The organism is Lutaonella thermophila (assembly GCF_055387725.1).
Map to the genome: position 1 here is coordinate 1,963,529 of NZ_AP043783.1, position 57,671 is coordinate 2,021,199.

A 57,671-nucleotide genomic window follows, 5' to 3' on the forward strand; every position below is an offset into this window, starting at 1 on the left:
AATAGCTGCCCCTTTAACTCCAAATGCAGGTATCGGGCCTAAACCAAAAATAAAAATAGGGTCTAAAACTATATTTAGCCCATTTGACAGTACTAATGCCCACATGGCAACCGATGCGTCTCCGGCTCCTCTAAAAATGGCATTAATTAAAAAAAGGAGCATAATTGTTGCGTTACCTCCTAAGAGAACTTGGGTATACCCATAGCCTTCGGCTATTAAGTCTGCTTCGGCGCCCATTAACCCCAAAATTTCTTTTGGGTATAGTACTCCTATTACGCTAATTACTGTTGCAGTTAAAATTCCTAAGAAAATTGCTTGTACAGCTGCTTGTCTGGCACCAAGCAAATCTTCTTCTCCTACTCTTCTTGCAACTACAGCAGTTGCAGCCATACTTAGCCCAATAGCTATAGCATAAACTAATGTTATTACAGATTCTGTAAGCCCAATAGTTGCAACAGCATTCGTGCTTACTTGCGAAACAAATGCTATATCTACAAGAGCAAATACAGACTCCATGAGCATTTCTAGAATCATTGGAACAGACAGCATAAAAATTGCTTTTCTGATACTTCCTTCTGTAAAAGTTTGCTCTTTGCCTGAGACAGCTTGTTTAAAGTATTGTAAATATTTTTTTAGTGATGGTAAATTGTTTGTCATTTTATGAGAATAAAAGAAGTTAAAAGTAAATATTACTATACACAATGAGATTAAATAATAATAACTATTTAAGCATTGATTGCGGCCAGATTAAAAGTAGCCAGAATGTGAAGAGGGGTTCTCATAAAATCATAATACCGCAAATATGCGGTATTATAATATGCAAACAAAATATTTTATGTAAAACTATGCAGCTTTTTTAATTTTTTCTAATTCAGATTTTAATTTTTTGTTCTCTTCTATTAGGTTGTGATACTCTATATTTTTAAGCATATCTAAATCATCAGAACGTTTTCTAACAGCATAGATAGTTACCATAATTAAAGAAACAGAGCTAACTAAATAAACCCAATTAAGGCTATCTTCTACAACCAGGTCCGGATTAAACACATAGGCAAGCTGCAAAGCATATGCAAAGCCCGGAACTATAAAAGAAAACAAATACGGCCTAAAATAGGCCGCAATTAATAAAATTAACGGAGACAAGGATTGACAAACAACCCAAACAAAGGTCTCTGTATTATTCCATCCGTAAAGGTTATCAAGCTGTATATCTAAGTAAACAAAAATTTTGTCCATATACAGCACAATACCCGATAAAATAATCAGAAACGTGCCTATAATAGGCTTTGTTTTATGTTTTATTCTTTCCTTGAGTTCCAGGTCTGTAAACGTCGCTTTTTCTGACAGCGAAATGTTTTGTTTTTTCATTCTTAATAGTGGTTTGGTCCACTGTTTTTACTTGGTCTGTCTCTGGCGTTAAAGCCATTAAAACGGCCACAGCTGCCACAGTGGCAACGCCGTAAAGTACGTTTTTAATTTTCATAATAGTGTTCTTTTAAGGTTTGTTCTCGATTACGAATCTAAAAAAATTTTCTTACATAACAATATGAAAATCAATATTTTTTGTACTACTACAGCTAATTTTATAAAGCAATATTACGCCGAAACCCATTAAATAGCTACTTTTTGTTGTGTATGAAGCTAATTATGTTGTATGTATTATCTTTTTTGATATTAAGCCTGAAAATTGAAGTGTAAATCGCTGTAAATCAATAATTTTTAATACGATAATTATTGAAACTTAATGCCCCCATAAATATTTCCGTCAAAAGAAGCTATAAGATGAAACTTGCCAAGGTTAATGGTTGTATAAGCCATCCATTTATCTCGCTCAGAGTAACCTACTCCGGCTGTGTGTGAGTTCAATGTAAATTCTAAAGCTGCTCTGTAATTAAAAGATTCTACATCTTGATATGATATGTTTGCAATAGCAAAAACCTCTAAATCAGACCCCAAAACTTTTTGTTTAGCAAAAACTTGAGGCGTCATTGCTTCAAAATTATAAAAAACAGAGTCATCACCATCTTTAATAGCTACATCAAATACGTCTGCTACTGTTATACCTATTACACCATTTTGATGATGGTAGCTAAATGATGTTCCACCATAAGTTGCTGTACGGTTTAAAGTTTCGTAATAACCTGCTATGAGGCTTATTCTAAATTTTCCGGTGGTGCAACCAACCATAAAGTTTACGCCATCAAAATCAGGTGTGTGAAGATACCCAGCTCCTAACGTAAAATCTTTGTAAGAAGTGCCTATTGGAATGTTAGCCTGAAACACATACGTATCTAAATCTGATACAGCATGAACAGTAAAAGTGTCTAAATCAAAATTAGGTGATATATAAAAAGGAACCGTTTGTTCTACACTTTGGCTAACCAATTGTTGCGAACAAACACGTTGCATGCTTAAAAATACAACCACAGTAAAGAGGCTGTAATAACAATACTTTTTTGCCCAAATTTTCATTTTCGCATTTAAAATACTCTAAACAAGCATTTAAGCGAAATCTATCGTATAAAGCAAACGTATTTATCGGTAAAAAGTAGGAAAAACTACTTTTACCTGTGTTTTAGTTACTTTTTTATTTGGTAAACACGTTTAAATTTAATGTAGCTAACTAGTCCTAAAAGCAATACAAAAGCTACAGAATACCATACAAATGAAGGAGTTATTACTTTATCTCCGCTGGCATAACTGTGCAATCCAACCAAATAGAAATTAACCCCAAAATAAGTCATCATAATGCTTGCAAATGATACCACACTGGCAAAATTATAAGCCCATTTACCTCGAAGCCCCGGAACCAATCGCATGTGTAGTACAAAAGCATAAACCATTATACTTATAAGCGCCCAGGTTTCTTTAGGGTCCCAGCCCCAATAGCGACCCCAGCTTTCATTTGCCCACATACCACCTAAAAAGTTACCAATAGTAAGCATTACTAACCCAACGGTTAGTGCAAGTTCGTTAATAATGGTAAGCTCTTGAATATGGAGATCCATCTTGTTTTTATTCTTTTTATTAGAAAATATAATGAGCAACAATGCCACTATACCCAAAATAAACCCAAGCGTAAACGGACCGTAACTACCAACTATTATAGCAACGTGAATCATTAACCAGTAGCTGTTTAATACAGGTTGTAAATTGGCAATAGAGGGGTCTAACCAGTTCATGTGTGCACCCCATAAAATAATGGCTGTTACAAAGGCGGTAGAGGCCACGGTTAAATCGCTTTTCTTAGCAAAAAGGAGTCCGATTCCCATAGTTGCCCAAGCCACATAAATTACACTCTCGTAAGCATCACTCCATGGTGCATGACCACTAATGTACCACCTAAATGCTAATCCGGCTGTTTGTGCAATAAACAGAATAAACAGTGCTATTTTACACAAGTTAATTCCGTATGTTGTAAACTTAGCGTTGTTAAAAATTTGAATGATAATAAACACAAACATAGCAACCCCCACCAGCATGTAGTACACTAAAAGTTTTTCGAAAATATTTATTTCATTGTATAAAATTTCTGCTTTGATTTTTGTTTCTGATGGAAGAATCTCTGCTCCGTAATTTTTTTGATTTTGTTTAAAAGCTTCTAACAATCTATTGGCTTCTGTATAATTTCCGGTTGTTTTTGCCTGACGCAATGTCATTAAATAAAACGGAATAGAGTTTCTGATAAAGTTTGCATAAAGTGAATCGGAAACTTGAAATTGCCCTGTGTTAAACTCTGTTCTGGAAATCCATTTATTGTTTTCATGATTAGGTAGCGGGTATATTTTAAGAATTTCACCGCTTAATGCCCTGTTAAGCAACCCTAATTTTAAATCAAACTCTTTAAAAGCTTTTTGAAATTGATTAGGCGTATTTGTTGCGTATGCTTCTTGTAAATAAGGCGCCAATTTATAGTTTCCAGTTTCAGTAAAGAAATCGGTAGCTTTTACATATTTTTTATCTGTAGGAACGCCTATTACTTTCCGAATACTATCGTTCTTTTTTGTGATGTAAATAAAATCTATGTTGTACCAAAGCGCCGGGCTTTGCATCATAGAAAGCAATACTTGGTTAGCATCTAATTCTTTAAATTCATTGCCCTTGTATAGTTTTCTTAATAATTCTGATGAAAATGTATGAACGGGTTTCATTCTTCCGCCATCATCTTGTATAACCAACTCTCCAAAGGCTGCAGCATGTTCTTTACTTACTGTTGTAACTTTTAGCAGCGAATCTACTTGTTGGGCTGTTGGCAATAGGTTATGACTATGAGAATCTGAACTTTGCCCATATCCTATTACAGTAAACAAAAAGGCTATAATGGTTAAAGTTGCCTTTTTTTGTCTAACCTTTTCTAACATCTTGCTTAAATCTTTAAAACGGGTATCGCCTACAAACATAATTGCCATTAATCCGCCAAACAATAAGAAATAACCAATATAGCTAATCCATGTTCCCCAGAAATCATGATTTACAGAGAGTATAGTTCCTTTTTCATCAGGATCAAATTGAGCCTGAAAAAAACGATAACCTTTATGATCTAAAACGTGATTCATGTAAATATCGTAATCAAAAGAACCGTCTGGGTCTTGTACCGTTACTTTACTCATAAATGAAGAGTATCCCTTTTCTGTTCCGGGATATTTTTCGGCTATAAAATCGTTTAAGTGTAAACTAAAAGGTAGTTCGTGCCTGATAGAGCCATAGTTAATTTTAAACTCTAAGTTACCAATGGTTACCTCTGTTGGTTCATTAATAGTACCCTTACCTCCTAAAACTTTAACCTGCTTGGTCTGATTGTTTGTAGTTATATTTAATACCAAAGCATCTTGTATGGCTTCTTCTTTGTTGGCTACCGGAACAACTTCGTATTTACCAACTACAATGCTATCTGGTATTACAAATTGCATTCCGGCTAAATTGTAAAGAGAACGTAAATGCAAAGGCTGTACAGAATCTTTAACAACATTTCCTTGTTGTTGTGTTGCCATTTTTAAATAAGTCCCCTCAAAAGGAGAGCTAATTGTATATAAACTGTCTTTAGTGTTTATGTTAATTGCTCCGTTTGTGGGTTTATTTAAGGCAAATAATACATTATGAATACTAGCTATTTCGCCATCTTTTAGATAATGATCATGACGAGAACCTCCGCTAGACTCTACTATTTTTAAATATGGTTCACCATTACTATCAGGAACCAACCCTTTTTCTGCTCCATCAATAAAACCCGCATAACTAATGGTAAATGGCTGTCCTTTAAAGTCAGACTTCCAAGGGAGGCTGCTTTTAATAGCTTCCGGAGTAACTAAGATTTTATCTTGTAATGATTTTCGTTGTAATTGCCCATCTACCTCACCATCTACAAAAACTGTTAAATACGTATTATCTGATAGAAAAAAGTTAGATGAATTCCCTTCACGAATAGGCATCATCCCCTCATAACTAATGTAGCGAGTAACAAAGGCACCAAGAATAATAAGTATCCAAGAAAGGTGTAATACTAAAATAGGCCACTTCTCTTTTTTAAGTAATTGATAACGCTTAATGTTTCCAATAAAATTTATTACAAAAAAGCCCATTATGGCTTCAAACCACCACGCATTGTAAATCCATATTCTGGCTGTCTCTGTGCTATACCAGCTTTCTATAAAAGTTCCGAAAGCGAGAGCAGTAGCAAAAATTACAAATAAGATGGCCATTAAACGTGTAGAAAACAAAATATTTTTAAGTGTTTGCATAAGTATGTGCCTTTGTAGCTGTTTTTCAGGGTGCAAATATACAGTATTTTACTTAGAAAGCCCTACCCATGTACTTGCTTAGAATAGTTAAAAAAATGTTATTAGTTACACTGTAAGGATTTTTTTGTTTAACAGACTATATATGAGACTATTACAAACAAGCATTAACCACCAAAACCAATTGCAATGAACCGAAAAAGTTTTTTAAAGAAAATTGGAGGATTACTTTTATTGAGTATTCCTGCTTATTCTTTACTTAGCTGTTCTAGCTCATCAGACGATGATGAAAACAACACGCCTCCTCCACCCAATTCTCAAGGAGATTGCTTAGCTAACGGAGCAACGGCAAGCTCAATTAGTGGTAATCATGGGCATACGTTAACTATCTCTAAAGATGATGTTGATGCCGGTGTAGAGAAAACATATTCTATTAAGGGAACATCTGGGCATGACCATTCTGTTACGCTCACTGCTTCTCATTTTACAAGTTTAAAAAGCAATCAATCAATAACCGTAAGTTCAACTGCCGGTGGTGGGCACACCCACTCGGTAACAGTATCCTGTGCATAAATCTCATTATTAAGTTTTTGTTTAGGTTATTGATTTTTTGACGAAAGGCAACTTTTTAAGTTGCCTTTCTGATTTAGGGGTATGTTCTATTTTACCGGTCTGTTTTTAAAAATATCTATATGTATAAAGCTTGCCATTTTTCGCGCTCTGGTTTTTAAAATAAAAACTTCTTCGCCTTCAAAAAGTTCATCTAACGTTGCTACCCAATAGTTTAACCAAACACCAAAATGATTTTGGTTTATTTGGTATTCTGCAAATGCATCAACTTTTCTATGAACTTCTATTGGGTTACCATCGTAAGAATTAGAAATAAACAATTGCTTACACCAAAAGTCTGTTAACTTGTTTAAATGCGCATCCCAATCAGTTATCATACCATTAAATATGGGGCCTAACTCAGAATCTTTTCTAATTTTATTATAAAATGTATGCACTAATAAAGCTACTGCTTCTTTATTTTTTAACTGCTTTTTCATAGCGGTAAAAGTACACAATACTTAGTTTTTGAGCCTTTTTGTTGAAAAAAAATACTGTATTTTAGCCCCTATGTTAAAGGTTGTAATTTTAGGATCAGGAAATATAGCTAACCATTTATTGCCGGCAATTCACCAAAGTGGTGTAGCTACTGTTATTCAACAATACAGCCGATCGTTAAAAAAACACCCTATAAATAAACTGGGAATTCCGGTAACTAACGATTTAAATGCATTAAAACCTGCTGATTTGTATGTGGTTTGTGTATCTGATGATGCTATACAAGAAGTTACAGAGCAAATTACTCCTAATACCGGTTTAGTAGTGCACACTTCGGGTAGTGCTCCTTTATCGGCCATTGCTTCAAAACATAAAAAAGGGGTGTTCTACCCGCTTCAAACATTTTCTAAGTCTTTCCCGGTTAATATTAAATCGGTCCCTATTTGTCTTGAAGCAGAAACAGAAGATGAGCTAAATAAGTTAGACACCCTTGCCAAAGCAATCTCTGAACACGTACACTATATTAATTCTGAACAAAGACAAGCATTACATTTAGCAGCTGTTTTTGTAAATAACTTTGTGAATCATTTATATCATATTGCTTTTGAAATTTGTGTAGATAACAAAGTGCCGTTTACCATTTTAGAACCACTAATTGAAGAGACTGCTAAAAAGGCGCTACAATTAGGTCCGTATCAAGCACAAACTGGACCCGCAAAACGATTTGACAATAAAACAATACAAAAACACGTAGAGGCATTAAAATTTATTTCGCAAAAAGAAATATACAATTTACTTACCCACTCTATTCAAGAAACCTATGGAAGAAAAAAGCTATAAAGAGTATTTAGAACATATTACCACGTTTGTGTTTGATGTAGATGGTGTATTAACCGACGGCACCATAATTATTACTACTGATGGGCAACAGCTTAGAAACATGAATTTAAAAGATGGGTATGCCCTTAAAACTGCTATACAAAAAGGATATAATGTTTGTATAATCTCCGGAGGGAGTAATGAAGGTGTTAGAGCACGCTTAAAAGGTTTGGGAGTAACTGATATTTACCTTGGTGTACACCATAAAACCGAAAAATTAGATGAGTATTTTGATATTTACAACATAAAACCCGAAAACGTATTGTATATGGGTGATGATATTCCTGATTTACCTGCAATGCAAATGGTTGGTTTACCGTGTTGCCCTAACGATGCTGCTCCGGAAATTAAAGATATAAGCAAATATGTATCACACAAAAAAGGAGGTAAAGGCTGTGTTAGAGATGTTATAGAGCAAGTACTAAAAGTACAAGGTAAATGGAATACTAATTTTGATGCTAAATACGATTAATTGTAGTTTTTATGCTTAAAGAAAAACTTAAAAACTATCAAATAATACTGGCCTCCGGCTCGCCCAGAAGACAACAACTATTTAAAGATTTAGGGGTAGATTTTAAAGTTATAGTTAAACCGGTTGACGAAGTTTATCCGGAGCGTTTAAAAAAAAGTGAAATATCAGACTATTTAGCACAGCTAAAATCGCTCCCCTTTAAAGATTCTTTAAAAGACAACGAACTAGTTGTTACATCTGATACTATTGTTTGGCATAACAATCAAGCCCTCGGGAAACCAACATCAAGAGAGCATGCCATACAAATGTTACAATCACTATCTAACACCACACACCAAGTAATTACATCGGTTTGTTTTACTACCAAAAAGCTGCAAAAAACTGTAAATGCTACAACAAATGTTACTTTTAAAGAATTAACTACAGATGAAATAACTTTTTATGTAGATACTTACAAACCTTTTGATAAAGCTGGAGCATACGGCATTCAAGAATGGATTGGTTTTGTGGGCGTTAGTAAAATAGAAGGCTCTTATTTTAATGTAATGGGGCTTCCGTTACATCTTGTTTACAAAACGTTAATGAGTATGGTTACGCCCTAAGTAATTTGTATTTTTAAACAAACTACTAAAACATGAGGGTAAAACACTACACAAAACACTTTTGCATTTACATTTTTGCATTTATACTATTCTTTGTTTCATGCCAAAAAAACGATGCAGTTAAAACTGAAGCTGTAAAGCACGAAAATAAATCCGGTGTAAAAGCTACATCTTTAACTAATGATTTTAAGGCTTACTGGTATGATGGTAATGCAGAGCTTACATCGTACAAAATTCAGCAAGCCAGATATGGAGAGCTTAGAGCAGGTAACGCCGTTTTAATTTACGTTACAGAACCCTTTTTAAAAACCAAACAAGTTAAGGCCAACAAGGTAAGTAAAGAGAGTACATCGGTTTTAAAACTTAATAAAACAACCAATTTTTTAACAGGTATTTATCCGTACAGCATACTATCTAGCACTTTTTATCCGGTATCTAATAACAGTCATGCTTTAAAAGTATCGGCTTCTATTCAAGAATGGTGCGGACACGTTTATACGCAACTTAATAATAGAGATGATTTTGAAGTAGAACTTCACTCGTATTTTGAATCGGAAGCAGATACTTTATTTAAAGTTGAAAAACATGTTCTTGAAAATGAAATCTGGACTAAACTAAGAGTTGATCCCGAAAGTTTACCAACCGGAGAAATTAAAATTATCCCTTCTTTAGCGTTTAGCAGGCTAAAACATGTTGCTATTAAACCCTACAATGCTACCGCTTCTTTAGAAGTTACAGATACCATAGCCACCTACGCTATTGTGTACAAAGACCTGGTGCGATCTTTAAAAATATTTTTTGAACCTAATTTTCCATATACCATTACCGGCTGGGAAGAAACTTATAAAAGCGGGTTTGCATCGAATGCAAAACTTCTTACATCAACCGCTACAAAAATTAAAACAATTAAACTTCCGTATTGGCAAAAAAATGCTACTTCTCATGTATCTTTGCGAGACACCTTAGGTTTATAAACATATGGATGCTTTTTTAGTTACTTACAGAGACGAGCTGTTACAGACTATATTACTCTTAATAGTTTTACTTATTACCCATTATTTAGTAGTACAAACTATTAGACGAGTAGGTAAAATAAGCGATCTTAACAAAGTAAGAACACGGCTTATTATTAAATATGTTAATATTACATTTATAGTAATTAGCCTTGCCGTTTTAAGTATTATTTGGAGTGTAGATTATAAAGATATTGGTTTACTCTTATCGTCTATTTTTGCCGTAATTGGAGTGGCATTATTTGCACAGTGGTCTATTTTAAGCAATGTAACATCGGGAGTAATTTTATTTTTCTCTTTCCCTTACAAGATTGGTGATAGAATTAGAATTCAAGACAAAGATTTTCCTAATGAAACAATCATAGAAGATATAAAAGCTTTTCATATAAATCTACGTACAGACGATGGTGAGCTTATTACCTATCCTAATAACCTATTATTACAAAAAGGTGTTGTTTTGCTCGAAAAATACGGTCAAACAGACGATGGTTCAGATTCAGTTTAATTACTCTGAGTAACTTACATTGTATTGTTAAAGATTATTTAAAAAAACAACCAAGGCTTTTATTCTTTATATATTTGAAATAAACCAAAAACCACCGCCATGCAAAAAGTTATCGTATTCTTTTTTGGAATACTGTTTTGTTTTGCGCAAACCTTTGCTCAAGCTCCCAAAAAATTAACTCCTTCAGAGATACATCATGCCATACAAAAACTAAACTTTTTAGGCACTGCGCTTTATGTGGCAGCACATCCGGATGATGAAAACACAAGACTTATATCGTATTTATCCAACAATGTTAAAGCCAGAACCGCTTATTTATCTATCACCCGAGGAGATGGTGGTCAAAATTTAATTGGCCCAGAGCTAAGAGAGCTTTTAGGTGTTTTACGTACACAAGAACTTTTGGCCGCAAGACGTGTTGATGGTGGTGAACAATTATTTACAAGAGCAAACGATTTTGGATACTCTAAACACCCGGACGAAACGTTAAGCATTTGGGACAAAGACAAGGTGCTTGCAGATGTGGTTTGGGCAATTAGAACTTTTAAACCCGATATTATTATTAACCGTTTTAACCACAGAACTCCCGGCTCTACACACGGTCATCATACCTCTTCGGCAATGTTAAGTTTAGAAGCTTTTGATTTGGCAGGAGATAAAAATGTTTACCCCGAGCAACTAAAGCACACAAAACCATGGCAACCAAAGCGTTTGTTTTTTAATACCTCTTGGTGGTTTTACGGAAGCCCTGAAAATTTTGAAAAAGCAGATAAATCTAACATGCTAAAAATGGATGTTGGAGTTTATTATCCGTTTAAAGGATTGTCTAATAATGAAATTGCAGCTATAGCTAGCAGCCAGCATCTATGCCAAGGGTTTGGGAGGCTAAGTGTTAGAGGTACGCAAGATGAATATGTTGAACTTTTAAAAGGTGATTTGCCTCAAGACAAAAACAATATTTTTGATGGTATTAATACTACTTGGACAAGAGTTAAGGGCGGTAAAGCAATAGCAGCTATTTTGCATAAAGTAGAGAAAGAATTTAATTTTATTAATCCTTCAGAACATTTATCGGATTTAGTAAAAGCTTATAGTTTAATTAAACAATTAGAAGATCCTTATTGGAGAGCATTAAAAACTAAAGAGATAACCACTATTATAGAAGCTGTTACAGGATTATATTTAGAAGCAACCAGTACAGAATCTAATACTATTCCCGGAGCTACATTTACAGTTAATTTAGAAGCTGTTAATCGTAGCCCTGCATCTATTTTTTTAAATAGTGTAACTGTATTACCTACAAATAAGCAAGAAAACATAAATACCCAATTACAAAATAACGAGCGCAATACTTTTAAACTAACCGTTTCACTCCCTGAAAATCATCCTTATTCTGCTCCGTATTGGCTAACAGAAGCCGGAAGCTTGGGAATGTATAAAGTGTCTGACATGACCCTTATTGGAAAATCGGAATCTCCAAGACCTGTGTCGGTTATTTTTAATTTAAAAATTGACGATGAACTAATACCGATTAAAAAAGACGTAGTTTACAGGTTCTCTAAACCGGATAAAGGAGAGTTGTATGAACCTTTTCAAGTTTTACCTCCTGTTAGTGTATCTGTAGCCAATAAAGTACTTGTGTTTTCTAATGGCTCAAAACAAGTGCCTGTTACCGTTAAAGCGCTAGCTGGTAACGCAAATGGCACGGTAAGTATTAATGTACCGGAAGGATGGCAAGTAAGTCCAAATAAAATCTCGTATACTATTAAAGACAAAGGCAATCAAACTACTGCTCTATTTACATTAACCCCACCTGAAAATGAGAGTGAAGGATATATATATCCGCAAGTAACGTTTAACAATCAAAACTATAGTAAAGAGCTTATAGAGATTGATTACGATCACATACCAAAACAGTCTGTTTTATTGCCGGCTAAGGCTAAAGTGGTTAGATTAAATATTAATAAAGCAGGAGAAAATATCGGCTATATTATGGGTGCCGGCGATCAGGTTCCTGAGAGTCTACGTCAAATTGGTTACAACGTAGTTATATTAGATCCTAAAACAATTACTCCCGAATATTTAGCTCGATTTGATGCTATTGTGGTGGGAATTAGAGCATACAATGTTGTAGAAGAGCTTCCTTTTAAACAACCTATGTTGTTAGAATATGTAAAAAATGGCGGTAACTTAATTGTACAATATAATACTTCAGGAAGACGCGGTGTAGATGTAATGCCTCCGTATCCGCTTACAATATCCAGAGACCGTGTTACACAAGAAAATTCGCCGGTTACTATTTTAAACAAACAACATTCTTTAGTTAACTTTCCAAATAAAATTACCGAGAAAGATTTTGATGGATGGACTCAAGAACGTGGACTTTATTTTCCGAATAAATGGGACTCAAACTACACCCCTATTTTAGAAATGTACGATAAAGGAGAATCACCAAAGCAAGGAAGCTTGTTAGTAGCTCCTTACGGAAAAGGTTATTATATTTATACCGGATTGAGCTTTTTTAGAGAGCTTCCAGCAGGTGTTCCGGGTGCTTTTAAACTCTTTGCAAACATGCTCTCTATAGGGAACAACCAAGTAAAAAAAGAAAACATAAAAGGATAGCTTATGACCGATAAGTTAAAATGGAATAAATGGTACACTATTGTTTTAATACTGAACACTCTCTACATTATTGTTTTTTATTTAATAATGACAGGTAACAGATAATGGAACTATTAGATTGGTTTATTTTAACCGGAACACTCCTATTTATTGTAGGCTACGGAGCTTATAAAACACGAGAAAATAAAAACGTAAAAGATTATGTTCTTGGCGGGAATACTGCCAAATGGTGGACCGTTGGTTTATCTGTTATGGCAACGCAAGCAAGCGCAATTACGTTTTTATCTACTCCCGGGCAAGCATTTCACGATGGTATGGGCTTTGTGCAGTTTTATTTTGGGTTGCCACTTGCCATGATTGTTATTTGTGTAGTGTTTATTCCTATTTACCACAAATTAAAAGTTTATACCGCCTACGAGTTTTTAGAACAACGGTTTGATTTAAAAACCAGAACCTTAACAGCACTCCTGTTCTTAGTTCAGCGAGGTCTTGCTGCCGGTATAACCATATTTGCACCATCTATAATTTTATCGGCTGTTTTAGGATGGGATTTAAAAACGTTAAACCTAATTATCGGTACGCTCGTTATTATTTATACCGTTACCGGAGGTACTCGTGCAGTAAGCGTAACCCAAAAGCAACAAATGTTTGTGATTATGACAGGGATGTTTATTGCTTTTTACCTTATTTTAAGTTATTTACCTAATGATATTACGTTTAACAAAGCCTTAAAAATTGCTGGTGCAAACGAAAAGCTTAACATCCTAGATTTTTCGTTTGATACTAAAAGTCGCTATACATTTTGGAGTGGTATTACCGGTGGTTTTTTTCTTGCACTCTCTTACTTTGGTACAGACCAAAGCCAAGTTCAACGTTATCTATCAGGAAAATCGGTAAGAGAAAGTCAGTTAGGATTAATTTTTAACGGGATTTTAAAAGTCCCCATGCAGTTTTTTATTCTGCTTGTAGGCGTTATGGTATTTGTATTTTACCAATACAACAGCTCTCCTTTAAATTTTAATCCTGCAGCAACAGAAGCTGTTTTAAATTCTGAATATGCTCAAGATTATAAAAAACTTCAAGAAGAACATAAAAAGCTCGAGATAGAGAAAAAAATTGCTCAACAACAGTTTTCTACAGCATTAGATGTAAAAGAATATTCGGCAACTGTTACGGCCAAACAACATATAATGACTATTAACAAAAAAGAACGTGAAAATCGTGAAGCAGCAAAAGCTTTGATTGAAAAAGCTAATGCAGCTGTAGAAACTAACGATAAAGATTATGTGTTTATTCACTTTATTTTACACAATCTACCTAAAGGTTTAATAGGTTTGTTATTAGCCGTTATACTATCTGCAGCAATGTCTTCTACAGCTTCAGAACTTAATGCACTTGGCTCCATAACAGCAATAGATTTATACAAACGAAATAAAAAACAACCTAAAGACGAAAAGCATTTTGTAAAAGCCTCTAAGTGGTTTACTTTTTTCTGGGGAATTATTGCCATACTGTTTGCAAATTTTGGGTCGTTAATAGACAATTTAATTCAATTGGTAAATATTATTGGTTCTGTATTTTATGGTAATGTTTTAGGTATATTCTTGTTGGCTTTCTTTTTTAAACAAATTAAAGGTAGTGCGGTATTCTGGGCAGCTGTAATAACACAACTGGTAATTTTCTTTATATACTACCAATTTATATATGTTGATGAAAAAATTGGGTATTTATGGCTTAACTTTATAGGATGCACTATGGTGATTATTTTAGCCTTCTTATTACAATTATTTAGTGGTAAAAAAGCACAAACAGCATAAAAAAAGCTCGGTTAAAAACCGAGCTTTTATTTTTAATTTTAATGCTTATGTTATTACATAGCGCCCCACTCTTTAAGTGAGTCTTTATTCATTTTTACATAATCTGCATTGCCTGCTGCTTCTGCTGCTGCCAATGATTTTTTGGCTGCTTCTATAGCTCCTTTTTTATCACCTGCCTTGGCATAAATAAGTGATTGCTGACGTAAATACCAAAAACGAGGCTGATCTTTAGTTAGCTCTACAGCTTTATCAATCCACATTTTAGCTTTATTAATATCTTTTCCTTCTTGTAAATAATAAACAGCTGCAGCATAATAATCGTTGGCAGATGGCCCATTCATAACGGTCTCTATACTTTTAGATACTTTAGCATCTGTAGGAACGCTAAACGGGATTGCCACATAGGTTTTTTCCCAAATCATATCAATTGTAGCAGTACTATTGGTAATGTTATTTATATCAATAGTAAACGTCTCAACAGAAAAAGGAATATCGTGCACCTCTACAGTAGCTTTTGCAGCTACCTTAGCATCATCCCATTCTCTTGGTAATCCCCAATTATTTGCATCAGAGTAAAAAATAACATCCCAAGATGTTTCATTAGGGATTGTATAAATTGCATAGCTCCCTGCTTTTAATTTAGTGCCGGCAACTGTTACATCATCACTAAAAGTAATTTTAGTATTGGCATTAGCTCCGGTTCTCCAAAGCTTTCCGTAAGGCACTAAATCGCCAAAAATTGTTCGTCCTTTAACAGATGGCCTAGAATACTCTATGGTTACATCGGTTAGTCCCACTTTCTGTTCTATTTTAGAAAACGGGCTGGGTTGTGGTGTTTGTATTTGGGCACTCATGGTAGCTGATGCCATTACAAAACTTAAAAAAATAAGCACTCTTTTCATTGTAGTTGATTTTTTGTTAGTGTTTCTTTGTAGTTAATAATTCAGGCAATAAAGTTGCCCTTTTATAAATGTTAAAATTACGCATTTAGCCACACTATACTTGTTAATAAATCCTTAAATTAAAAAAGGTATCTTTGCCCAAATTTTTAACCTCTTTTAAGTGTGAAAAAGTATTATGCTGAGTGCCTTGGCACATTCTCTATGGTTTTTTGCGGATGTGGTGCAATGACCATTAATGAAGTTTATAATGGGGCTATTGGTCATGTTGGTATAGCTATTACATGGGGACTTATTGTAATGGCAATGATTTACGCTTACGGAGAAATTTCGGGAGCCCACTTTAACCCGGCAGTAACGATTGCATTTGCATATGCCAAAAAATTTGATTGGAAAAATGTTCCGCAATACATTACTGCACAAGTAATTGGTGCATTTATAGCAATAGCAATACTCTGGTTTTTATTTCCTGAAAGCACTTCGTTTGGTGCAACCTATCCGGCAGAAAATTTTTCTTGGTACAAACTCTTTATTGTAGAGCTTTTACTAACCTTCATGCTAATGGTTGTTATTATAAACGTTTCTACCGGAAGTAAAGAAATTGGTACTATGGCAGCAATTGCAGTTGGAGGCGTAATTTTATTAGAAGCCATGTTTGCCGGCCCGGTAACAAAAGCTTCTATGAATCCGGCTCGTTCTTTGGCACCGGCACTATTTTCCGGACACATATCTTATTTATGGGTTTATTTAACAGCCCCAATAGTTGGAGCAATCTTAGCCGTTTCTTCATGTAAATTAGTTAAAGACAAGCAATGTTGTTAAACTAACGGCCTTATTAATATTTTTTGTTTAACTTTATGTAATTTTAATTAAACATAAAGTGAACATTTTAGTTACCGGAGCAACGGGTTATATTGGTAAACGTCTTATTCCTTTATTGGCACACAAGGGGCATCATGTGTATGCTGTTGTTAGAGATTTAGCACGTGCAGATAGAGATTTTGTAGAAGATAAAAATATTACGGTAGTTGAAGCAGATTTTTTAAAACCACACACACTGCATACTATCCCAAAAAATATTGATGTTGCCTACTATCTTATACACTCCATGTCTAATTCCAGTAATAATTTTGAGGCGTTAGAAGAAAAATGCGCTCATAACTTTAAAAATTGTATTGAGCAAACCCAAACGCAACAAGTTATTTACTTAAGCGGAATTACAAACGACACAAAGTTGTCTAAACATTTAGCTTCACGAAAAAATGTTGAAAGTACGCTTAAGGCAACCAACTATGCATTAACAACTTTTAGAGCAGGTATCATTGTAGGATCCGGCAGTTCTTCTTTTGAAATTATAAGAGACCTTGTAGAAAAGCTTCCAATAATGATTGCGCCTAAATGGTTAAATACTAAAACGCAACCCATTGCTATTAGAGATGTACTACAGTATTTAACCGGAGCAGCCGGAAATGAAAAATTGTACAATAAGTCGTTTGATATTTTCGGCCCGGAAATATTAACTTACAAACAAATGCTACTGGAGTTTGCTAAAATTAGAAAGCTCAAAAGAATTATAATTACAGTGCCGGTAATGACTCCTAAACTATCATCGTATTGGTTATATTTTGTTACTTCTACTTCGTTTAAACTGGCTGGTACGCTTGTAAATAGTATGGGTGTACAGATAATAGGAAAACCAAGCAACATCAACAAAATACTATCTGTTAAACCCATAACTTATGTAGAAGCTGTAAAATTAGCTTTCAAAAAAATAGAGCAAAACAGTATTATCTCAAGCTGGAAAGATTCCTTTATTAGTGGAGAAATACAAGACAAAGCACACCAATTTATAAATGTACCAACATATGGCTGCTTTAAAGATACTAAAAAGAAACCAATACAAAATAAAGAAGCTGTTATTAAAAAAATATGGTCTATTGGCGGAGATAATGGCTGGTATTACGGTACTTTTTTATGGAAGGCAAGAGGTATTATAGATAAGCTTTTTGGAGGTATAGGTTTAAGAAGAGGAAGAACAAATCCTATCGAACTAAATGTTGGTGACGCTTTAGACTTTTGGCGTGTGATTTTTGCCGATAAGAAAAATGGAAAACTACTCTTATATGCCGAAATGAAACTTCCCGGAGAAGCATGGCTGGAATTTAAAATAGAGCAAAACACGCTAATTCAAACAGCAACTTTTAGACCTCTTGGTTTGGCAGGAAGACTGTATTGGTATCTGGTTAGTCCGTTTCACTGGTTTGTTTTTAACGGAATGATTAATCAGCTAACCAAATAAGCTTTTTTTTTCTACACTTCTTTTTTCTAACAACCTCATTTTTAATTTTTAAATGTTAATTTTTTGTTTAAGCTTTAGTTTATTTTGTTAAACATTTTGTACATTTGATTAAACAAAACAACTAAATGGTATTTAACACCACATATACCGACAAAGAAACAGAACAGCTAATTAATGATTTAGTAGGGAAACCCTATACCCTGCTAAAACGATTTAGAATGAGAGGTATAGGTTCTAAACGTTTAATAATTTCTAATGTAAGTCCTAATCTAAATTACTTACTCAACAAAGTATCAGATATTAATTACGCAAATTTTGAGCTCAGACCCGGAGGGCTTTTAGTACATATAAATAAAGGCTTAAAAACATACACCTGGGCAATTCCGTACAGACAGTTAGTTATTTATAAAAATAATGGCTTAAGTATTCACGCCCAAGGTAAATTTATTCAATTTAAAAGTGCAAAAGCGTTAGGAGATAACAAGGCTTTTATTAAAAAGATTTTACATCAAAGAATGCTTTTTTTTAGTAAGCAAGCAGCTATTTAAAAACCTTTACAACTGTAAATTATGTTATTAAACTATACAACAATTCAATCAGAAAAAAACAATCAAGAAAATAGGCAATCTGTTGCTGATATTGGCGATAATCATATTGCAACGTCTGTAAATACTCCTTTAAAGAAAGATGCTTTTATAAAAACAGATGAGCAAAAAAAGAAAGAAATAGCTTATTTATTTGCAGAAATAATGGATGTGTTAGGCCTAGATCTTACCGACGATTCACTACGTGGCACTCCAGAAAGAGTAGCAAAAATGTATGTAGATGAGATATTTTCTGGGTTAAATCCAAAAAACAAGCCTAAAGTTACGCTGTTTGAAAACAAGTACCAATACCATAAAATGTTGGTAGAAAAAAACATCACTTTTTACTCAAACTGTGAGCACCACTTTGTGCCTATAATTGGTAAAGCGCATGTAGCTTACATTGCCAATAATAAAGTAATTGGCCTATCTAAACTTAACAGAGTTGTACAATATTATGCTAAAAGACCACAAGTACAAGAACGTTTAACCAACCAAATTGCAGAAGAGCTCAAAAACACTTTAAAAACACCTCATGTAGCTGTAATTATAGATGCAAAGCATTTATGTGTGGCATCTAGAGGTGTTAAAGACGATACCTCATCTACCGTTACTGCTTACTATGGTGGAGATTTTAATAAACCTGATAAAATAACTGAATTACAAAACTTTATAAATAGTTAGGTTATGGAAATAGTAGAAAAAGCATTGCTTTTTGAAAAGCGCAAAAAATCGTTAAAAACAACTAGCGACAGAATTAAAGCAGCCAGAGAAGCTAGGGATTTAATTTTAGGTGTAAACGAAATCTACAAAAAAACTAAAGACGCTAATTTAATGGAGCTCATGAAACGGTTAACGGTTATTAAACGTAAAATAGAAAAGCGCCTTAAAGGTGCTCCGTTAACTGTTTAACTATGAAAACCATTATAATTGTTGGAGGTAGCAAAGGAATTGGTTTAGCGCTTACAACGTTACTTTCAAGCACGCACAAAGTTGTAGTTATTAGCCGAACAAAACCCGAAATCCAGTCCAATAACATAACATATTATTCCTGCAATATACTCACCGATTCTTTGCCTGAGATACCAATTGCAGACGGTTTAGTTTACTGCCCGGGTAGTATTAATTTAAAACCCATAATCAGATTATCGCTTGATGAGTTTAGAGAAGATTTAGAGATTAATGTAATTGGTGCTGTAAAAACAATACAACATTATTTACCGGTTTTACAAAAAGGCAACAACCCGGCTATACTTTTGTTTAGTACTGTAGCCACTGCATTAGGGATGCCTTTTCATGCTAGTGTAGCTACAGCTAAAAGTGCAGTAGAAGGACTAACAAAATCATTAGCTGCAGAATTTTCTCCAACAATAAGGGTAAATGCAATTGCTCCTACCATTACCAATACTACTTTGGCTTCTAAAATTCTTAGAAACGAGAAAGCCATTGAAAACATAAAGAACAGACATCCGCTAAAAAACATATTACAACCACAAGAAGTAGCTGTTATGGCTAATTATTTATTGTCTGATGATGCGAAAGCTATATCCGGACAGATTTTTAAAATAGATAATGGCATGGTACACATTAAACCTTAACCCTTTTGTTTACATGAAACTTTATTCGTTACACAAAAAGCAAAAACTACCTATATCATTGCCGGAAGCTTGGCAATTTTTTTCAGATCCTAAAAACTTAAAAGTTATTACCCCAGATTATATGGGGTTTAATATTATATCCGGAGCAGATAGAGCAATGTACCCGGGACAAATAATAGAGTACATTGTTACACCTGTTTTAGGCATAAAAACTAAATGGGTTACAGAAATAACACATGTTATACCCAACACTTATTTTGTTGATGAGCAACGTTTTGGACCCTACAGCATGTGGCATCATAAACACTTTTTTAAGGCTATAGATGGCGGGGTTTTAATAGAAGATCTTGTGCATTATAAAATTCCGTTAGGTATATTGGGTAAAATGGTGCATCCTATAATTGTAAAACCAAAACTGGAAGAAATTTTTGAATATAGAGCCAATAAACTCAAATTGCTTTTTGGAACTTTGTAAGTATGAAAAACACTCCTATTACACTTTTTTGGTTTAGAAGAGATTTACGACTAACCGATAACGTTGGTTTGCATTATGCGCTCAAAGAAAACAAAAATATGTTACCTATTTTTATTTTCGATACAGAAATTCTTGATTCGCTACCTAAAGATGATGCTCGTGTAACTTTTATTTACAACACATTACATCAACTAAAGCAAACCTTAGAGAAAAAATATAATAGCACTATACACTTATATAATGGAACTCCATACAATGTTTTTAAAAAAATAATAGCAACTTACTCCGTTAAAGCTGTTTATACTAACACAGACTACGAGCCTTATGCCATACAACGAGACAACAGAATAGAGAAATTATTACAATCTCATGGTATAGCCTTTAAAAGCTATAAAGACCAAGTTATTTTTCATAAAAATCAAATAGTTAAGCAAGACGGCTCACCTTACATAGTGTACACTCCGTACATGAAAGCTTGGAAACAGGCTTTTACAGACAGTTGTGTTTATAATCATGATATAAATTCTTTAAGCAATAATTTTTATAAAAACGCCCCACAGCAAAATGTTACATTAAAAGAGCTTGGTTTTAAGCAATCTAAACAAGAGGTACAACCTTATACAATACATGATGATTTAATAGAAAATTATGCCGAGACACGTGATTTTCCTGCATTAAACGGCACCTCAAAATTAAGTCCGCATTTACGTTTTGGTACTGTTAGTATTCGTCAAGTAGTAAAAAAAGCGTATTCATTTAAAAAACAAACCTTTTTAAACGAGCTTATTTGGCGAGAATTTTTTATGCAAATTTTATGGCATTTTCCCGATACGGTTCATAAAAGCTTTAAACCACAATACGATGCTATACAATGGCGTAACAACGAAAAAGAGTTTGAACTTTGGTGTAAAGGCAAAACCGGATATCCTTTGGTTGATGCCGGAATGCGAGAATTAAACCAAACCGGTTATATGCATAATAGAGTTAGAATGGTGGTAGGCAGTTTTTTATGCAAACACTTATTAATAGATTGGCGTTGGGGCGAAGCCTATTTTGCCCAAAAGCTACTTGATTACGAAATGGCCAGTAATGTAGGTAATTGGCAATGGGTGGCCGGATGTGGTGTAGATGCTGCACCGTATTTTAGAATATTTAACCCAACAACCCAGCTACAAAAATTTGATAAAAATCTTAACTACATTAAAAAATGGGTCCCGGAGTTTCAGGAGCTTACCTACCCTACTCCTATTGTAGATCATAAAAAAGCCCGAGAACGTTGTTTAAAAGTGTACAAAGAAGCCCTACAGCAATAAAGGTTTTGGTGTTTTACAAAATATAGTATCTTTAAAGAAACCAAAACCATCGTTATGAAAATGTTTCAATATAGCATGCTTGTACTTTGCATGCTCACTACTGCATTAGTATTTCCTCAAAAAAAATTATCAAAAAACAAACAAGCAATAATTGCTTCTGTAGAAAAACACAAGGCTAATTTAATAGCAATAAGTGATTCTATTTGGGCTTTGGCAGAAGAGGCCTTTAGAGAGCACAACTCTTCAGAACTTCTTGCATCGTATGCCGAAAAAAATGGATTTATAGTTGAGCGTGGCGTTGCCGGTATGCCTACTGCTTTTGTAGCTACATATGGCTCGGGAAAACCTGTTATAAGTGTTTTGGGTGAGTTTGATGCACTCCCCGGAATTTCGCAAAAAGCAAAACCCACTAAAGACCCATTAAAAGAAGGAGCTGCCGGACACGGTTGCGGTCATAATTTATTTGGTGCCGGAAGTCTGGGAGCTGCAATTGCCGTTAAAGAACTTATAGAAGCCGGCAAACTAACCGGTACAGTTAAGTTTTTTGGTACGCCGGCAGAAGAAAAGTTCTTTGGTAAAATTTGGATGGTTAGAGAGGGGCTTTGGGATGATGTAGATGTTAACTTAAGCTGGCACCCCGGAGCTAATACAGAAGCCGATGTGCAAAGCTCTTTAGCTTTAGTAGATTTTAAAGTAGAATTTTTTGGTCAGGCGGCTCATGCATCAGCAGACCCATGGAATGGGCGCAGTGCATCAGACGCTTTAGAACTGTATACAACCGGTATAAACTACTACAGAGAGCACGTAAAACCTACTGTTAGAATTCATTACCATATTCAAGATGGTGGACAAGTAGTGAACGTAGTTCCGGATTATTCAAGAATTTGGGTTCGTGTTAGAGACACCAAACGCTCCGGAATGATGCCTGTTTACCAGCGCGTTAAAGAAATGGCCAAAGGAGCCGCTATCATGGCAAATGTAGATTACAAAATATCGTTAATTTCGGGTATTTACGAGGTACTCCCAAACAGAACCGGTGGCGAAGTAATGCAAAAAAATCTTGAGCTACTTGGGCCAATAACGTATACTCCCGAAGAAATAGCCTTTGGCAAAAAAATACAAGAGGTAACCGGAAAACCACAAGTAGGAATGGACTCAGAGATTCTCCCACTAAAACCAACAAAAGAACATCCCGGAGGAGGCTCTACAGATGTTGGCGATGTTAGCTGGAATGTACCAAATATTAATTTAAGCGTAACTACTGCGCCTAAAGACACTCCCTGGCATTCTTGGGCTGTAGTAGCCTGTGGCGGTATGAGTATAGGCCACAAAGGAATGCTTTATGCTGCTAAAGCAATGGGCTTAACCATGGTAGATTTATTTACAAACCCAAAACTTGTGCAAGCCATTAAAGCAGAATATAAAGAGCGTAAAGGAGACGAAATTTACGAAGCTATTGTGCCAGAGGGTCCTCCTCCAATAGATTATAAGTAACAGTTAACAATCCTCTTAGTTAACAAGAGGATTTTTTTGTTTTTGAGCGAGTCGCATTTGTAAACAAACGCGTCGGGCTTTCGCTACTCGCTTTTGCAAGCAAGGAGCTCAAACATGCGCTCTATCCCTCTCGCAAAACAATTCAACTAAAAAACAAAACTGTAAGAATATTATGCTTATATTAGAACAATTTTCAAGCAAAATAAATTGAAAACCATTTACTTATCTCGTATTATTCACCATAAAGAGCCAAAACTATCTATTTATTTTGGGTATGATGATGTTATAAAAAATCATCTAAAAAAACTTGATTACATTCGTTGGAGTACCTCAAAAAAAGTCTTTTATGCTCCTTATACTTCGGCTTGTAAGCGCGAAGTTTATCTTCATTTGCTTCAATTAAATACACCTATAGATTACAGTGCATTGCTTGTACATAAAACCAATAAACTAAAACTTCCACCGTTAAGTAATCTAGATCAAAAATCTATAACCAAATTTAAAAATTGGTTAGATCAACACCGGTATAGTGCAAATACCGTTAACACCTATGTAGAAGTAACTTCGTTTTTTTTACGGTATTGCAAACAGAAAAACATTAAGCAATTAACCCCTAAAGCCATACAATGGTTTAATTACGATTTTATTGTGGTTAAAAACAAATCGGTTTCCTATCAAAACCAATGTATTAATGGTATCAAAAAATATTTTGAATATATGGGGCATTTGTTAGAACCCATGCAACTTCAACGTCCAAAAAAAGAAAAAAAATTACCGGTAGTGCTAAGCACAACAGAAGTAAAGAAACTATTACATGTAACCAAAAATATAAAGCATAAAACATTATTAAGCTTGCTATATTCTTCTGGCTTACGTATAGGTGAAGCCCTATTATTACAGATACACGATATAGATGTAGAGCGTAATTTAATTCATATAAAAGCGGCAAAGGGTAAAAAAGATCGCTATACCCTTCTGTCTAAAAACTTTACGCAATTATTAAAAAGCTACTTAAACATTTATAATCCAGAAAAATATCTTTTTGAAGGAGTTAAAGGAGGTCCATATACTGCTGTAAGTGCTAGACAGGTGCTTAAACGTAGTTTGCATAAAGCAGGTATAACTAAAAAAAGAGTTACCCTGCATACCTTACGACATAGTTTTGCTACCCATTTACTTGAAAACGGCACCGATATTAGATACATTCAAGAGTTATTAGGCCATAACAGTCCTAAAACAACTATGATTTATACACACGTTTCTACCTCGAGCTTACAAAATATAACCAATCCGTTTGATAAATTGTAAGAAAATGATTTAATTTGTTTATAAGCTATTTTAGGGTGTAAATAACGATGTATTATTTCTGTAAATATATACGCATAGCCCTCCAAATAGTTATAAAACAGAATAATTTTATACGCATATAAACAAGTTGTACGTAATTTATGCCCACTTTTTCTCAATAGCATTAACTTTTAAGGTTTTAAATTATTAATAATGAGAGAGATAACTTTAAATAAAAAGCAATTTTCTGTTTTTAATGATTACGATCAATTTCAGATTTTTGATGATGTTTTTTCAGATTTAGAAACAGTAGCTTCTGAGACGGATAAATTATTTGAACAATTTGATTGTGTTGTAGTTAACGAAAAAGATGATATATTTGGGGTAAAGAATGGAAAACGTGAGCTATTGATTCCTGGTGCTACCGAAGCCTTTTCTATTGCTCTAGAAGTTTTCGAAGACATTAGTTAATGTGTGTTACTGAAAGAAATATATCTACACAAAATAGTCAACTTGAGAAAAAATATACACTGGCTAGTTTCTTTCGTGACCACTGGGATGATTACCTTTCCAATCCTAAATATCCTGTAAAGGACCATCAGCGCTATGCGGTTCAGGCGATAATGAAATGCCGAACATCAGAATTGGGCAAGGATGTTTATAAATGCAAGGATTGTGGAGATAAAGTCGATGTATTTTTCAGTTGTAAAAATAGGTTTTGTCCAACTTGTAGTTGGAGAGATACTTTAAATTGGGCAGAAACATTACATGGTCAATTATTAAATGTTCCACATCGCCATGTAGTGATGACCCTTCCCCATCAATTAAACAGCTTAATCAGGAGAAATCCTAAAATCTTTTATCAAATATTGATGAATGAGTCTGCTACATTATTGAAAGACTATATACGTAAAGTCTATAATGTTGAAATAGGTGTTGTGAGTGTTTTACACACCTATGGAGAGCGCAAAAATTTACATGTTCATGTGCATATGATTGTGAGTTGGGGCGGTATTGATATGAAAAACAATAAATTAAAAAGCATACCCATAAGTGATAAGATAGACTATTTAAAACTTAAAGAAAGCTTTAGAAGTCGGATCATAAAACGTATAGATTTGGCTTATTATAAGGATGATTTACAACACAACTTTACAGATGAGCAATCATACGCTGATTTTAAGGACAAATTATTAGAAAAGAAATGGATTATTCATTTAGAGCCACCGATGAATATGCCTGAGCAAATCATCAGATACATCGGCCGTTATTCAAAGCGTGCTTGTTTAAGTGAATACAAAATCACAGACATATCAGGTGAATACATTAGTTTTAGGTATAAAGATTACAAAGAAAAAACAGCAGAAGGTAAACCCAAAGAAAAAATTCTACGTTTACATTATCGTGATTTTTTTCCACTGTTGCTTCAGCATGTTCCCTTGCCAAATTTTAGAGTAGTTCGTTACTATGGTATTTATAATGCAAGGACAAAAATACCAAAATCGTATACAGAAAAACCGGCATACAGAGAAAGAGAAGAATTAACTCCATTTATAGATAATAGAAAAGAGTGTAGAATATGTTCAGGAAGTATGGAGCATGTCAAAACAATTATTAAACCAGGCAGTGTTTTGTGGTTTATTAATCAAAGAAAATATAGGCGGAAAATAAAAGAAAAATTGGCGGCTTAATTAACACATGGGATAGGTATGCCTTGTTGTGAATAAAATCGAAAAAAAGTGGTTCTGAAAGCCTACAAACAATAAAATAAGGCAAATATTAGCGATGAAAATGATGAAAATTTACACGGATAAAATTTTAAGAGCTGGCAATATATCAAAGCTTGGAAAATTGTATAAAAAGTCATTTTTTGAAATTCTAATAAATAAGTACACTCTAGAAAAAAACTACGTACAACACAGGCTATACACAATAGCTCGGGTTTAGGTGTGAAAAGCGAAAGTCCAAAATTATTTACTAAATTTGTAATAGAAACCCATAATGAAAGGCTTTTTTGCGCGCTACTGTGCATAGCCACAAGACGTTGTACGTAATTTATGCCCACTTTTTCTCAATAGCATTAACTTTTAAGGTTTTAAATTATTAATAATGAGAGAGATAACTTTAAATAAAAAGCAATTTTCTGTTTTTAATGATTACGATCAATTTCAGATTTTTGATGATGTTTTTTCAGATTTAGAAACAGTAGCTTCTGAGACGGATAAATTATTTGAACAATTTGATTGTGTTGTAGTTAACGAAAAAGATGATATATTTGGGGTAAAGAATGGAAAACGTGAGCTATTGATTCCTGGTGCTACCGAAGCCTTTTCTATTGCTCTAGAAGTTTTCGAAGACATTAGTTAATGTGTGTTACTGAAAGAAATATATCTACACAAAATAGTCAACTTGAGAAAAAATATACACTGGCTAGTTTCTTTCGTGACCACTGGGATGATTACCTTTCCAATCCTAAATATCCTGTAAAGGACCATCAGCGCTATGCGGTTCAGGCGATAATGAAATGCCGAACATCAGAATTGGGCAAGGATGTTTATAAATGCAAGGATTGTGGAGATAAAGTCGATGTATTTTTCAGTTGTAAAAATAGGTTTTGTCCAACTTGTAGTTGGAGAGATACTTTAAATTGGGCAGAAACATTACATGGTCAATTATTAAATGTTCCACATCGCCATGTAGTGATGACCCTTCCCCATCAATTAAACAGCTTAATCAGGAGAAATCCTAAAATCTTTTATCAAATATTGATGAATGAGTCTGCTACATTATTGAAAGACTATATACGTAAAGTCTATAATGTTGAAATAGGTGTTGTGAGTGTTTTACACACCTATGGAGAGCGCAAAAATTTACATGTTCATGTGCATATGATTGTGAGTTGGGGCGGTATTGATATGAAAAACAATAAATTAAAAAGCATACCCATAAGTGATAAGATAGACTATTTAAAACTTAAAGAAAGCTTTAGAAGTCGGATCATAAAACGTATAGATTTGGCTTATTATAAGGATGATTTACAACACAACTTTACAGATGAGCAATCATACGCTGATTTTAAGGACAAATTATTAGAAAAGAAATGGATTATTCATTTAGAGCCACCGATGAATATGCCTGAGCAAATCATCAGATACATCGGCCGTTATTCAAAGCGTGCTTGTTTAAGTGAATACAAAATCACAGACATATCAGGTGAATACATTAGTTTTAGGTATAAAGATTACAAAGAAAAAACAGCAGAAGGTAAACCCAAAGAAAAAATTCTACGTTTACATTATCGTGATTTTTTTCCACTGTTGCTTCAGCATGTTCCCTTGCCAAATTTTAGAGTAGTTCGTTACTATGGTATTTATAATGCAAGGACAAAAATACCAAAATCGTATACAGAAAAACCGGCATACAGAGAAAGAGAAGAATTAACTCCATTTATAGATAATAGAAAAGAGTGTAGAATATGTTCAGGAAGTATGGAGCATGTCAAAACAATTATTAAACCAGGCAGTGTTTTGTGGTTTATTAATCAAAGAAAATATAGGCGGAAAATAAAAGAAAAATTGGCGGCTTAATTAACACATGGGATAGGTATGCCTTGTTGTGAATAAAATCGAAAAAAAGTGGTTCTGAAAGCCTACAAACAATAAAATAAGGCAAATATTAGCGATGAAAATGATGAAAATTTACACGGATAAAATTTTAAGAGCTGGCAATATATCAAAGCTTGGAAAATTGTATAAAAAGTCATTTTTTGAAATTCTAATAAATAAGTACACTCTAGAAAAAAACTACGTACAACACAGGCTATACACAATAGCTCGGGTTTAGGTGTGAAAAGCGAAAGTCCAAAATTATTTACTAAATTTGTAATAGAAACCCATAATGAAAGGCTTTTTTGCGCGCTACTGTGCATAGCCACAAGACGTTGTACGTAATTTATGCCCACTTTTTCTCAATAGCATTAACTTTTAAGGTTTTAAATTATTAATAATGAGAGAGATAACTTTAAATAAAAAGCAATTTTCTGTTTTTAATGATTACGATCAATTTCAGATTTTTGATGATGTTTTTTCAGATTTAGAAACAGTAGCTTCTGAGACGGATAAATTATTTGAACAATTTGATTGTGTTGTAGTTAACGAAAAAGATGATATATTTGGGGTAAAGAATGGAAAACGTGAGCTATTGATTCCTGGTGCTACCGAAGCCTTTTCTATTGCTCTAGAAGTTTTCGAAGACATTAGTTAATGTGTGTTACTGAAAGAAATATATCTACACAAAATAGTCAACTTGAGAAAAAATATACACTGGCTAGTTTCTTTCGTGACCACTGGGATGATTACCTTTCCAATCCTAAATATCCTGTAAAGGACCATCAGCGCTATGCGGTTCAGGCGATAATGAAATGCCGAACATCAGAATTGGGCAAGGATGTTTATAAATGCAAGGATTGTGGAGATAAAGTCGATGTATTTTTCAGTTGTAAAAATAGGTTTTGTCCAACTTGTAGTTGGAGAGATACTTTAAATTGGGCAGAAACATTACATGGTCAATTATTAAATGTTCCACATCGCCATGTAGTGATGACCCTTCCCCATCAATTAAACAGCTTAATCAGGAGAAATCCTAAAATCTTTTATCAAATATTGATGAATGAGTCTGCTACATTATTGAAAGACTATATACGTAAAGTCTATAATGTTGAAATAGGTGTTGTGAGTGTTTTACACACCTATGGAGAGCGCAAAAATTTACATGTTCATGTGCATATGATTGTGAGTTGGGGCGGTATTGATATGAAAAACAATAAATTAAAAAGCATACCCATAAGTGATAAGATAGACTATTTAAAACTTAAAGAAAGCTTTAGAAGTCGGATCATAAAACGTATAGATTTGGCTTATTATAAGGATGATTTACAACACAACTTTACAGATGAGCAATCATACGCTGATTTTAAGGACAAATTATTAGAAAAGAAATGGATTATTCATTTAGAGCCACCGATGAATATGCCTGAGCAAATCATCAGATACATCGGCCGTTATTCAAAGCGTGCTTGTTTAAGTGAATACAAAATCACAGACATATCAGGTGAATACATTAGTTTTAGGTATAAAGATTACAAAGAAAAAACAGCAGAAGGTAAACCCAAAGAAAAAATTCTACGTTTACATTATCGTGATTTTTTTCCACTGTTGCTTCAGCATGTTCCCTTGCCAAATTTTAGAGTAGTTCGTTACTATGGTATTTATAATGCAAGGACAAAAATACCAAAATCGTATACAGAAAAACCGGCATACAGAGAAAGAGAAGAATTAACTCCATTTATAGATAATAGAAAAGAGTGTAGAATATGTTCAGGAAGTATGGAGCATGTCAAAACAATTATTAAACCAGGCAGTGTTTTGTGGTTTATTAATCAAAGAAAATATAGGCGGAAAATAAAAGAAAAATTGGCGGCTTAATTAACACATGGGATAGGTATGCCTTGTTGTGAATAAAATCGAAAAAAAGTGGTTCTGAAAGCCTACAAACAATAAAATAAGGCAAATATTAGCGATGAAAATGATGAAAATTTACACGGATAAAATTTTAAGAGCTGGCAATATATCAAAGCTTGGAAAATTGTATAAAAAGTCATTTTTTGAAATTCTAATAAATAAGTACACTCTAGAAAAAAACTACGTACAACACAGGCTATACACAATAGCTCGGGTTTAGGTGTGAAAAGCGAAAGTCCAAAATTATTTACTAAATTTGTAATAGAAACCCATAATGAAAGGCTTTTTTGCGCGCTACTGTGCATAGCCACAAGACGTTGTACGTAATTTATGCCCACTTTTTCTCAATAGCATTAACTTTTAAGGTTTTAAATTATTAATAATGAGAGAGATAACTTTAAATAAAAAGCAATTTTCTGTTTTTAATGATTACGATCAATTTCAGATTTTTGATGATGTTTTTTCAGATTTAGAAACAGTAGCTTCTGAGACGGATAAATTATTTGAACAATTTGATTGTGTTGTAGTTAACGAAAAAGATGATATATTTGGGGTAAAGAATGGAAAACGTGAGCTATTGATTCCTGGTGCTACCGAAGCCTTTTCTATTGCTCTAGAAGTTTTCGAAGACATTAGTTAATGTGTGTTACTGAAAGAAATATATCTACACAAAATAGTCAACTTGAGAAAAAATATACACTGGCTAGTTTCTTTCGTGACCACTGGGATGATTACCTTTCCAATCCTAAATATCCTGTAAAGGACCATCAGCGCTATGCGGTTCAGGCGATAATGAAATGCCGAACATCAGAATTGGGCAAGGATGTTTATAAATGCAAGGATTGTGGAGATAAAGTCGATGTATTTTTCAGTTGTAAAAATAGGTTTTGTCCAACTTGTAGTTGGAGAGATACTTTAAATTGGGCAGAAACATTACATGGTCAATTATTAAATGTTCCACATCGCCATGTAGTGATGACCCTTCCCCATCAATTAAACAGCTTAATCAGGAGAAATCCTAAAATCTTTTATCAAATATTGATGAATGAGTCTGCTACATTATTGAAAGACTATATACGTAAAGTCTATAATGTTGAAATAGGTGTTGTGAGTGTTTTACACACCTATGGAGAGCGCAAAAATTTACATGTTCATGTGCATATGATTGTGAGTTGGGGCGGTATTGATATGAAAAACAATAAATTAAAAAGCATACCCATAAGTGATAAGATAGACTATTTAAAACTTAAAGAAAGCTTTAGAAGTCGGATCATAAAACGTATAGATTTGGCTTATTATAAGGATGATTTACAACACAACTTTACAGATGAGCAATCATACGCTGATTTTAAGGACAAATTATTAGAAAAGAAATGGATTATTCATTTAGAGCCACCGATGAATATGCCTGAGCAAATCATCAGATACATCGGCCGTTATTCAAAGCGTGCTTGTTTAAGTGAATACAAAATCACAGACATATCAGGTGAATACATTAGTTTTAGGTATAAAGATTACAAAGAAAAAACAGCAGAAGGTAAACCCAAAGAAAAAATTCTACGTTTACATTATCGTGATTTTTTTCCACTGTTGCTTCAGCATGTTCCCTTGCCAAATTTTAGAGTAGTTCGTTACTATGGTATTTATAATGCAAGGACAAAAATACCAAAATCGTATACAGAAAAACCGGCATACAGAGAAAGAGAAGAATTAACTCCATTTATAGATAATAGAAAAGAGTGTAGAATATGTTCAGGAAGTATGGAGCATGTCAAAACAATTATTAAACCAGGCAGTGTTTTGTGGTTTATTAATCAAAGAAAATATAGGCGGAAAATAAAAGAAAAATTGGCGGCTTAATTAACACATGGGATAGGTATGCCTTGTTGTGAATAAAATCGAAAAAAAGTGGTTCTGAAAGCCTACAAACAATAAAATAAGGCAAATATTAGCGATGAAAATGATGAAAATTTACACGGATAAAATTTTAAGAGCTGGCAATATATCAAAGCTTGGAAAATTGTATAAAAAGTCATTTTTTGAAATTCTAATAAATAAGTACACTCTAGAAAAAAACTACGTACAACACAGGCTATACACAATAGCTCGGGTTTAGGTGTGAAAAGCGAAAGTCCAAAATTATTTACTAAATTTGTAATAGAAACCCATAATGAAAGGCTTTTTTGCGCGCTACTGTGCATAGCCACAAGACGTTGTACGTAATTTATGCCCACTTTTTCTCAATAGCATTAACTTTTAAGGTTTTAAATTATTAATAATGAGAGAGATAACTTTAAATAAAAAGCAATTTTCTGTTTTTAATGATTACGATCAATTTCAGATTTTTGATGATGTTTTTTCAGATTTAGAAACAGTAGCTTCTGAGACGGATAAATTATTTGAACAATTTGATTGTGTTGTAGTTAACGAAAAAGATGATATATTTGGGGTAAAGAATGGAAAACGTGAGCTATTGATTCCTGGTGCTACCGAAGCCTTTTCTATTGCTCTAGAAGTTTTCGAAGACATTAGTTAATGTGTGTTACTGAAAGAAATATATCTACACAAAATAGTCAACTTGAGAAAAAATATACACTGGCTAGTTTCTTTCGTGACCACTGGGATGATTACCTTTCCAATCCTAAATATCCTGTAAAGGACCATCAGCGCTATGCGGTTCAGGCGATAATGAAATGCCGAACATCAGAATTGGGCAAGGATGTTTATAAATGCAAGGATTGTGGAGATAAAGTCGATGTATTTTTCAGTTGTAAAAATAGGTTTTGTCCAACTTGTAGTTGGAGAGATACTTTAAATTGGGCAGAAACATTACATGGTCAATTATTAAATGTTCCACATCGCCATGTAGTGATGACCCTTCCCCATCAATTAAACAGCTTAATCAGGAGAAATCCTAAAATCTTTTATCAAATATTGATGAATGAGTCTGCTACATTATTGAAAGACTATATACGTAAAGTCTATAATGTTGAAATAGGTGTTGTGAGTGTTTTACACACCTATGGAGAGCGCAAAAATTTACATGTTCATGTGCATATGATTGTGAGTTGGGGCGGTATTGATATGAAAAACAATAAATTAAAAAGCATACCCATAAGTGATAAGATAGACTATTTAAAACTTAAAGAAAGCTTTAGAAGTCGGATCATAAAACGTATAGATTTGGCTTATTATAAGGATGATTTACAACACAACTTTACAGATGAGCAATCATACGCTGATTTTAAGGACAAATTATTAGAAAAGAAATGGATTATTCATTTAGAGCCACCGATGAATATGCCTGAGCAAATCATCAGATACATCGGCCGTTATTCAAAGCGTGCTTGTTTAAGTGAATACAAAATCACAGACATATCAGGTGAATACATTAGTTTTAGGTATAAAGATTACAAAGAAAAAACAGCAGAAGGTAAACCCAAAGAAAAAATTCTACGTTTACATTATCGTGATTTTTTTCCACTGTTGCTTCAGCATGTTCCCTTGCCAAATTTTAGAGTAGTTCGTTACTATGGTATTTATAATGCAAGGACAAAAATACCAAAATCGTATACAGAAAAACCGGCATACAGAGAAAGAGAAGAATTAACTCCATTTATAGATAATAGAAAAGAGTGTAGAATATGTTCAGGAAGTATGGAGCATGTCAAAACAATTATTAAACCAGGCAGTGTTTTGTGGTTTATTAATCAAAGAAAATATAGGCGGAAAATAAAAGAAAAATTGGCGGCTTAATTAACACATGGGATAGGTATGCCTTGTTGTGAATAAAATCGAAAAAAAGTGGTTCTGAAAGCCTACAAACAATAAAATAAGGCAAATATTAGCGATGAAAATGATGAAAATTTACACGGATAAAATTTTAAGAGCTGGCAATATATCAAAGCTTGGAAAATTGTATAAAAAGTCATTTTTTGAAATTCTAATAAATAAGTACACTCTAGAAAAAAACTACGTACAACACAGGCTATACACAATAGCTCGGGTTTAGGTGTGAAAAGCGAAAGTCCAAAATTATTTACTAAATTTGTAATAGAAACCCATAATGAAAGGCTTTTTTGCGCGCTACTGTGCATAGCCACAAGACGTTGTACGTAATTTATGCCCACTTTTTCTCAATAGCATTAACTTTTAAGGTTTTAAATTATTAATAATGAGAGAGATAACTTTAAATAAAAAGCAATTTTCTGTTTTTAATGATTACGATCAATTTCAGATTTTTGATGATGTTTTTTCAGATTTAGAAACAGTAGCTTCTGAGACGGATAAATTATTTGAACAATTTGATTGTGTTGTAGTTAACGAAAAAGATGATATATTTGGGGTAAAGAATGGAAAACGTGAGCTATTGATTCCTGGTGCTACCGAAGCCTTTTCTATTGCTCTAGAAGTTTTCGAAGACATTAGTTAATGTGTGTTACTGAAAGAAATATATCTACACAAAATAGTCAACTTGAGAAAAAATATACACTGGCTAGTTTCTTTCGTGACCACTGGGATGATTACCTTTCCAATCCTAAATATCCTGTAAAGGACCATCAGCGCTATGCGGTTCAGGCGATAATGAAATGCCGAACATCAGAATTGGGCAAGGATGTTTATAAATGCAAGGATTGTGGAGATAAAGTCGATGTATTTTTCAGTTGTAAAAATAGGTTTTGTCCAACTTGTAGTTGGAGAGATACTTTAAATTGGGCAGAAACATTACATGGTCAATTATTAAATGTTCCACATCGCCATGTAGTGATGACCCTTCCCCATCAATTAAACAGCTTAATCAGGAGAAATCCTAAAATCTTTTATCAAATATTGATGAATGAGTCTGCTACATTATTGAAAGACTATATACGTAAAGTCTATAATGTTGAAATAGGTGTTGTGAGTGTTTTACACACCTATGGAGAGCGCAAAAATTTACATGTTCATGTGCATATGATTGTGAGTTGGGGCGGTATTGATATGAAAAACAATAAATTAAAAAGCATACCCATAAGTGATAAGATAGACTATTTAAAACTTAAAGAAAGCTTTAGAAGTCGGATCATAAAACGTATAGATTTGGCTTATTATAAGGATGATTTACAACACAACTTTACAGATGAGCAATCATACGCTGATTTTAAGGACAAATTATTAGAAAAGAAATGGATTATTCATTTAGAGCCACCGATGAATATGCCTGAGCAAATCATCAGATACATCGGCCGTTATTCAAAGCGTGCTTGTTTAAGTGAATACAAAATCACAGACATATCAGGTGAATACATTAGTTTTAGGTATAAAGATTACAAAGAAAAAACAGCAGAAGGTAAACCCAAAGAAAAAATTCTACGTTTACATTATCGTGATTTTTTTCCACTGTTGCTTCAGCATGTTCCCTTGCCAAATTTTAGAGTAGTTCGTTACTATGGTATTTATAATGCAAGGACAAAAATACCAAAATCGTATACAGAAAAACCGGCATACAGAGAAAGAGAAGAATTAACTCCATTTATAGATAATAGAAAAGAGTGTAGAATATGTTCAGGAAGTATGGAGCATGTCAAAACAATTATTAAACCAGGCAGTGTTTTGTGGTTTATTAATCAAAGAAAATATAGGCGGAAAATAAAAGAAAAATTGGCGGCTTAATTAACACATGGGATAGGTATGCCTTGTTGTGAATAAAATCGAAAAAAAGTGGTTCTGAAAGCCTACAAACAATAAAATAAGGCAAATATTAGCGATGAAAATGATGAAAATTTACACGGATAAAATTTTAAGAGCTGGCAATATATCAAAGCTTGGAAAATTGTATAAAAAGTCATTTTTTGAAATTCTAATAAATAAGTACACTCTAGAAAAAAACTACGTACAACACAGGCTATACACAATAGCTCGGGTTTAGGTGTGAAAAGCGAAAGTCCAAAATTATTTACTAAATTTGTAATAGAAACCCATAATGAAAGGCTTTTTTGCGCGCTACTGTGCATAGCCACAAGACGTTGTACGCAAGCTGAAAAAAGCCGACCCACGTTCAAGCACATTTGGTTTTTGCCAACGCTCAAAGCCAAAGCAAAAAAACCAAAAGAGCTTTCACTTCCCCACCACCACTCGAAAATATTTTGACTTTTTACACAATTTTTTGAGATATAAATGTAAATTAGTGGACTGAAAACAACGTCAGAAATGAACCGAATTAAGGAAGTGTTGGAAGAGAAAGGAATCAAGCAAACTTGGTTAGCTGAAAAACTAGGGAAAAGTTACAATATGGTAAATGCTTATGCTCAAAACCGACAACAACCAAGGTTGGAAACTTTGATGGAAATTGCCAATATATTAGACATAGACGTTAAAGAACTAATAATATCAAATAAAGATTTAAATAATGATAGAAAATACTGAACCAAAAGATGGATATATAATTGACTATGTTTCAGGTCAAGAAATAAAAGGTACACCAGAAGAAATTGAAGCGGTTCAGCCTTTTACTATTCAATTAGTAGAGGATTACAAATATCCAAAGTCAGTATTACAGACTAGACCTCAATTTAGAGTAAAAGCAAGTCCATCTGATACTACAAAAAAATATCCTGTTGATATTGCAGTATTTAAAGACAAAAAGAAAAAAGATGATGATGTTTACATTATTGTAGAATGTAAAAAGAAAACAAGAAAAGACGGTAAAACACAACTTGAAGACTATATGCGTCTTTCTAAAGCTGAATTGGGAGTTTGGTTTAACGGAGAGGAAAGACTGTTTATAAAAAAAGTTGAAGCAAAAGGAAAAGTACTTTTTGAGGAGATTCCGAATATCCCAAATTATGGTCAAAGACTTGAAGATATTGGAAAATTCAAAAGAGAAGACCTAAATGTTCCAAGTAATCTAAAACTGATTTTCAAAGCAATTAGAAATCATTTAGCAGGTAATTTCACAGGTGCGACAAGAGATGAAGAATTAGCTAGAGAATTAATAAATCTTATTTTTTGTAAAATCTATGATGAAAAATTTACTAGACAACAAGATGTTGTTTCTTTCAGAGTTGGAATAGATGAAGACAAAAAAGTTGTCAAAAAAAGAATACTTGAAATCTTTGAAAAAGTAAAAACCAAATACAAGGAAGTAATTGATATTAGCGACAATATCAATCTTGATGAAAACGCCATTGCATATGTAGTTGGAGAGTTACAAAATTACACCTTGATTGAATCAGAAAGAGATGTAATAGCAGAAGCATTTGAAACTTTTATTGGGTATGCTCTAAAGGGAGCACAAGGTCAATTTTTTACGCCTAGAAATTCTGTAAAACTTCTAGTTGAAATTGTAAATCCACAACCAGATGAACTGGTAATTGACCCAGCTTGTGGTTCAGGTGGTTTTCTTGTTGAAAGTTTAAGACATATGTGGAAAAATCTTGACCAACAAGCCAAAGATTTTGGTTGGTCAGATTTAGCTCTAAATGAAGAAAAAACTGCAACTGCAATTCATAAAATAAGAGGAATTGAAAAAGATAATTTTTTATCCAAAGTTGCAAAAGCATATATGGCGATTATTGGAGATGGTAAAGGAGGAATTTTTTGTGAGAATAGTTTAGATAAGCCTTCTAATTGGAAACCTAAAACAAGACAAAATGTAAATTTAGGTCAATACGATGTTCTACTAGCAAATCCACCTTTTGGGAAAGATATAAAAGTAGAAGGTTCAGAAATATTAAATCAATACGATTTAGGATATAAATGGAAATCAGCAGGTAAAACATTTGAAAAAACTAACAAATTAAAGACAGTTGAGACACCACAAATAATATTTATTGAAAGGTGTTTACAACTTTTAAAAGATGGTGGTAGAATGGGTATTGTTCTTCCAGAAACATTTTTTCACGCACCAAGGTCAAGATATGTTCTACATAAAATGCTTGAAAACAATAACCTGACTTGGGTTATTGATTTACCTCATAATACGTTTAGACCTCATAATAATGCTAAATGTTTAGCAATTGTTGTCGAAAAGAATAAGCCACAACAAGAATTAATAAATATGGCTGTCCTTGAAGAAATTGGACACGACCACCAAGGCAAGGATATTTTCAGATGGGATATTGAAACTAAAAAAATTGACCGTACTAAAATTTGGGATGATACACCATTGGTAATTAATGAAATTAAAAATGGATTTTCAAAATATTGCTTTCAAACAAAATCAGAAATAGCTGAAACTAAAAATATTTATGTTCCTCGTTACTATTGGGAAAATAAGATTGAGGAAATTAAAGAAATCGCAGAAAAACAAAATTTACAACTTGTACCGATTAAAAGTTTAATACAGAAAAACATTTTAAAATGTTTTGATGGTCACGGTTCGCCACCAGCTGAGTATAAAGGTCGTGGAGAAGTTACATATGTTCGAGTTAAAGATATTGTTAATTGGGAAGTATATAAAGACCCAACTTCAAGAATACCCGAAGAAATTTATTTGCAAAAAAAAGGAAAAAACAAAAATTTAGAAGTTAATGACGTAGTTTATGTTAGACGTGGGAGTTATAGAATTGGTAGTGTTGCAATGGTTTCACCATTTGACATAAAATCCCTTTTAACAAGAGAAATTTTGGTTTTGAGAGTATTAGATGAAAAAAATGAATATGGACTAAACTCTTACTACTTACTTTATTTACTTTCTCATTTTTTGACACAGCAACAATCTTTCAATAAAATAATGATTGAAACTACTTTGCCGAATATTGGAGATAGATGGAAAGAGTTAATGTTACCTATTTCTAAAGACCCAAAAGTAAGAGAAGAAATTTCTAGAAAAATAAAGAAAGTAATTGATGATAAATGGAGTGCAGTTGAAAGGCTTGAAAAATTAAAAAATGAATTGGGAGATTTGACAACATAGCCAACGCTAAAAGCTATACACATTTGCAATTCGCTCAAGCCAACACACAAGCCCAAAATTGCAAAAGAGTATGTCTTTGCCAACGCTGAATGACAATCTGAACGGAATAAAGCCAGCGTACAACAACGTATATAAAAAATAGCGGTTTAATCGCTTAATCGAAACAAAATGAATAAATTAGAGGTCTGTAATAATCTGAAAAGTTAGTGCTTAAAAATCCGCTACTTTTCATATACAAGACCGTTGTACGTAATTTATGCCCACTTTTTCTCAATAGCATTAACTTTTAAGGTTTTAAATTATTAATAATGAGAGAGATAACTTTAAATAAAAAGCAATTTTCTGTTTTTAATGATTACGATCAATTTCAGATTTTTGATGATGTTTTTTCAGATTTAGAAACAGTAGCTTCTGAGACGGATAAATTATTTGAACAATTTGATTGTGTTGTAGTTAACGAAAAAGATGATATATTTGGGGTAAAGAATGGAAAACGTGAGCTATTGATTCCTGGTGCTACCGAAGCCTTTTCTATTGCTCTAGAAGTTTTCGAAGACATTAGTTAATGTGTGTTACTGAAAGAAATATATCTACACAAAATAGTCAACTTGAGAAAAAATATACACTGGCTAGTTTCTTTCGTGACCACTGGGATGATTACCTTTCCAATCCTAAATATCCTGTAAAGGACCATCAGCGCTATGCGGTTCAGGCGATAATGAAATGCCGAACATCAGAATTGGGCAAGGATGTTTATAAATGCAAGGATTGTGGAGATAAAGTCGATGTATTTTTCAGTTGTAAAAATAGGTTTTGTCCAACTTGTAGTTGGAGAGATACTTTAAATTGGGCAGAAACATTACATGGTCAATTATTAAATGTTCCACATCGCCATGTAGTGATGACCCTTCCCCATCAATTAAACAGCTTAATCAGGAGAAATCCTAAAATCTTTTATCAAATATTGATGAATGAGTCTGCTACATTATTGAAAGACTATATACGTAAAGTCTATAATGTTGAAATAGGTGTTGTGAGTGTTTTACACACCTATGGAGAGCGCAAAAATTTACATGTTCATGTGCATATGATTGTGAGTTGGGGCGGTATTGATATGAAAAACAATAAATTAAAAAGCATACCCATAAGTGATAAGATAGACTATTTAAAACTTAAAGAAAGCTTTAGAAGTCGGATCATAAAACGTATAGATTTGGCTTATTATAAGGATGATTTACAACACAACTTTACAGATGAGCAATCATACGCTGATTTTAAGGACAAATTATTAGAAAAGAAATGGATTATTCATTTAGAGCCACCGATGAATATGCCTGAGCAAATCATCAGATACATCGGCCGTTATTCAAAGCGTGCTTGTTTAAGTGAATACAAAATCACAGACATATCAGGTGAATACATTAGTTTTAGGTATAAAGATTACAAAGAAAAAACAGCAGAAGGTAAACCCAAAGAAAAAATTCTACGTTTACATTATCGTGATTTTTTTCCACTGTTGCTTCAGCATGTTCCCTTGCCAAATTTTAGAGTAGTTCGTTACTATGGTATTTATAATGCAAGGACAAAAATACCAAAATCGTATACAGAAAAACCGGCATACAGAGAAAGAGAAGAATTAACTCCATTTATAGATAATAGAAAAGAGTGTAGAATATGTTCAGGAAGTATGGAGCATGTCAAAACAATTATTAAACCAGGCAGTGTTTTGTGGTTTATTAATCAAAGAAAATATAGGCGGAAAATAAAAGAAAAATTGGCGGCTTAATTAACACATGGGATAGGTATGCCTTGTTGTGAATAAAATCGAAAAAAAGTGGTTCTGAAAGCCTACAAACAATAAAATAAGGCAAATATTAGCGATGAAAATGATGAAAATTTACACGGATAAAATTTTAAGAGCTGGCAATATATCAAAGCTTGGAAAATTGTATAAAAAGTCATTTTTTGAAATTCTAATAAATAAGTACACTCTAGAAAAAAACTACGTACAACACAGGCTATACACAATAGCTCGGGTTTAGGTGTGAAAAGCGAAAGTCCAAAATTATTTACTAAATTTGTAATAGAAACCCATAATGAAAGGCTTTTTTGCGCGCTACTGTGCATAGCCACAAGACGTTAGGCACAAGCTAAAACAACACGACAAATGAGAAAAATTGAATGATAAAATATGTAAGTATAGAAAACGGACAATTCAAAATGGGGACAGGAAAGAATTTCCTGCATACCGACATTATTTGGATTGACCTGTTAAATCCTACCGAAGAAGAAATAGTACAGGTAGAAAAATCTTTTGGCGTAGAACTATTCACAGCGCAGGAGCGTGAAGAAATTGAATCGAGTTCCAAATTTTCAGAAACTGAAACCGAAATAGGCATAAACCTAAATTTTCTACGAGCAGAAAATGGAAACTACATCAACGAGCCCGTTTCGTTCATACTGAAGGACAAATTTCTAATTACACAGCGCCAACAGGAGTATAAAACGTTTACGGATACCTACTTGAAAATGCGTTCTGTAAAACCCAAAAATGGTTTTGACATCTTTTTAGAAATACTTGAAATTCGCATTGACTTTGATGCCGACCTGATTGAGAACATCACGGAGCAAATAACCAAAATCAGTAGAGATTTGGTTAAGGACAATGACCCAGAACGTGAACTACTTTTGCAAATCACGGCTTTTCAGGAATCCACTATTTCTATTCGTGAGAATATTATAGAAAAGCAACGGATTCTTTCATCCATTTTAAAGAGTAAGTTTTTCCCGAAAGACAATTATGAAATGTTTCGTGTAATGATTAAAGACATTGGCTCTTTGCTCGACCACACCAGTTTCAACTTTGAACGATTGGAATTTTTACAAAACACATTTCTGGGTTTGGTGGATATGGAGCAAAACCGAATTATCAAGATTTTTACGGTAGTCACCGTTGTGTTTATGCCTCCCACACTTATTGCCAGTATGTACGGAATGAACTTCCAGTTTATGCCCGAATTGGACGAGATTTGGGGTTATCCTTTTGCAATCATACTTATGGTGATGTCCTCTGTACTCACATTACTTTTCTTCAAACGTAAAAAATGGTTATAAAATGAAAAATAAATTATTCCTATTACTTATTATTTCAGCCATTATTTTTAGTTGTGACCAAAAAGAAAAATTTGAAATTTATCAAGGTAAAGTATTTGGTACCTATTACAAATTTCAAATTCAGTCGGAAACAGATTTTAAACTAGCCATTGATTCAATTTTCATAGCAATAAATACTGCTGCCAACTCTTACAATGAAACATCTGAAATTTCCCGTTTTAATCGAGAAGGTTCGTTCACTAACCCTTCTGCCACATTTGTTCAAATGTTGGATAGTGCAAAAAGTTATTACTCATTAACAAATCATTATTTCAATCCTGCTCTTTATCCGCTAATCAACGAATGGGGTTTTGGGTTTAAAAACCGTTCCAATTTGGATTCGATTACGGTTGATTCCTTAATCCAACTAACAGAATTTGAAAAAGTCATCACTTTTAACAATGCCAAGGTAAAAGCCCTACAAAAAGGGGCTATGGTAGATTTGAGCGGTTTAGGGGAAGGTTTTGCGTTAGACCAAATTGCTCAAATCCTAAACAAGAACAATGTACAAAACTACATGATAGAAATAGGTGGAGAAATGAAGTGCAAAGGAGTAAATAGCAAAAATGAAGCTTGGCGAATTGGAATTGAAGACCCCAATGTTTCCATTGAAGAACGTGGAACTTCTTTGATGAAAATTGTCAAACTCAATAATAAATCGATAAGCACCTCGGGGAGCTATAGAAAATTTTATACGGATAGTTTGGGAAACAAATATCCACACATTATAAACCCGAAAAGTGGCTATCCTGTAACTCATAATTTATTAAGTGTGAGTATTCTATCCAACTCGTCAACCGAAGCTGATGCCATTGCAACGGCCTGTATGGCAATGGGTACTGAAAAAGCAAAATCTTTTCTAAAATCAATGCCCCATCTTGATGGCTTGTTGATTTATGACCAACAAGGCGAATTAAAAACTTGGGAGACAGGCCATTTTCCGAACGAAAAACTATGAACATACTTCAAGCCATATTACTTGCCATTATAGAAGGACTGACCGAGTTCTTGCCTGTTTCGTCAACAGGGCATATGATTTTAGCATCGTCAGCAATGAAAATACACGATGATGAATTTGTAAAAATCTTCGAGATTTTCATTCAATTGGGGGCGATACTTGCCATTGCCCTAATGTATATCAAGCGTTTTCTGCAAGGCATAGAAATTTACACCAAACTTTTGGTTGCTTTTGTACCAACTGCCATTATTGGCTTTTTAGCTTACGACTTTATTAAAGCCTATTTATTTAACCCAGTGGTCGTTTCAATCTCGCTTATTTTAGGCGGAATTGTACTGATATGGATTGACAAAAGAGTAATTAGGACCAAAAGCAAAGTTGATACGCTTGAAAATATCCCGTTCAAAAATGCCTTTTATATCGGACTAATGCAGTGCCTGTCAATGATACCAGGAACTTCAAGAGCAGCAGCTACAATCATAGGCGGAGTATTTAACAAGTTGGACAAAAAACAAGCAACGGAGTTTTCTTTTCTATTAGCAATTCCGACAATGTTTGCTGCTACAGGTTACGACTTACTGAAAAGCCCCATCAATTTTGACAAGCAGGAAATTTTAATGCTTGGAATCGGCCTACTTTTCGCATTTGTAAGTGCTTGGGTTGCAGTAAAGATTTTTCTGAAAATAGTAGAGAATTACGGATTCAAACACTTTGGTTTTTACAGGATAATAATCGGACTAATATTCTTATTGACAATGACTTGAAAGAAAAAGCCTGTGCCTAACATTGTATAAGAGCAATAGCGGGTAAAGTGCTAAAATCAAAGCAAATGCGCTTAATAAATTTTTGTGGTGGCGGACAGGTAATCGCCTTGAAGTCCGCTACTGCTCTTATACTTGACCGTTGTGGCTAATGTGAGAAAAGCCGAAAATGAAATTTAAAATATGACAATAAAAGAAGCTATTTTAAAAAGTCTTGACGACATAAACGGACTGACAAACTATATGGAAGTTCACGACCACATTGTAAAAAATGGTTATTATGACTTTGGTTCAGCTAAAACACCACCTGCAACAATTTCGGCACTTTTGGGAGATTTTATTAGAAATGGAGATTCTCGTGTTAAAAGAATAAAGCAAGAAGGAGGTTCATACGCATATTATTTGACCAAAAACGAGCAAGATATAGGAGTTGAAATCTTGTCTGGCTCGACAGAAACGCCTTCAGCAAAACTACCAAAGGTTAAAGGAAAAACATACAATGAAAGAGATTTGCATAAACTTTTGAGTAGCTATTTAAAAAACACAAAAATCTATTCAAAAACTATTTTTCACGAGCAATCAAAATATGGAAAAGACAACAATCAAATTTGGACACACCCAGATATGGTTGGCGTTAAATTTTTGAATTTACAAACTAAAGTCAGTCAGAATTTTTTAAAGTCAATCAATAGAGTTGACACTTTTAAATTAAGCTCTTACGAAATAAAAAAAGAAATCAACTCGGACTCTGAATTGAAAAAAGCCTATTTCCAAGCAGTTTCAAATTCAAGTTGGGCGAATTACGGTTATTTAGTTGCTTTTGAGTTTAGCGATAGCTTATCGGACGAAATGGAACGATTAAATCAATCTTTCGGAATCGGAATAATCGAACTGAACGCAAATCCATACCAAAGTAAAATTCTGTTTCCAGCAACTTATAGAGACCTTGATTTTAAGACAATTGACAAACTCTGTAAAATAAATAAGGAATTTGAGCAATTTATAGAACAAACCGACAGATTAATGACAGCACAGGAACGTTATTACAAATCGACTGAAAAAGAGCTTGACGAATTTTGTGATGACTATTTTGAAAACGATACGGAAATTGAAAAATATTGTAAAGAAAATAATATACCAAACGGAGAATAAAAAACTAGCCACAACAATGGCTATAAGTAATTGCTTGTTCTCGCCTACGTCTGAAAATCCGCGAGGATTTTCAGTTTGGTGTGTACTTGCAAAGTTAAGTGCTAAACCACGCAACTACTCATAGCCGAGACCGTTGTGCCTCATTGTAGAAAGCCAACCGCACAAATGGCACATTTGGTTTTTGCAGACACACAGCCCAACGCTGAAAAACCAAAAGAGCCATTTTTTTGCTAACACACGAAGAAAGAATCTTAACTTTAAAAAAAAAGAAAAATGCAGACGACATTATTTGAAAATATAATTAAACAAGACCAGTCCAAGAAAGAAATTTCTCACAAAGCAGAATCCTACAAAGGACTTTATGCAATGCACAAATATTGGGGAAAGAAGCCTTTCAATATTATGGCTGACTTTATTAAAAAATATACTTCCCATAATGAAATAGTCCTTGACCCATTTTGTGGCTCGGGAGTAAGTGTGTCAGAAGCTGTATTCAATGGAAGAAAAGGAATAGGAATAGACATCAATCCAAGCTCTATTTTAATTACCAAAAATGTAATTCAGAATATTGATATAAAGCTCGTTTTAAATGAGTTCAATAAAATTGAAGCTAAAGTAAAGGATAAAATTCAGGAATTATATGTCGTTGAAAGAAATGGTCAAAAGTATGAAGGACAAAACTTTTTATGGGAAAATGGAGAACTAACAGAAGTTCGATATTCAAACGGAACAAGAAAAAGATATTCAGATGTTCCTAATCAAATAGATATTGAAAAAGCCGTTGAAATAAGTTACGACAAGATTAGTACTTTTTTTCCAAAAGAAAAATTTTTCCATAATTCCAGAATCAACGCTAACAGAGAAAATCAGACTTCCGACTTATTTACACCAAGAAACCTACTCGCTCTTTCATTGATTTATCAAGAAATTGAAAATATTACAAATAATCAAATTAAAGACTTTTTCAAGTTTTGCTTTACCGCATCTTTGGGGCAAGCAAGCAAAATGGTTTTTGTTATTAAGAGACGTAACAAGACAAAAGAAAAAGGTTCAACAAAAATTTCAGAGAAAAAAGAAATAGGAAGTTGGGTTATAGGATATTGGATGCCAAATGATTATTTTGAAAATAATGCTTGGACTTGCTTTGAAAATAGATTTAAGAAAATCTTCAAGGCTAAAAAAGAGCAAAGCAAATTGGGTCAAAATTATCGACAAGGAAACAATTTTGAAGATCTCGATAAAACAGATTTTCTATTGGTGAAAAGCCCATCTCAGGATTATCTAAAATCTCTACCTGAAAATTCCATTGATTATATTTTGACTGACCCACCGCACGGTAACAGAATACCGTATCTTGAATTAAGCTTACTTTGGAATAGTTGGTTGAAAGAGAATGTAGATTTTGAAAAAGAAATAATTATTAGTGAATCGAAAGACAGAAAGAAGGATAAAAACGATTATAATACCCTTATGTACTCTGTTTTCAAAGAGTGCTTTAGAGTATTAAAGCCAGAGAAAAAACTGTCTTTTATGTTCAATAGCCTTGATGATGATGCTTGGATAAGTTCAGTTGAGATGTTTAGAAGTATTGGCTATAAATTAGAACTTGTAGAAACCCTTGGTTATTCTGCCAACTCTGTTGTTCAAGATAATAGAAAAAATGGCTTGCAAACCGACTTCATCATAACTTATTCTAAACCTATACACCCTATAAGTACAGACAGGTTGGAAATAATAAGGTTTTCAGAATGCCCTGACCTTATAATGAGAATATCCGAACTAAAGGGAAAGGGCTATAAATCCTATCAAATAATGAATCACATAATGAAAGAGTTATTATCACAGGATAAATTTTTAAATGTTACAGAACTTATAAAAGAAATAGATAATGCCTAAAAATTTTGATTATTGGAAGAAGCAACACGACAGTGAAGAGCTTAAAGAATTTAATAGTGATAGACTTGGCACTCTTTGGCTAAAAGTTAAGTCTATCGTCAGAAGGGAATATATAAATCAATTCTGCCAAGATAATGATATTGAACTTGAAAGCACAAGGCTAAATGCTCAATTCAAAGAATTGTACAATATCCTATCTGAGAACTTAGACGAATCTCACAAATTGCTTAACGATTTCATTTATAGACAAAACGCGTCTGAATTAAACGAACTTGACACTGACAGTCTAGTTCAAGAACTATATAAGGTTGAAACGTTTAAGTGGGGTGCTGACAATCAAAACGATTTAGGCAAGTATCTTGTCAAAAAATACATTAAGGACAACACCTCTTATGATTATCTTATCGAACAGATGGAGACAGGGATTCTTGGAACTGTTCAGGACTATCTCGTTTGTAGTTGGTATAACCATTGGTCAAGTATCTTAATAGAGCATTTGTTCAAATCTCACGTAGTAGTTTTACCAACTGTTGGACAGATAAAAAGTGTCGATTTCTTTATAAATGAAATCCCATTTGACCTTAAAGTAACATATCTGCCAACGAATTTTATTGAATTTGAAAGAAAACAGGCAGACCTAAGACCTGAATTGACAACACTTAAGCAAGCTGCAAGGGCTGCAAACATAAAGTTCAATAATGAAGATTCTAATCTTTACTACTCTTTAACTGAACGATTGAAAGATAAGGGCGGACAAGCAGCACAGGCAGTTGATGAAATAAGGCAATTTAGATTGGACTTGATAGATAGAGTTAAGGCTGACCCGCTACTATTAGCCCGTAATCTTTACGAAAATCAGAGTGATTTTAGATTCGGTGCTGAAAACAGAATTTTTCTAATCCTAATTGACAGGACTGATTTTGACCAATCTTGGAAGTTGAAAAGAAACGTAGATTTATTGAAGCCTGCAATTCACTCATACCTTGACACTTTTAAGCAAAAATCAACAAATGATTTGAAACTTGAATTTTACAAACAAGGTGATTCTGCAAGATTTCCTAAAAAATACGAAGTTTTGACCGATGTAATTATAGTAGAACGTGATAACTAAATGCCAACTCACAACAGCCATACACATTGCCAAGTCACACCAGCCGACACGCAAACCAAAACTTGTCAAAGAGTATGTCTGTCCTGCCGCACGGACGAAAAAGAAACAACGAAGGCACAACATTGTATAAGAGCAATAGCGGGTGAAGTGGTAAAATCAAGGTCTGTGCATTTAAGAAACTTTGGGATTGGCGAACAGGTAATCGCCTTGAAATCCGCTACTGCTCTTATACTTGACCGTTGTGCATCATTTGAATCAACCAAATTCTAATGTCAAAAAAGAAAAACAAGAGTAAGAAAAAAACTAAAAGAGAAATTAATAATATTCTGAAATGGATTGGTGGATTTATTCTTGGTGCAGTAACAATCTACGGAGTCATTCTTCAAACACCTCAATACAAAGAATATTTAAGGGAAAAAGAAAAACCAATTGTTGAGTTATATCAAAATAACCTTGGTTTTGACCACTTTTTTCCCAACAACATCGAGCTTGCGTATCCGATAACAAATAGAGGAAATTCCAGAGCCGAAAATATTGAATTACACTTAATTGTTCCCGGAGATTCAAAAATTCATTTTATCCCTAATGTTTTTGAACTTATAAAAATTAAAGAAAGTGATATTGTTGGAAAGGAAAATATTGATAGTCTTCAATTCAAAACATTAATTTATAAATGTAAAGCATTGGACCCAAATGAACATTCAATTCTTTACATCTCGATTAATAAAAAGAAGTTCGAAAAATACAACTCTCTGAAAGAGATTAAAATATCAAAACCTTTTGAACAAAAAAGAGTTGTAACACCGAATTTTGAATATTTTAAATTCAAGCAGGGAAAAGGAGTAATCACTCTAAAAGACACGCTCATTCTTGTTGACAAAGCTGTTTACCAAGAAAACAAAATTTTAGAAAAGAAAAATCCTGATAAAGATGATGTAGAACACACAAAACGAGTTATTCAAAACTCAATTTCAGAGCTTGAAAAAGCTTTATTAGACTTGAATAATTTTGATAAAATCTTAAACAACATTTCATCTGAACCCAATAAAAACAACATAAATAATGAAAGGGGCTTCTTTGAGCTGAAAGAATATTCTAAATTATCGGAGGACGTAAAACTATTTCAGGTTGTAACAGATGATTTGTTCAAATTCTTTCTCATTTCAAAACGTAATATCGATTTCATTGTTAAAGACTGGAAAAGGGAAAACTTAACCGAATTTGAGGGTGTTCAATTAATCAATGCTTACAAAAGTGAATTAATTACTGCTATAAATATTTTAAAATCAGAAGAATTAAGGCTGTCAGGAAAAATTAGTGATAATGAATTTAACAATTCAATTTCCCACATAATAGCTGAAAAAGTTCGGAATGACAATGATTATATAGAAAACCTTTTAGAAACAAAAACGATGCACAACAATGGCTATAAGTAATTGCTTCTACTTGCCTACTTTGGAAATTCCTGCGGAATTTCTAACTCGGTGTGTACTTTCAAAGTTAAGTGTTAACCCACGCAACTACTCATAGCCGAGACCGTTACCTATAATTCGCAAAAAAATACACTTTACGTGTATTATTCCGGTTGAATTCCCTCCTATTCTATCTTTTTTATAAGCCGAATAATTTGAGCTTCATTGAAACTACTCGGAATTTTTAATTGGGTAAATCCTGCCCATGCCGAACGGCTAAAGCTCAAAAGTTGTTGCTAGCCCTTATTTTGCGCTTGCAAACAATAGGTAACAATGGCTATAATTCAACGTTGCTTTTTTGGTAAGTAAAAAATTCCTACATTTATGAAGGCTGATTTCTTAGCGGAAAATCCTAAGCGGATTTTCCACGTCGAAATCATAGCCGAGAACGTTGTAAGTAATTTAAAAAAAACGCATTAAAATATGAATGATTTAATATTCACCCAATTTCCAGCAGTCACAATTGCTACTAATACTTTTATAAATTGTCCAGTACCATTAAAATTTGATGACACGAATTTAATTGAATTAGTGCAGGAGGAAAAAGTTGGATATACAACTCAAATTCCGATTTATCATTCTGATGGAACTTATTTAGCAAAAGTAGTTGGCAACAGAATATTCCCAACTGAAGATGGGAAAAAAGTCGGACTGAAAATTGAAAAAAAAGCAAATGTTTGGGAATGTCAAATGGAGAAACAAACACTTTTCGAAATCCATCAACAATCTGGAACTGCATTTAGAACGCAAGCTGAATTATATACGCCAACTGGTCATTTTGTTAAATGTACCGATTCACCACAACTTGGATTAATTGATATTAATGGAAATGCCTTACTGGTTGGTGGAATTACAATGATTGGAAATGTATTTAATGGAATGCAAACTGGTGTTTGGATTAAAAGTGATGGTTCTGTATCAATTGGATAAAAAACTACTTACAACAACGGCTATAGTTCATTACGGCTGAAATTCCTATTCGGAATTTCAAGCCTTTTTGCTAAATTTATGGTTACGGCGGAATGATACTCGCGTACCATTCCGTAACGAAACCATAGCCAAAACCGTTGGCAATAATATAACAGTACAAAAATGAAACGAATATATTTTGACCAGTTAGGGAAAGGAAATTATTGGATTATACTGATAATCTTGTCGCTGATTTGTATTGTAATTGGAATAACTGAACCGTTTGAATTTGAAAATGAAAAAACCTATAAATACATAAGTGCAATTGGTTTTTTATTGCAAGCAGTATATTTCAGCAAACTTTTTTGGTATAAAAATACTGTACAATGGAATGATAAAGGAATCGTAATTCGAATCAAATCATTTTTTGGAAAATCATTACGATTTGACCAAATAAAAGCAACTGAACTGAATGGAAAAACTTTGACTTTGATAAAGACTGACGGAAATAAAATTACGCTTGACTTAAATGAGTTTTCGGAATCTGACACGCAAAAACTGAATGGAATAATGATAAAAAATACTATTGCCAACAATGTATAAAAATAATTGCGGTTTAGTGCTAAGTCAAAAGTCGTTGCGTGTTTGTTATGTCTGATTTTCCTTCGGAAAATACTCGCACACAAATCCACAACTATTCTTATACGAGACCGTTGGGCAACATGCCGAAAAGCCGACCGCACATTCAGGCACATTTGGTTTTGCCGACACACAAAGCCAACGCTGAAAACCAAAAGAGCCTGAATTTTTGCAAACGCTCGATTGGAAATTGATAAATTGACAAAGGAATAATGGAGTAAAATGAAAAAGGACAAATACTTACAAATATTTAATTACCTCAAAGAGTTCTCGAAACTTAGAAGTAACCCTGTCCGTGACATAGATGCTCAAGAAACACAATATCCTGAGAAATTTTGGCTGAACGACATTCCCGAAAATGAGCTTTTTGAAAACATTATCAGAAGCGACTTCAACAAAGACAACGACTATTGGTTAAAAGTAAGAAAACCTAAAGAGCCAACGAAACCAGAATTTGCCCAGCTTACTGAAAACTTAGAAAAATGGATTGACAAACCAACTTTATTAAATGAAGAAGATGAACCCAAATTAAAAGAAGAACTTGAAATCAATGGAGAAACTCTTTCGATTGAAGACTTCCCGGGACTTGAAAAAGAATTACAGCATTACATTGACAAAAAATGGATTGATGACCTGATAGAATATAACGAGAAACTCCAAGCATACAGAATTGAACTTGAGAAGTATGAGAAATTAAACTCTGTCTATAAACAACTATTCAGAATATTCAACAAAACTCAGCAATTTGGAGAAGAGTACGAGTTGGTTGTTGGTGTCGGACTCTTGAACTTCAAGGAGAATGATGAAAGACCTAAGATTTCCAGACATATTTTAACCCAAAGAGTCGATATTAACTTCGAGTACTCTCAAAAGGACTCACAAATTTTTGTTTCACCAAACTTAGAATCTGCGCCCCAAATTGAAACTGATTCCATCCTTGACTTATTTGACCAGTTTGATTCGCAAAACATCATAGATGCCGAAAAAGCTGTAGAAAACTACATTAAAGAGAGAAATATTGAAACAATTTTTAGCAATACAGAGGATGCTCTACAAATGTTTGCGGAAAGGGTTTCTCCTGATGGCAGCTATACCCACTTAATTGAAAAGCCAAATAGAACACCTTCAAAACCAAATATCACTTTTTCCCCAGCTCTTTTACTTAGAAAAAGAGATACTCGAAGTTTTACCGCTCTATATGAGAAGATATTAGAGAATATTGAAAATGGTGAAGATAGTCTTGAAATTCCGACAATAAATGACCTTATAGGCATCCACCCAAATTTTGAAGATGATAATTCTCTATCAGACAACTCAGTTAATAGTTTACAGATTGAGCCAATATTTTTCCCGAAGGAATACAATGACGAACAATTAGAAATCGTTGAAAAAGCCAAAAGAAGCAATAAGGTTCTCGTTCAAGGCCCTCCAGGTACAGGAAAGTCACACACTATTGCCAATTTAATTTGTCACTTGCTCGCAAATGGTAAAAAGGTTTTAATTACCGCCTATACAAAAAGAGCATTGGAAGTTCTAAAAGATAAGCTTCCACCTGAATTTCAGGATTTGGCAGTAAACCTTTTGAGTGGGGATTCATCTTCCATCCAAGACTTACAATCAAGTGTCAATGCCATAAATGATGAGTTGTCAAGAGCCAATCTAACTCAATATCAATCACAAATTGATGAGTTTGAAAATGATTTAAAGAAAACGAAAGAATCAATCGCTGAAACCTCAAACAGTCTTGTCAAGATTAAGGAAAAAGCGACAAGAAAACAGGAGGTTAACGAGAAATACAAAGGAACTCTAACTGAAATTGCTGAGAATCTTGAAAGAGATACGGCATTATTCGAATGGTACGAAGACGATTTCAGCAATATTGAAAATAATGAGTTGCTTTCTCGTCTAACGGAATTCATTCAACTGCATGAAAATTACAAGCAAATTGAAACCGATGAATTTGATTTTGAAATCCCTGACGCCAATAAATTACTTACTGCTAACCAGTTAAAGGAATATTCAAATCTTACTGCCCAGCTTGCCAATGGCTCTTTTCCAAAAGATGCTAAACTAAAAATTTCATGTTCAGATTTTGAGCAACTATTTCAACACCTAAATAACCTTCAAAACTTTTACAACGAAGTAGATAAATTCCAGATTGATTTCACTTCTGCTGTCATAGAATCCTTTTTAAAAGGCAGGAATCAGGAATGGTTGCAAAAAATTAATCAGTCAAAGTCAGTGCTTGAAAAGTTCGAAAAGCATGATTTACGTCAGATTGATAAGGATATTGAAGTCTCTTATCCTCAGGACAAAAGTTTAAAGCAACTTAAAAATGATGCTCAAGTACTTCTAGCACACTTAAATGAAGGCAATCCGTTATCAGGCTTTACTTTTTCAATTAAAAAGCCCTTTCTACCAAGAGAAATTAAAGAGCGACTTTATTTTATTGATTCTGTTCGTGTGAATGGAAGTCCTTGCGATACCATTGAAGAGTATGAAACTGTATTGAAGGATATTTCTTTTCGCCAAGACTTTATTGAGCTATCAGAAATTTGGGAAAAAGAACAGCCAAAAGGAAACTTACTATTCAAGAAGATTTCATTTTTCAATCAAATTCACAATGAAGTGCTACGCTTATCAAAGTTAATAGAAGAAGTAAAAGCAGTGAAATTGGCTATTGAATCCATTAGCAATTTGCAGATAAAACTTTTTGATAATGAAGACCTAAAGACATCTATTCTCAAAGCCGAGTACAGCAAACTAAAAGAGAGCATTTCGGAGTTTGAAGAGCTAATTAAACAATCTACCGCATATCTGAATAATTATGTTCCAAAAGGCTACCATCCAATTAAGAAAGACATAATCGAAGCATACAACAACCTTGACTTCCACGCTTATGAAGAATCACTAAACAGAATTGAAAAGCTAGCTTATGGAAAAGAGTATTTTCTGAATTTCAAAAATTTACGTTCAGAGCTTTATTCTAAAATCCCATCCACAACAAAATTGGTAGAGGACGATTCCTTTTCAGCTAAGGATGTAGAAAATTTAAAACAAGCAATCTATTTCAGAAATGCTCAACATCAACTTGAAAAGCTGATGGATGTGAATTATGAAAATCAACTCATTCAAAACCTATCTGATTTAGAACGGAAAGAAAGAAAACTGACTGCAAAACTCGCTTCAAAAAAAGCTTGGTATAAAGTTGTTGAAGGTCTACAACAAAACCGCTCTTTAAGACAGCATTTAGATGCTTGGGTAATGGCAGTAAAGAAGATTGGTAAGACCGGAAAAGGCAAAAGGGCAATGAAGTTTCGAAAGATTGCTCAACAAGAAATGGAACATTGCAAAGATTCTGTGCCATGTTGGATAATGCCGTTGTACAAGGTTGCTGAAACGATACAGCCAGAACAAGAAATGTATGACTATGTTATTATTGATGAGGCTAGTCAACTCGGTCCTGATGCCATCTTCCTACTCTACATTACAAAGAATATAATAATCGTTGGAGATGACAAGCAGACTTCACCTGAATATGTTGGTGTTAATGCAAATTCAATGACACCTCACATTAAGCGTTATCTAAATGGAATCCCGTTTTCTGATTATTACGGTACAGAGTTCAGCTTTTTCGACCATGCTAAATTTTTCTGTGATGGTGTTACAGTTCTTAGGGAACATTTCAGATGTATGCCTGAAATAATTGAGTTCTCAAATCGTCATTTTTATGCCCCTGATGGAAAAGGGCTTTATCCACTCAAACAATATTCAGAAAATCGTCTTAAACCGTTGGTAGCAGAGTTTTGCGACAATGGCTACACAGAAGGCAGAGGTGCAAGAATTATAAATGAGCCAGAGGCAAATCACATTGCTGAAACAATTGGGAAGTTAGTCGAAGACGAAAACTATAATGGGAAGACAATCGGAGTGATAACCCTTCAAGGAAATCAACAAGCAAGTGTGATTGAAAACCTACTCCTGAAAAGAATTGGAGAAAAGGAATTTCACAAGCGTAAAATTGTTTGTGGGAACTCTTCTTCCTTTCAAGGTGATGAAAGAGATATTATCTTTTTAAGCTTGGTAACAGCTCACAATCACAATAGGTCAGCACTTGTGAAACCAGAAGACGAAAGACGCTTCAATGTTGCTGTAAGTCGAGCCAAAGAGCAGATTTATTTATTCCATTCGGTTCAGTTGGACGATTTGAGTAATACAAATGATTTACGTTACAAACTATTAGACCATTTCAAGAATTATAATTCGTATCAGCCCATTTTCAACACACCAATTGAAAGAAGAATGGGAACGCAACCTGAACCTTTCGACAGTTGGTTTGAAGTTGATGTTTACAATGATATTGTAAGAAGGCAACTGAGCGTCATTCCTCAATACGAAGTAGCAAAAGGACGATACAGAATTGATATGGTGGCTCTGCTTCCTGATGGAACTAAAATAGCAATTGAGTGCGATGGGGATAAGTGGCATGGACCAGAACAGCACCAAAATGACATAATGCGTCAAAAAGTACTTGAAAGATGCGGTTGGCAGTTCTTCCGAGTACGTGGTTATGAGTATTACACCAACAGAGAAAAGGCATTAGAACCCCTCTGGAACATGATCCCCGCTTTTGAAGAAAAGGAATCTGAAACTCTTGGCGATACTGGACATCGAGAATCCACTATCAGAGACAAAAGAGAAGCAAAAACGGACGATTCAGTAGAGTTGAAAACCTCAGATTTTGAAATTGAAACAGATGATGAAGAAACTCTGAGTGAGCATCTGAAAAACATAGATTCAAATCCAAGGTCAAGAGAAATACTTCGGTACTTCAACCTGTTTAAATCAGGCACTTACGTTATGACAAATGACGAGCCTTTGGAAGCCGACTATGTTATACCAATCCAAACAAATCATCGAAAAGGTTTTCTTCTTCAATGCTATAAATCAGGGCATATAAATAAAGTCTATATATCCGTTTTGCTTTCAAGGAGAGTTGGGAAAGAATATAAAAATGGTTTGAATAGAGATGGGGAATTGGTGCATATCGAAGCTGTTGAAACTGAAAAAATTATTGGAATTTACTTCAATGAGAATGGTCGTAGAAAATTCAAAGCTCATTTGACCGAAAACATTTCGACACGGGAGCAGCTTCACTTACAAGGCTACAAAGTGATTTACAATGATTTTGAACGAATAGATTACAATGTCTTGCCTTTAGATATCTACAATGACATCAGTCGATTAGTGTTCCAAAGTTTTACTGCCAATGGAAAACCAATTGATAATAATTATTACGAATCTGAATGGTCTATAATTAAACGGCACTCGAAAAAAGACCAAGAACAAGTAGAAGAACGAGTAGAATCCATTCCAAACTCTCTCTTTGACAATAGAGTCGAACTTAATAGCACAGTTAAAATCAAATTCCTAAGTAATGAAAAGGAATTGAAAGTGAAATTGGTGGACTATCCCACTAATGGTGCTGAAATTATTGATGGAGTGCAAATAGTAAACATTATGAAGCCTTTAGCTGCTTCAATAAAAGGTAGAACAATTGGAGACAGGGTAACAATAGGCGACACAAACAGTGAAGTTGAAATAATTGACATAAAATAACCAATGACTCCAACGCTCAACAGCCACACACATTGCCAAGCCGCTCAAAGCCAACGCACCAGCCAAAGCTTGTCAAAGAGTGTGTCTGAGCCAACGCACGGACAGAAAGGAAAAAAGCACGATTGCCCAACATTGTGTATAAGCAATAGCGGGTTTAGTGCTATTTTGAAATATAAAACTATTAATCAAAGGTAGGTGCTATCTGACAGTTTTGTGAGTTAAATCCGCTACTGCTCATACACGAGACCGTTGGCTGTCATTGTAGAAAAACCGTCACCAAAAGAATAACCACATAAGAAATAGAAAAAATTTAATGCAAAAATATTCAGTAAACCAACATCTAATAGAAACGATTTTGGCTTGGGTAAATTCAGGCGAAATCGCAATCCCAGAAATTCAAAGACCATTTGTTTGGAACAACTCAAAAGTTCGTGATTTAATGGACAGTCTTTATCAAGGCTATCCAGTCGGTTACATTATTGCGTGGCGAAATCCAAATGTAAAACTCAAAGATGGAAGTTTAAGCGAAGGAAAAAAGATGCTTATTGATGGACAACAACGTGTTACAGCTCTTACTGCTGCAATTCTTGGTCAATACGTTATCAATAAAACGTATCAAAGAGTAAAAATAAAAATTGCCTTTAATCCTATTGAAGAACGTTTTGAAGTTCAAAACCCCGCAATTTTAAAAGACAAAACTTGGCTTCACGATATTACAGATGCATTTTCGGGCAAAATTAGTTTGCTAAAATTAGTTCGTGATTATTGTGCATTAAATCCCGAAATTGATGAAGATTTAATTGAAAAATCATTTTCTCAACTCATCGGAATTGTTAAAAAACCAATCGGAATGATTGAATTGACTTCCGATTTGGACATTGAAACGGTTACAGAAATCTTTATTCGTATCAATTCAAAAGGTGTCGTTTTAAGTCAAGCCGATTT

Annotated in this window: 52 protein-coding genes (2 of these 52 running past the window's edge); 45 read left to right on the forward strand and 7 right to left on the reverse strand. The window is 33.8% G+C overall.

Going from position 1 to position 57,671, the window contains the following annotated elements; translation table 11 throughout:
- From ACZ5CF_RS09205 to ACZ5CF_RS09225, 5 genes are all read right to left on the reverse strand, one after another.
- Positions 1-657, reverse strand: the 5' portion of a protein-coding gene (locus tag ACZ5CF_RS09205) for an MATE family efflux transporter (RefSeq protein ID WP_464579031.1). The gene continues 750 nt to the left of window position 1, outside the view; 657 of the gene's 1,407 nt are visible here — the first part of the coding sequence; it begins with the start codon at positions 655-657; its stop codon lies off the left edge, out of view.
- 186 nt (positions 658-843) lie between these two features.
- Positions 844-1,236 carry a hypothetical protein gene (locus ACZ5CF_RS09210; protein ID WP_464579032.1) on the reverse strand — a complete coding sequence of 131 codons (393 nt, stop codon included), beginning with the start codon at positions 1,234-1,236 and terminating at the stop codon, positions 844-846.
- Positions 1,237-1,291: 55 nt separating this feature from the next.
- A complete protein-coding gene (locus tag ACZ5CF_RS09215; RefSeq protein WP_464579033.1) occupies positions 1,292-1,483 on the reverse strand; it encodes a hypothetical protein in 192 nt (63 codons plus the stop codon).
- A 248-nt stretch (positions 1,484-1,731) separates the two neighbouring features.
- On the reverse strand, positions 1,732-2,472 hold the full coding sequence (locus tag ACZ5CF_RS09220) for a hypothetical protein (protein WP_464579034.1): 741 nt from the start codon (positions 2,470-2,472) through the stop codon (positions 1,732-1,734).
- A gap of 107 nt (positions 2,473-2,579) precedes the next feature.
- Positions 2,580-5,738 (reverse strand): cytochrome c biogenesis protein, encoded by a 3,159-nt coding sequence (locus ACZ5CF_RS09225; protein WP_464579035.1) that lies wholly within the window; start codon positions 5,736-5,738, stop codon positions 2,580-2,582.
- A gap of 186 nt (positions 5,739-5,924) precedes the next feature.
- Between ACZ5CF_RS09225 and ACZ5CF_RS09230 the strand changes: the two genes are divergently transcribed.
- A complete protein-coding gene (locus tag ACZ5CF_RS09230) occupies positions 5,925-6,308 on the forward strand; it encodes a hypothetical protein (RefSeq protein ID WP_464579036.1) in 384 nt (127 codons plus the stop codon).
- Positions 6,309-6,394: 86 nt separating this feature from the next.
- On the opposite strand, the gene ACZ5CF_RS09235 is transcribed toward ACZ5CF_RS09230, so the two are convergent.
- Positions 6,395-6,784: a group III truncated hemoglobin gene (locus tag ACZ5CF_RS09235; protein ID WP_464579038.1), complete on the reverse strand. Its 390-nt coding sequence runs from the start codon at positions 6,782-6,784 to the stop codon at positions 6,395-6,397.
- Between the two features lie 70 nt (positions 6,785-6,854).
- Between ACZ5CF_RS09235 and ACZ5CF_RS09240 the strand changes: the two genes are divergently transcribed.
- From ACZ5CF_RS09240 to ACZ5CF_RS09270, 7 genes are all read left to right on the forward strand, one after another.
- Positions 6,855-7,622 (forward strand): Rossmann-like and DUF2520 domain-containing protein, encoded by a 768-nt coding sequence (locus ACZ5CF_RS09240; protein ID WP_464579039.1) that lies wholly within the window; start codon positions 6,855-6,857, stop codon positions 7,620-7,622.
- On the forward strand, positions 7,603-8,133 hold the full coding sequence (locus tag ACZ5CF_RS09245; protein WP_464579041.1) for a KdsC family phosphatase: 531 nt from the start codon (positions 7,603-7,605) through the stop codon (positions 8,131-8,133). The genes ACZ5CF_RS09240 and ACZ5CF_RS09245 overlap by 20 nt, the downstream gene beginning before the upstream one ends.
- Before the next feature lie 11 nt (positions 8,134-8,144).
- On the forward strand, positions 8,145-8,735 hold the full coding sequence (locus ACZ5CF_RS09250; protein ID WP_464579042.1) for a Maf-like protein: 591 nt from the start codon (positions 8,145-8,147) through the stop codon (positions 8,733-8,735).
- 32 nt (positions 8,736-8,767) lie between these two features.
- A complete protein-coding gene (locus tag ACZ5CF_RS09255; protein ID WP_464579043.1) occupies positions 8,768-9,709 on the forward strand; it encodes a septum formation inhibitor Maf in 942 nt (313 codons plus the stop codon).
- A gap of 4 nt (positions 9,710-9,713) precedes the next feature.
- A complete protein-coding gene (locus ACZ5CF_RS09260) occupies positions 9,714-10,253 on the forward strand; it encodes a mechanosensitive ion channel domain-containing protein (protein ID WP_464579044.1) in 540 nt (179 codons plus the stop codon).
- A 99-nt stretch (positions 10,254-10,352) separates the two neighbouring features.
- Positions 10,353-12,875 carry a PIG-L family deacetylase gene (locus tag ACZ5CF_RS09265; RefSeq protein ID WP_464579046.1) on the forward strand — a complete coding sequence of 841 codons (2,523 nt, stop codon included), beginning with the start codon at positions 10,353-10,355 and terminating at the stop codon, positions 12,873-12,875.
- 104 nt (positions 12,876-12,979) lie between these two features.
- Complete coding sequence (locus tag ACZ5CF_RS09270; protein WP_464579047.1) at positions 12,980-14,692, forward strand: sodium:solute symporter family protein; 1,713 nt, start codon at positions 12,980-12,982, stop codon at positions 14,690-14,692.
- Between the two features lie 53 nt (positions 14,693-14,745).
- On the opposite strand, the gene ACZ5CF_RS09275 is transcribed toward ACZ5CF_RS09270, so the two are convergent.
- Positions 14,746-15,594 carry a DUF2911 domain-containing protein gene (locus tag ACZ5CF_RS09275; RefSeq protein ID WP_464579048.1) on the reverse strand — a complete coding sequence of 283 codons (849 nt, stop codon included), beginning with the start codon at positions 15,592-15,594 and terminating at the stop codon, positions 14,746-14,748.
- Positions 15,595-15,756: 162 nt separating this feature from the next.
- Between ACZ5CF_RS09275 and ACZ5CF_RS09280 the strand changes: the two genes are divergently transcribed.
- From ACZ5CF_RS09280 to ACZ5CF_RS09460, 37 genes are all read left to right on the forward strand, one after another.
- Positions 15,757-16,413, forward strand: a complete 657-nt coding sequence (locus tag ACZ5CF_RS09280) for an MIP/aquaporin family protein (RefSeq protein WP_464579049.1) — start codon at positions 15,757-15,759, stop codon at positions 16,411-16,413.
- Positions 16,414-16,471: 58 nt separating this feature from the next.
- The gene (locus tag ACZ5CF_RS09285) at positions 16,472-17,890 is read left to right on the forward strand and encodes an SDR family oxidoreductase (RefSeq protein WP_464579050.1); all 1,419 of its coding nucleotides are present in this window, start codon (positions 16,472-16,474) and stop codon (positions 17,888-17,890) included.
- 125 nt (positions 17,891-18,015) lie between these two features.
- A complete protein-coding gene (locus tag ACZ5CF_RS09290) occupies positions 18,016-18,438 on the forward strand; it encodes a hypothetical protein (RefSeq protein WP_464579052.1) in 423 nt (140 codons plus the stop codon).
- A gap of 21 nt (positions 18,439-18,459) precedes the next feature.
- Positions 18,460-19,158 carry a GTP cyclohydrolase I FolE gene (gene folE, locus ACZ5CF_RS09295; protein ID WP_464579054.1) on the forward strand — a complete coding sequence of 233 codons (699 nt, stop codon included), beginning with the start codon at positions 18,460-18,462 and terminating at the stop codon, positions 19,156-19,158.
- A gap of 3 nt (positions 19,159-19,161) precedes the next feature.
- Complete coding sequence (locus ACZ5CF_RS09300; protein ID WP_464579056.1) at positions 19,162-19,386, forward strand: hypothetical protein; 225 nt, start codon at positions 19,162-19,164, stop codon at positions 19,384-19,386.
- A 2-nt stretch (positions 19,387-19,388) separates the two neighbouring features.
- Entirely contained in the window at positions 19,389-20,072 is a 684-nt protein-coding gene (locus tag ACZ5CF_RS09305) for an SDR family NAD(P)-dependent oxidoreductase (RefSeq protein WP_464579057.1), read from the forward strand.
- Positions 20,073-20,085: 13 nt separating this feature from the next.
- A complete protein-coding gene (locus ACZ5CF_RS09310) occupies positions 20,086-20,547 on the forward strand; it encodes an SRPBCC family protein (protein WP_464579059.1) in 462 nt (153 codons plus the stop codon).
- 2 nt (positions 20,548-20,549) lie between these two features.
- The gene (locus tag ACZ5CF_RS09315) at positions 20,550-21,860 is read left to right on the forward strand and encodes a cryptochrome/photolyase family protein (protein ID WP_464579060.1); all 1,311 of its coding nucleotides are present in this window, start codon (positions 20,550-20,552) and stop codon (positions 21,858-21,860) included.
- 54 nt (positions 21,861-21,914) lie between these two features.
- Positions 21,915-23,354: an amidohydrolase gene (locus ACZ5CF_RS09320; RefSeq protein WP_464579062.1), complete on the forward strand. Its 1,440-nt coding sequence runs from the start codon at positions 21,915-21,917 to the stop codon at positions 23,352-23,354.
- Positions 23,355-23,561: 207 nt separating this feature from the next.
- On the forward strand, positions 23,562-24,662 hold the full coding sequence (gene xerA, locus ACZ5CF_RS09325; RefSeq protein WP_464579064.1) for a site-specific tyrosine recombinase/integron integrase: 1,101 nt from the start codon (positions 23,562-23,564) through the stop codon (positions 24,660-24,662).
- A 192-nt stretch (positions 24,663-24,854) separates the two neighbouring features.
- Positions 24,855-25,112, forward strand: coding sequence for a hypothetical protein (locus tag ACZ5CF_RS09330; protein WP_464579065.1), 258 nt, complete (start codon positions 24,855-24,857; stop codon positions 25,110-25,112).
- Complete coding sequence (locus tag ACZ5CF_RS09335) at positions 25,112-26,332, forward strand: IS91 family transposase (RefSeq protein WP_464579067.1); 1,221 nt, start codon at positions 25,112-25,114, stop codon at positions 26,330-26,332. The genes ACZ5CF_RS09330 and ACZ5CF_RS09335 overlap by 1 nt, the downstream gene beginning before the upstream one ends.
- Positions 26,333-26,750: 418 nt before the next feature.
- Positions 26,751-27,008, forward strand: coding sequence for a hypothetical protein (locus tag ACZ5CF_RS09340; protein ID WP_464579065.1), 258 nt, complete (start codon positions 26,751-26,753; stop codon positions 27,006-27,008).
- On the forward strand, positions 27,008-28,228 hold the full coding sequence (locus tag ACZ5CF_RS09345) for an IS91 family transposase (protein ID WP_464579067.1): 1,221 nt from the start codon (positions 27,008-27,010) through the stop codon (positions 28,226-28,228). The genes ACZ5CF_RS09340 and ACZ5CF_RS09345 overlap by 1 nt, the downstream gene beginning before the upstream one ends.
- A 418-nt stretch (positions 28,229-28,646) precedes the next feature.
- Complete coding sequence (locus ACZ5CF_RS09350) at positions 28,647-28,904, forward strand: hypothetical protein (protein ID WP_464579065.1); 258 nt, start codon at positions 28,647-28,649, stop codon at positions 28,902-28,904.
- On the forward strand, positions 28,904-30,124 hold the full coding sequence (locus ACZ5CF_RS09355) for an IS91 family transposase (RefSeq protein ID WP_464579067.1): 1,221 nt from the start codon (positions 28,904-28,906) through the stop codon (positions 30,122-30,124). Before ACZ5CF_RS09350 ends, ACZ5CF_RS09355 begins: the two co-directional genes overlap by 1 nt.
- 418 nt (positions 30,125-30,542) lie before the next feature.
- On the forward strand, positions 30,543-30,800 hold the full coding sequence (locus ACZ5CF_RS09360) for a hypothetical protein (protein WP_464579065.1): 258 nt from the start codon (positions 30,543-30,545) through the stop codon (positions 30,798-30,800).
- Positions 30,800-32,020, forward strand: a complete 1,221-nt coding sequence (locus ACZ5CF_RS09365) for an IS91 family transposase (RefSeq protein WP_464579067.1) — start codon at positions 30,800-30,802, stop codon at positions 32,018-32,020. Before ACZ5CF_RS09360 ends, ACZ5CF_RS09365 begins: the two co-directional genes overlap by 1 nt.
- 418 nt (positions 32,021-32,438) lie before the next feature.
- Entirely contained in the window at positions 32,439-32,696 is a 258-nt protein-coding gene (locus ACZ5CF_RS09370; RefSeq protein WP_464579065.1) for a hypothetical protein, read from the forward strand.
- Positions 32,696-33,916, forward strand: a complete 1,221-nt coding sequence (locus tag ACZ5CF_RS09375) for an IS91 family transposase (protein WP_464579067.1) — start codon at positions 32,696-32,698, stop codon at positions 33,914-33,916. Before ACZ5CF_RS09370 ends, ACZ5CF_RS09375 begins: the two co-directional genes overlap by 1 nt.
- Positions 33,917-34,334: 418 nt before the next feature.
- Positions 34,335-34,592 carry a hypothetical protein gene (locus ACZ5CF_RS09380; protein WP_464579065.1) on the forward strand — a complete coding sequence of 86 codons (258 nt, stop codon included), beginning with the start codon at positions 34,335-34,337 and terminating at the stop codon, positions 34,590-34,592.
- The gene (locus ACZ5CF_RS09385; protein WP_464579067.1) at positions 34,592-35,812 is read left to right on the forward strand and encodes an IS91 family transposase; all 1,221 of its coding nucleotides are present in this window, start codon (positions 34,592-34,594) and stop codon (positions 35,810-35,812) included. The genes ACZ5CF_RS09380 and ACZ5CF_RS09385 overlap by 1 nt, the downstream gene beginning before the upstream one ends.
- 537 nt (positions 35,813-36,349) lie before the next feature.
- Positions 36,350-36,565: a helix-turn-helix domain-containing protein gene (locus ACZ5CF_RS09390; protein WP_464579069.1), complete on the forward strand. Its 216-nt coding sequence runs from the start codon at positions 36,350-36,352 to the stop codon at positions 36,563-36,565.
- Entirely contained in the window at positions 36,549-39,056 is a 2,508-nt protein-coding gene (locus ACZ5CF_RS09395; RefSeq protein WP_464579071.1) for an N-6 DNA methylase, read from the forward strand. Before ACZ5CF_RS09390 ends, ACZ5CF_RS09395 begins: the two co-directional genes overlap by 17 nt.
- Positions 39,057-39,364: 308 nt before the next feature.
- Positions 39,365-39,622 (forward strand): hypothetical protein, encoded by a 258-nt coding sequence (locus ACZ5CF_RS09400; RefSeq protein ID WP_464579065.1) that lies wholly within the window; start codon positions 39,365-39,367, stop codon positions 39,620-39,622.
- The gene (locus ACZ5CF_RS09405; protein ID WP_464579067.1) at positions 39,622-40,842 is read left to right on the forward strand and encodes an IS91 family transposase; all 1,221 of its coding nucleotides are present in this window, start codon (positions 39,622-39,624) and stop codon (positions 40,840-40,842) included. The genes ACZ5CF_RS09400 and ACZ5CF_RS09405 overlap by 1 nt, the downstream gene beginning before the upstream one ends.
- Before the next feature lie 395 nt (positions 40,843-41,237).
- Positions 41,238-42,170: a magnesium/cobalt transporter CorA gene (gene corA / locus ACZ5CF_RS09410; RefSeq protein WP_464579072.1), complete on the forward strand. Its 933-nt coding sequence runs from the start codon at positions 41,238-41,240 to the stop codon at positions 42,168-42,170.
- 1 nt (position 42,171) lies between these two features.
- On the forward strand, positions 42,172-43,167 hold the full coding sequence (locus tag ACZ5CF_RS09415; protein ID WP_464579073.1) for an FAD:protein FMN transferase: 996 nt from the start codon (positions 42,172-42,174) through the stop codon (positions 43,165-43,167).
- Complete coding sequence (locus ACZ5CF_RS09420) at positions 43,164-43,931, forward strand: undecaprenyl-diphosphate phosphatase (protein ID WP_464579074.1); 768 nt, start codon at positions 43,164-43,166, stop codon at positions 43,929-43,931. Before ACZ5CF_RS09415 ends, ACZ5CF_RS09420 begins: the two co-directional genes overlap by 4 nt.
- Positions 43,932-44,111: 180 nt before the next feature.
- Positions 44,112-45,080, forward strand: a complete 969-nt coding sequence (locus ACZ5CF_RS09425) for a COG2958 family protein (protein ID WP_464579075.1) — start codon at positions 44,112-44,114, stop codon at positions 45,078-45,080.
- Between the two features lie 273 nt (positions 45,081-45,353).
- A complete protein-coding gene (locus ACZ5CF_RS09430) occupies positions 45,354-46,976 on the forward strand; it encodes a DNA methyltransferase (protein WP_464579076.1) in 1,623 nt (540 codons plus the stop codon).
- Positions 46,969-48,087 (forward strand): hypothetical protein, encoded by a 1,119-nt coding sequence (locus tag ACZ5CF_RS09435; RefSeq protein WP_464579077.1) that lies wholly within the window; start codon positions 46,969-46,971, stop codon positions 48,085-48,087. The genes ACZ5CF_RS09430 and ACZ5CF_RS09435 overlap by 8 nt, the downstream gene beginning before the upstream one ends.
- 269 nt (positions 48,088-48,356) lie before the next feature.
- A complete protein-coding gene (locus ACZ5CF_RS09440; RefSeq protein ID WP_464579079.1) occupies positions 48,357-49,523 on the forward strand; it encodes a hypothetical protein in 1,167 nt (388 codons plus the stop codon).
- 459 nt (positions 49,524-49,982) lie between these two features.
- Positions 49,983-50,489 carry a hypothetical protein gene (locus ACZ5CF_RS09445; protein ID WP_464579080.1) on the forward strand — a complete coding sequence of 169 codons (507 nt, stop codon included), beginning with the start codon at positions 49,983-49,985 and terminating at the stop codon, positions 50,487-50,489.
- Positions 50,490-50,651: 162 nt separating this feature from the next.
- Entirely contained in the window at positions 50,652-51,071 is a 420-nt protein-coding gene (locus ACZ5CF_RS09450; RefSeq protein ID WP_464579081.1) for a hypothetical protein, read from the forward strand.
- A 258-nt stretch (positions 51,072-51,329) separates the two neighbouring features.
- Entirely contained in the window at positions 51,330-56,726 is a 5,397-nt protein-coding gene (locus ACZ5CF_RS09455) for an AAA domain-containing protein (protein ID WP_464579082.1), read from the forward strand.
- Between the two features lie 313 nt (positions 56,727-57,039).
- On the forward strand, positions 57,040-57,671 hold the 5' end (the start) of the coding sequence (locus ACZ5CF_RS09460; protein WP_464579083.1) for a GmrSD restriction endonuclease domain-containing protein. The gene runs 1,159 nt beyond the window's last position; 632 of the gene's 1,791 nt are visible here — the first part of the coding sequence; it begins with the start codon at positions 57,040-57,042; its stop codon lies beyond the right edge, outside the window.

Excerpts from the sequence above, each read along its gene's own strand:
- ACZ5CF_RS09210 (WP_464579032.1), bottom strand. The coding sequence starts at position 1,236 with ATGGACAAAATTTTTGTTTACTTAGATATACAGCTTGATAACCTTTAC.
- ACZ5CF_RS09215 (WP_464579033.1), bottom strand. The coding sequence starts at position 1,483 with ATGAAAATTAAAAACGTACTTTACGGCGTTGCCACTGTGGCAGCTGTG.
- ACZ5CF_RS09220 (WP_464579034.1), bottom strand. The coding sequence starts at position 2,472 with ATGAAAATTTGGGCAAAAAAGTATTGTTATTACAGCCTCTTTACTGTG.
- ACZ5CF_RS09225 (WP_464579035.1), bottom strand. The coding sequence starts at position 5,738 with ATGCAAACACTTAAAAATATTTTGTTTTCTACACGTTTAATGGCCATC.
- ACZ5CF_RS09230 (WP_464579036.1), top strand. The coding sequence starts at position 5,925 with ATGAACCGAAAAAGTTTTTTAAAGAAAATTGGAGGATTACTTTTATTG.
- ACZ5CF_RS09235 (WP_464579038.1), bottom strand. The coding sequence starts at position 6,784 with ATGAAAAAGCAGTTAAAAAATAAAGAAGCAGTAGCTTTATTAGTGCAT.
- ACZ5CF_RS09240 (WP_464579039.1), top strand. The coding sequence starts at position 6,855 with ATGTTAAAGGTTGTAATTTTAGGATCAGGAAATATAGCTAACCATTTA.
- ACZ5CF_RS09245 (WP_464579041.1), top strand. The coding sequence starts at position 7,603 with ATGGAAGAAAAAAGCTATAAAGAGTATTTAGAACATATTACCACGTTT.
- ACZ5CF_RS09250 (WP_464579042.1), top strand. The coding sequence starts at position 8,145 with ATGCTTAAAGAAAAACTTAAAAACTATCAAATAATACTGGCCTCCGGC.
- ACZ5CF_RS09255 (WP_464579043.1), top strand. The coding sequence starts at position 8,768 with ATGAGGGTAAAACACTACACAAAACACTTTTGCATTTACATTTTTGCA.
- ACZ5CF_RS09260 (WP_464579044.1), top strand. The coding sequence starts at position 9,714 with ATGGATGCTTTTTTAGTTACTTACAGAGACGAGCTGTTACAGACTATA.
- ACZ5CF_RS09265 (WP_464579046.1), top strand. The coding sequence starts at position 10,353 with ATGCAAAAAGTTATCGTATTCTTTTTTGGAATACTGTTTTGTTTTGCG.
- ACZ5CF_RS09270 (WP_464579047.1), top strand. The coding sequence starts at position 12,980 with ATGGAACTATTAGATTGGTTTATTTTAACCGGAACACTCCTATTTATT.
- ACZ5CF_RS09275 (WP_464579048.1), bottom strand. The coding sequence starts at position 15,594 with ATGAAAAGAGTGCTTATTTTTTTAAGTTTTGTAATGGCATCAGCTACC.
- ACZ5CF_RS09290 (WP_464579052.1), top strand. The coding sequence starts at position 18,016 with ATGGTATTTAACACCACATATACCGACAAAGAAACAGAACAGCTAATT.
- folE (WP_464579054.1), top strand. The coding sequence starts at position 18,460 with ATGTTATTAAACTATACAACAATTCAATCAGAAAAAAACAATCAAGAA.
- ACZ5CF_RS09300 (WP_464579056.1), top strand. The coding sequence starts at position 19,162 with ATGGAAATAGTAGAAAAAGCATTGCTTTTTGAAAAGCGCAAAAAATCG.
- ACZ5CF_RS09305 (WP_464579057.1), top strand. The coding sequence starts at position 19,389 with ATGAAAACCATTATAATTGTTGGAGGTAGCAAAGGAATTGGTTTAGCG.
- ACZ5CF_RS09310 (WP_464579059.1), top strand. The coding sequence starts at position 20,086 with ATGAAACTTTATTCGTTACACAAAAAGCAAAAACTACCTATATCATTG.
- ACZ5CF_RS09315 (WP_464579060.1), top strand. The coding sequence starts at position 20,550 with ATGAAAAACACTCCTATTACACTTTTTTGGTTTAGAAGAGATTTACGA.
- ACZ5CF_RS09320 (WP_464579062.1), top strand. The coding sequence starts at position 21,915 with ATGAAAATGTTTCAATATAGCATGCTTGTACTTTGCATGCTCACTACT.
- ACZ5CF_RS09330 (WP_464579065.1), top strand. The coding sequence starts at position 24,855 with ATGAGAGAGATAACTTTAAATAAAAAGCAATTTTCTGTTTTTAATGAT.
- ACZ5CF_RS09335 (WP_464579067.1), top strand. The coding sequence starts at position 25,112 with ATGTGTGTTACTGAAAGAAATATATCTACACAAAATAGTCAACTTGAG.
- ACZ5CF_RS09340 (WP_464579065.1), top strand. The coding sequence starts at position 26,751 with ATGAGAGAGATAACTTTAAATAAAAAGCAATTTTCTGTTTTTAATGAT.
- ACZ5CF_RS09345 (WP_464579067.1), top strand. The coding sequence starts at position 27,008 with ATGTGTGTTACTGAAAGAAATATATCTACACAAAATAGTCAACTTGAG.
- ACZ5CF_RS09350 (WP_464579065.1), top strand. The coding sequence starts at position 28,647 with ATGAGAGAGATAACTTTAAATAAAAAGCAATTTTCTGTTTTTAATGAT.
- ACZ5CF_RS09355 (WP_464579067.1), top strand. The coding sequence starts at position 28,904 with ATGTGTGTTACTGAAAGAAATATATCTACACAAAATAGTCAACTTGAG.
- ACZ5CF_RS09360 (WP_464579065.1), top strand. The coding sequence starts at position 30,543 with ATGAGAGAGATAACTTTAAATAAAAAGCAATTTTCTGTTTTTAATGAT.
- ACZ5CF_RS09365 (WP_464579067.1), top strand. The coding sequence starts at position 30,800 with ATGTGTGTTACTGAAAGAAATATATCTACACAAAATAGTCAACTTGAG.
- ACZ5CF_RS09370 (WP_464579065.1), top strand. The coding sequence starts at position 32,439 with ATGAGAGAGATAACTTTAAATAAAAAGCAATTTTCTGTTTTTAATGAT.
- ACZ5CF_RS09375 (WP_464579067.1), top strand. The coding sequence starts at position 32,696 with ATGTGTGTTACTGAAAGAAATATATCTACACAAAATAGTCAACTTGAG.
- ACZ5CF_RS09380 (WP_464579065.1), top strand. The coding sequence starts at position 34,335 with ATGAGAGAGATAACTTTAAATAAAAAGCAATTTTCTGTTTTTAATGAT.
- ACZ5CF_RS09385 (WP_464579067.1), top strand. The coding sequence starts at position 34,592 with ATGTGTGTTACTGAAAGAAATATATCTACACAAAATAGTCAACTTGAG.
- ACZ5CF_RS09390 (WP_464579069.1), top strand. The coding sequence starts at position 36,350 with ATGAACCGAATTAAGGAAGTGTTGGAAGAGAAAGGAATCAAGCAAACT.
- ACZ5CF_RS09395 (WP_464579071.1), top strand. The coding sequence starts at position 36,549 with ATGATAGAAAATACTGAACCAAAAGATGGATATATAATTGACTATGTT.
- ACZ5CF_RS09400 (WP_464579065.1), top strand. The coding sequence starts at position 39,365 with ATGAGAGAGATAACTTTAAATAAAAAGCAATTTTCTGTTTTTAATGAT.
- ACZ5CF_RS09405 (WP_464579067.1), top strand. The coding sequence starts at position 39,622 with ATGTGTGTTACTGAAAGAAATATATCTACACAAAATAGTCAACTTGAG.
- corA (WP_464579072.1), top strand. The coding sequence starts at position 41,238 with ATGATAAAATATGTAAGTATAGAAAACGGACAATTCAAAATGGGGACA.
- ACZ5CF_RS09415 (WP_464579073.1), top strand. The coding sequence starts at position 42,172 with ATGAAAAATAAATTATTCCTATTACTTATTATTTCAGCCATTATTTTT.
- ACZ5CF_RS09420 (WP_464579074.1), top strand. The coding sequence starts at position 43,164 with ATGAACATACTTCAAGCCATATTACTTGCCATTATAGAAGGACTGACC.
- ACZ5CF_RS09425 (WP_464579075.1), top strand. The coding sequence starts at position 44,112 with ATGACAATAAAAGAAGCTATTTTAAAAAGTCTTGACGACATAAACGGA.
- ACZ5CF_RS09430 (WP_464579076.1), top strand. The coding sequence starts at position 45,354 with ATGCAGACGACATTATTTGAAAATATAATTAAACAAGACCAGTCCAAG.
- ACZ5CF_RS09435 (WP_464579077.1), top strand. The coding sequence starts at position 46,969 with ATGCCTAAAAATTTTGATTATTGGAAGAAGCAACACGACAGTGAAGAG.
- ACZ5CF_RS09440 (WP_464579079.1), top strand. The coding sequence starts at position 48,357 with ATGTCAAAAAAGAAAAACAAGAGTAAGAAAAAAACTAAAAGAGAAATT.
- ACZ5CF_RS09445 (WP_464579080.1), top strand. The coding sequence starts at position 49,983 with ATGAATGATTTAATATTCACCCAATTTCCAGCAGTCACAATTGCTACT.
- ACZ5CF_RS09450 (WP_464579081.1), top strand. The coding sequence starts at position 50,652 with ATGAAACGAATATATTTTGACCAGTTAGGGAAAGGAAATTATTGGATT.
- ACZ5CF_RS09455 (WP_464579082.1), top strand. The coding sequence starts at position 51,330 with ATGAAAAAGGACAAATACTTACAAATATTTAATTACCTCAAAGAGTTC.